Origin of the sequence: Asticcacaulis benevestitus DSM 16100 = ATCC BAA-896, from assembly GCF_000376105.1 — a bacterium.
GTDB lineage: Bacteria > Pseudomonadota > Alphaproteobacteria > Caulobacterales > Caulobacteraceae > Asticcacaulis > Asticcacaulis benevestitus.
In genome coordinates this window covers 1-57,671 of record NZ_AQWM01000009.1, presented here as the reverse complement: position 1 = coordinate 57,671, position 57,671 = coordinate 1, and the positions used below count along the sequence as shown (strand labels likewise).

At 61.4% G+C, this 57,671-nt stretch carries 43 protein-coding genes (1 of these 43 running past the window's edge); 32 read left to right on the top strand and 11 right to left on the bottom strand.

Going from position 1 to position 57,671, the window contains the following annotated elements; genetic code table 11:
• The 11 genes from ccmI to B060_RS0111535 all read left to right on the top strand — a co-directional run.
• Positions 1–802, top strand: the 3' portion of a protein-coding gene (gene ccmI / locus B060_RS0111590) for a c-type cytochrome biogenesis protein CcmI (RefSeq protein WP_018081954.1). 281 nt of this gene lie to the left of the window's left edge; only the last 802 of its 1,083 coding nucleotides appear in the window; its start codon lies beyond the left edge, outside the window; its stop codon occupies positions 800–802.
• Positions 802–1,299, top strand: coding sequence for a cytochrome c maturation protein CcmE (ccmE, locus tag B060_RS0111585; RefSeq protein WP_018081953.1), 498 nt, complete (start codon positions 802–804; stop codon positions 1,297–1,299). The genes ccmI and ccmE overlap by 1 nt, the downstream gene beginning before the upstream one ends.
• Before the next feature lie 190 nt (positions 1,300–1,489).
• Positions 1,490–3,496 (top strand): heme lyase CcmF/NrfE family subunit, encoded by a 2,007-nt coding sequence (locus B060_RS0111580; protein ID WP_018081952.1) that lies wholly within the window; start codon positions 1,490–1,492, stop codon positions 3,494–3,496.
• Positions 3,493–3,963, top strand: coding sequence for a cytochrome c-type biogenesis protein (locus tag B060_RS0111575; RefSeq protein WP_155847809.1), 471 nt, complete (start codon positions 3,493–3,495; stop codon positions 3,961–3,963). The genes B060_RS0111580 and B060_RS0111575 overlap by 4 nt, the downstream gene beginning before the upstream one ends.
• Positions 3,964–4,108: 145 nt before the next feature.
• Positions 4,109–5,662 carry a Do family serine endopeptidase gene (locus B060_RS0111570; protein ID WP_018081950.1) on the top strand — a complete coding sequence of 518 codons (1,554 nt, stop codon included), beginning with the start codon at positions 4,109–4,111 and terminating at the stop codon, positions 5,660–5,662.
• 90 nt (positions 5,663–5,752) lie between these two features.
• A complete protein-coding gene (locus tag B060_RS0111565) occupies positions 5,753–6,424 on the top strand; it encodes a response regulator transcription factor (RefSeq protein ID WP_018081949.1) in 672 nt (223 codons plus the stop codon).
• Positions 6,425–6,547: 123 nt separating this feature from the next.
• Positions 6,548–8,068: a sensor histidine kinase gene (locus tag B060_RS0111560; RefSeq protein WP_018081948.1), complete on the top strand. Its 1,521-nt coding sequence runs from the start codon at positions 6,548–6,550 to the stop codon at positions 8,066–8,068.
• Positions 8,069–8,515: 447 nt separating this feature from the next.
• The gene (locus B060_RS0111555; protein WP_018081947.1) at positions 8,516–11,458 is read left to right on the top strand and encodes a bifunctional [glutamine synthetase] adenylyltransferase/[glutamine synthetase]-adenylyl-L-tyrosine phosphorylase; all 2,943 of its coding nucleotides are present in this window, start codon (positions 8,516–8,518) and stop codon (positions 11,456–11,458) included.
• Positions 11,459–11,644: 186 nt separating this feature from the next.
• On the top strand, positions 11,645–12,355 hold the full coding sequence (locus B060_RS24330; RefSeq protein WP_018081945.1) for an RNA polymerase sigma factor: 711 nt from the start codon (positions 11,645–11,647) through the stop codon (positions 12,353–12,355).
• Complete coding sequence (locus B060_RS24325; RefSeq protein ID WP_018081944.1) at positions 12,352–12,801, top strand: hypothetical protein; 450 nt, start codon at positions 12,352–12,354, stop codon at positions 12,799–12,801. The genes B060_RS24330 and B060_RS24325 overlap by 4 nt, the downstream gene beginning before the upstream one ends.
• 2 nt (positions 12,802–12,803) lie before the next feature.
• Positions 12,804–13,337 (top strand): periplasmic heavy metal sensor, encoded by a 534-nt coding sequence (locus B060_RS0111535; RefSeq protein WP_018081943.1) that lies wholly within the window; start codon positions 12,804–12,806, stop codon positions 13,335–13,337.
• Here the strand turns inward: B060_RS0111535 and greA are convergent.
• The 5 genes from greA to B060_RS0111510 form a co-directional block, all read right to left on the bottom strand.
• Positions 13,321–13,800, bottom strand: a complete 480-nt coding sequence (gene greA / locus B060_RS0111530; protein WP_018081942.1) for a transcription elongation factor GreA — start codon at positions 13,798–13,800, stop codon at positions 13,321–13,323. The genes B060_RS0111535 and greA overlap by 17 nt on opposite strands.
• Before the next feature lie 219 nt (positions 13,801–14,019).
• A complete protein-coding gene (locus B060_RS0111525; RefSeq protein ID WP_018081941.1) occupies positions 14,020–16,623 on the bottom strand; it encodes a PAS domain-containing sensor histidine kinase in 2,604 nt (867 codons plus the stop codon).
• 262 nt (positions 16,624–16,885) lie between these two features.
• The gene (locus B060_RS0111520; RefSeq protein WP_018081940.1) at positions 16,886–17,461 is read right to left on the bottom strand and encodes a response regulator; all 576 of its coding nucleotides are present in this window, start codon (positions 17,459–17,461) and stop codon (positions 16,886–16,888) included.
• A 117-nt stretch (positions 17,462–17,578) separates the two neighbouring features.
• On the bottom strand, positions 17,579–20,209 hold the full coding sequence (pepN, locus tag B060_RS0111515) for an aminopeptidase N (RefSeq protein ID WP_018081939.1): 2,631 nt from the start codon (positions 20,207–20,209) through the stop codon (positions 17,579–17,581).
• Between the two features lie 249 nt (positions 20,210–20,458).
• Entirely contained in the window at positions 20,459–21,022 is a 564-nt protein-coding gene (locus tag B060_RS0111510) for a hypothetical protein (RefSeq protein WP_018081938.1), read from the bottom strand.
• Between the two features lie 488 nt (positions 21,023–21,510).
• On the opposite strand from B060_RS0111510, the gene ppc reads away from it, so the two are divergent.
• From ppc to B060_RS0111470, 7 genes are all read left to right on the top strand, one after another.
• On the top strand, positions 21,511–24,192 hold the full coding sequence (gene ppc, locus B060_RS0111500; RefSeq protein ID WP_018081936.1) for a phosphoenolpyruvate carboxylase: 2,682 nt from the start codon (positions 21,511–21,513) through the stop codon (positions 24,190–24,192).
• A gap of 557 nt (positions 24,193–24,749) precedes the next feature.
• The gene (zwf, locus tag B060_RS0111495) at positions 24,750–26,240 is read left to right on the top strand and encodes a glucose-6-phosphate dehydrogenase (RefSeq protein ID WP_018081935.1); all 1,491 of its coding nucleotides are present in this window, start codon (positions 24,750–24,752) and stop codon (positions 26,238–26,240) included.
• On the top strand, positions 26,233–27,018 hold the full coding sequence (pgl, locus tag B060_RS0111490; protein WP_018081934.1) for a 6-phosphogluconolactonase: 786 nt from the start codon (positions 26,233–26,235) through the stop codon (positions 27,016–27,018). Before zwf ends, pgl begins: the two co-directional genes overlap by 8 nt.
• Positions 27,019–27,028: 10 nt before the next feature.
• Complete coding sequence (gene edd / locus B060_RS0111485; protein WP_018081933.1) at positions 27,029–28,843, top strand: phosphogluconate dehydratase; 1,815 nt, start codon at positions 27,029–27,031, stop codon at positions 28,841–28,843.
• 4 nt (positions 28,844–28,847) lie between these two features.
• On the top strand, positions 28,848–29,864 hold the full coding sequence (locus tag B060_RS0111480; protein WP_018081932.1) for a glucokinase: 1,017 nt from the start codon (positions 28,848–28,850) through the stop codon (positions 29,862–29,864).
• A gap of 133 nt (positions 29,865–29,997) precedes the next feature.
• Positions 29,998–30,630, top strand: coding sequence for a bifunctional 4-hydroxy-2-oxoglutarate aldolase/2-dehydro-3-deoxy-phosphogluconate aldolase (gene eda, locus B060_RS0111475; RefSeq protein ID WP_018081931.1), 633 nt, complete (start codon positions 29,998–30,000; stop codon positions 30,628–30,630).
• A 180-nt stretch (positions 30,631–30,810) separates the two neighbouring features.
• Positions 30,811–31,890, top strand: coding sequence for a LacI family DNA-binding transcriptional regulator (locus B060_RS0111470; RefSeq protein WP_018081930.1), 1,080 nt, complete (start codon positions 30,811–30,813; stop codon positions 31,888–31,890).
• 78 nt (positions 31,891–31,968) lie between these two features.
• Here B060_RS0111470 and B060_RS0111465 read toward each other — a convergent pair whose 3' ends face one another.
• Both B060_RS0111465 and B060_RS24320 read right to left on the bottom strand, forming a co-directional pair.
• The gene (locus B060_RS0111465) at positions 31,969–32,532 is read right to left on the bottom strand and encodes an OmpA family protein (RefSeq protein WP_018081929.1); all 564 of its coding nucleotides are present in this window, start codon (positions 32,530–32,532) and stop codon (positions 31,969–31,971) included.
• 111 nt (positions 32,533–32,643) lie between these two features.
• Positions 32,644–34,167 (bottom strand): thioredoxin family protein, encoded by a 1,524-nt coding sequence (locus B060_RS24320; RefSeq protein ID WP_018081928.1) that lies wholly within the window; start codon positions 34,165–34,167, stop codon positions 32,644–32,646.
• 637 nt (positions 34,168–34,804) lie between these two features.
• Between B060_RS24320 and B060_RS0111455 the strand changes: the two genes are divergently transcribed.
• Together B060_RS0111455 and B060_RS0111450 are read left to right on the top strand one after the other, a co-directional pair.
• Complete coding sequence (locus tag B060_RS0111455) at positions 34,805–37,447, top strand: glycoside hydrolase family 3 protein (protein WP_018081927.1); 2,643 nt, start codon at positions 34,805–34,807, stop codon at positions 37,445–37,447.
• 163 nt (positions 37,448–37,610) lie between these two features.
• Positions 37,611–39,215, top strand: a complete 1,605-nt coding sequence (locus B060_RS0111450; RefSeq protein WP_018081926.1) for a sodium:solute symporter family transporter — start codon at positions 37,611–37,613, stop codon at positions 39,213–39,215.
• Positions 39,216–39,270: 55 nt separating this feature from the next.
• Here the strand turns inward: B060_RS0111450 and B060_RS0111445 are convergent, their stop codons facing one another.
• Both B060_RS0111445 and B060_RS0111440 read right to left on the bottom strand, forming a co-directional pair.
• A complete protein-coding gene (locus B060_RS0111445) occupies positions 39,271–39,648 on the bottom strand; it encodes a heme-copper oxidase family protein (RefSeq protein ID WP_018081925.1) in 378 nt (125 codons plus the stop codon).
• Positions 39,649–39,659: 11 nt separating this feature from the next.
• Positions 39,660–40,064, bottom strand: coding sequence for a nuclear transport factor 2 family protein (locus B060_RS0111440; RefSeq protein WP_018081924.1), 405 nt, complete (start codon positions 40,062–40,064; stop codon positions 39,660–39,662).
• A 94-nt stretch (positions 40,065–40,158) separates the two neighbouring features.
• Between B060_RS0111440 and B060_RS0111435 the strand changes: the two genes are divergently transcribed.
• The 7 genes from B060_RS0111435 to B060_RS0111405 all read left to right on the top strand — a co-directional run bounded on the left by B060_RS0111435 (position 40,159) and on the right by B060_RS0111405 (position 49,439).
• On the top strand, positions 40,159–40,605 hold the full coding sequence (locus B060_RS0111435) for a MarR family winged helix-turn-helix transcriptional regulator (protein ID WP_018081923.1): 447 nt from the start codon (positions 40,159–40,161) through the stop codon (positions 40,603–40,605).
• Between the two features lie 174 nt (positions 40,606–40,779).
• Entirely contained in the window at positions 40,780–43,056 is a 2,277-nt protein-coding gene (locus tag B060_RS0111430; protein WP_018081922.1) for an outer membrane beta-barrel family protein, read from the top strand.
• Between the two features lie 357 nt (positions 43,057–43,413).
• Positions 43,414–44,940, top strand: coding sequence for an MFS transporter (locus tag B060_RS0111425; protein WP_236621635.1), 1,527 nt, complete (start codon positions 43,414–43,416; stop codon positions 44,938–44,940).
• 31 nt (positions 44,941–44,971) lie between these two features.
• Positions 44,972–46,069 carry a Gfo/Idh/MocA family protein gene (locus tag B060_RS0111420; RefSeq protein ID WP_018081920.1) on the top strand — a complete coding sequence of 366 codons (1,098 nt, stop codon included), beginning with the start codon at positions 44,972–44,974 and terminating at the stop codon, positions 46,067–46,069.
• 20 nt (positions 46,070–46,089) lie between these two features.
• Positions 46,090–47,142, top strand: coding sequence for a sugar phosphate isomerase/epimerase family protein (locus tag B060_RS0111415; protein WP_018081919.1), 1,053 nt, complete (start codon positions 46,090–46,092; stop codon positions 47,140–47,142).
• A 116-nt stretch (positions 47,143–47,258) separates the two neighbouring features.
• A complete protein-coding gene (locus tag B060_RS0111410; protein ID WP_018081918.1) occupies positions 47,259–48,251 on the top strand; it encodes an alpha/beta hydrolase in 993 nt (330 codons plus the stop codon).
• A gap of 78 nt (positions 48,252–48,329) precedes the next feature.
• A complete protein-coding gene (locus B060_RS0111405) occupies positions 48,330–49,439 on the top strand; it encodes an ABC transporter ATP-binding protein (protein ID WP_018081917.1) in 1,110 nt (369 codons plus the stop codon).
• On the opposite strand, the gene B060_RS0111400 is transcribed toward B060_RS0111405, so the two are convergent.
• Positions 49,414–50,937, bottom strand: a complete 1,524-nt coding sequence (locus tag B060_RS0111400; RefSeq protein WP_018081916.1) for a tryptophan halogenase family protein — start codon at positions 50,935–50,937, stop codon at positions 49,414–49,416. The two genes, B060_RS0111405 and B060_RS0111400, sit on opposite strands and share 26 nt — an antisense overlap.
• 10 nt (positions 50,938–50,947) lie before the next feature.
• On the bottom strand, positions 50,948–52,300 hold the full coding sequence (locus B060_RS0111395) for a GH1 family beta-glucosidase (protein WP_018081915.1): 1,353 nt from the start codon (positions 52,298–52,300) through the stop codon (positions 50,948–50,950).
• 146 nt (positions 52,301–52,446) lie between these two features.
• Here B060_RS0111395 and B060_RS0111390 point away from each other — a divergent pair, with 146 nt between their 5' ends.
• From B060_RS0111390 to B060_RS0111370, 5 genes are read left to right on the top strand one after another with little or no spacing between them, the layout of a single operon-like run.
• Positions 52,447–53,961, top strand: coding sequence for a glucoamylase family protein (locus tag B060_RS0111390; RefSeq protein WP_018081914.1), 1,515 nt, complete (start codon positions 52,447–52,449; stop codon positions 53,959–53,961).
• Positions 53,961–55,238, top strand: coding sequence for a sugar ABC transporter substrate-binding protein (locus B060_RS0111385; protein ID WP_018081913.1), 1,278 nt, complete (start codon positions 53,961–53,963; stop codon positions 55,236–55,238). The genes B060_RS0111390 and B060_RS0111385 overlap by 1 nt, the downstream gene beginning before the upstream one ends.
• Complete coding sequence (locus B060_RS0111380; RefSeq protein ID WP_018081912.1) at positions 55,235–56,122, top strand: carbohydrate ABC transporter permease; 888 nt, start codon at positions 55,235–55,237, stop codon at positions 56,120–56,122. Before B060_RS0111385 ends, B060_RS0111380 begins: the two co-directional genes overlap by 4 nt.
• A gap of 8 nt (positions 56,123–56,130) precedes the next feature.
• Complete coding sequence (locus tag B060_RS0111375; RefSeq protein ID WP_018081911.1) at positions 56,131–56,940, top strand: carbohydrate ABC transporter permease; 810 nt, start codon at positions 56,131–56,133, stop codon at positions 56,938–56,940.
• On the top strand, positions 56,937–57,644 hold the full coding sequence (locus B060_RS0111370; protein ID WP_018081910.1) for a carboxylesterase family protein: 708 nt from the start codon (positions 56,937–56,939) through the stop codon (positions 57,642–57,644). The genes B060_RS0111375 and B060_RS0111370 overlap by 4 nt, the downstream gene beginning before the upstream one ends.
• The last annotated feature ends 27 nt before the right edge of the window (positions 57,645–57,671 follow it).

Here is a 57,671-nt window from a genome sequence, read left to right as displayed (position 1 = left end):
GCTCGTGGCGGTCTTGAGCGCCTGGCTCTATCTTTTTACCGGCCATCCCGATCTGGCCGATCAGCCCTACCGTCAACGCCTGCAGGCTTGGACGACGATCGCCAAGTCCGATCCGGACAGCCTGTCGCCGCAAAAGATGGCGGCGGTGCTGCGTCAGGGCCAGGTCGAGCACGCCCGGGAGGTCGATTACTGGCTGTTCCTCGGTCGCATCGACATGATGGCCGGCAACAATTACGATGGCGCGCAAGACTATCAAAAGGCGCGCGCCCTGTCGCCGGAGACCTTCACGGCGTGGTCGGAACTGGGCGAGGCCCTGACCTTTGTCGGTAACGGCACCAGCGGTCGGGAAGCGAGACAGGCGTTGCAAAACGCGCTGAAACTCAATCCGAACGATCCGCGCGCCCATTTTTATCTTGGTCAGCGGGCGCTTGAGGACGGCCAATACGAAGACGCGCGCGGTCATTTCAACGCAGCACTGAATGCCATGTCACCGGATGATGTCAGCCGCCCGCAGGTGGCGCAGGCCCTGGCGGCGGTGGCGCCGGCGGAAGCGGCGGCCAAGGCGATGAGCGAACGGATCTCCGGCATGGTGGCGTCGCTGGAGGCGCAACTGGCGGCCGATCCGGAGAATGCCGACGGCTGGGCGCGTTTGCTGCGTTCCTATGATGTGCTGGGTCATAAGCCCGCACGCGCCAAGGCGGAGACGGCCATGCGGGCGCACTATGCCCGCCGGCCTGAGATCATCGCCGATATCCTGACCAAGGCGCAGACCCGCGTCGGTTCGGAAGGGGAGGCGAAATAATGGGCTTCTGGCCTAAGTCTGTTAAGGCGCGTCGTCGTTTGACGATCTTTCTCATTGCCGCGCCGGTGTTTATCGCCGCCGTGGTCTTGAGCCTCTATGCGCTGAAAGGTACGGCGATCTATTTCTACACACCCGCGCAGTGGATCGAGGCGGAGGTGCCGGTTGGCAAGACGGTACGGCTTGGCGGATTGGTCAAGCCGGGCAGCGTGGTCAAAACGCCGGATGGTGCGACGCATTTCACCGTTCAGGACAAGCTGAAAGAGGTGACCGTGGTCTATCGGGGCGATCTGCCGGATCTGTTCCGTGAGGGGCAGGGGGTAGTCTGCGAGGGCGAGGTCACCGGCGTGACGGCCTTGAAAGCGACGCAGGTGCTGGCCAAGCACGACGAGAAATATATTCCGAAGAACGTCCAGAAAGAGCTGGAAAAGCAGGGTGAATGGCGGCCGGAGTCAGGCATGGACAAGCCGCCTGCGCCGGTGCAGAGGCCGTTCCAATGACAGCAAGATACCCCACCACCACATCTCACTCGCGTTGCTCGCTCATATGGTCCCCCTCCCCAACACGTTGGGGAGGTATAAGACGTTACATTTTTTCTTATACCTCCCCAGTTTTACTGGGGAGGGGGACCGCGCGCCGCCTTCAGGCGCGCGGTGGTGGGGTATCTTGCTTCCTGGAAAGCCGATACACATGACCCATTTCAATGAAATCGGCAGCTATTGTCTGGTGCTGGCCTTCAGCCTGTCGCTGGGTCAGGCCTTGGTCGTGGCGGCGGGACAGACCAAACCCTTACGCGGACTTGCGCGCTATGCCGAGGGGCTGTCGCTGGCGGCGGCGCTCGCCATCGTCATCAGCTTCGGCGTACTGATCTACGCCTTTATCCGCTCCGATTTCTCGGTGGTGAACGTCTTTGAACATTCGCATACCGATAAGCCCCTGCTGTACAAGATCTCTGGCGCCTGGGGGTCGCACGAGGGCTCGATGCTGTTGTGGTGCACCATTCTGCTCGTCTTCGGTGCCATGATCACCTTGAGAGGCGGCGGTTTGCCGGCCGGCCTCAAGCACAAGGCGCTGGGCGTACAAGGGCTTCTTGGCGCGGCCTTCGTCGGCTTCACCCTGTTCAGTTCCAATCCTTTGTGGCGGCTGGCCGATGCGCCGCTGCAAGGCCAATCGCTCAATCCGGCCCTGCAGGACCCGGCGCTCGCCTTCCATCCGCCGATGCTTTATCTCGGCTATGTCGGCCTGTCGGTCGTCTTCTCCTTCGCCGTTGCCGCCCTGATCGAGGGCCGGCTCGATCGTGCCTGGGCCCGCTGGATCAGGCCGTGGGTGCTGCTGGCCTGGAGCTTCCTGACCATCGGTATCACGCTGGGCGCCTTCTGGGCCTATTACGAACTCGGTTGGGGCGGCTGGTGGGCCTGGGACCCGGTAGAGAACGCCTCCTTCATGCCGTGGCTGGCCGCCACCGCCTTGCTGCACTCGGCCATCGTCATGGAAAAGCGCGACGCTCTCAAGGCGTGGACGGTATTTTTGGCCATCCTCGCCTTCACCTTCTCGATGATGGGGGCGTTTCTGGTGCGCTCCGGCCTGCTCACCTCAGTCCACGCCTTCGCGGTCGATCCGCAGCGCGGCATCCTTTTGGCCACCATCCTTCTGATGACGTCAGGGGCCGGTTTCACCCTGTTCGCGGTGCGCGCGCCGACGCTTTCGCCGGGCGGTCTGTTCGCTCCGGTCAGCCGCGAAGCGACCCTTGTGCTGAACAATCTGCTGCTGTCGGCGGCGCTGTGCTCGGTCTTCCTTGGCACGCTCTACCCGATCCTGATGCAGGCCCTGTTTAACAAGACCATGTCGGTGGGGGCGCCCTATTATCTGGCGGTCTTCGGGCCGATCATGATTGCGGCCCTGGCCATCGTGCCGATCTCCGGCCTGATGGCGTGGAAACGCGCCGACCTGAAAGGCGTGCTGCAAAGGCTGATGGCGTCGTTTGCCGTGGCGGCGCTGGCGGCGGCGATCGGCGCCATACTCTATCGCGGGCCTACCCTGTTATCTCAGGCGGAATATATGGTCGGCCTCCTGACCGGTTTCTGGCTGATCCTGGGGTCGCTGCGCACCCTGATGCAACATCTCGACTTCCGCCTGAACCGCGTGGGCAAGGCGCTGCGCCGGCTGCCGGCCGTGCCGCTCGCCACCTGGGGCATGCTGTTCGCCCATATCGGGCTGGGCGTTTTCGTGCTGGGGGCGGTGGTGGAAAGCCACCAGAAGCTCAGCGTCATGCAGAGCGTGGCCATCGGCGATACGCTGAAGCTTGGCCAGTATAACCTGACCTTCAAATCACTGTATAAACAGGCCGGTCCCAACTATGATGCGCAGGGCGGTGCGTTTGAAATCACCGACGCTAAAGGCAAGCTGGTGTGCGAACCGCGTCCGCAGCGCCGTTTCTATCCGGCTTCCAATCAGGTGCAGAGCAAGGTGGCGCTGTGTTTCACGCCGCTCGACGATCTCTATATCGTGATGGCCGAACCGCAGATGGCAGCGGATGGCCCAAATGCGGGCAAGGCCTCCTGGCAGGTTAGGTTCTTCTATAATCCGTGGGTGCGGCTGATCTTCTTGGGGCCGCTGCTGATGGCGCTGGGGGGTGTCTTTAGCCTGTGCGACCGGCGTTTGCGCCTGGGCATCGTGAAAAAGGCGGTGAAGGCATGAAGCGGGAACAAGCTCCGACCTTATACTCCTCCGCTTGCCGGGGAGTGTTATGGCTTCTTCTTTTGTTCATCCCCCTCCATGCCTTTGCGGCGACGGAAAAGGACGAAGCCCGTGCGCGGCTATTGTTCACCGAGGTGCGCTGCGTTCAGTGCCAGAGCGAGAGCATCGCCGACTCCGACGCCCAGATCGCCGGCGACATGCGCCGCGAGATTCGTGCCGATATCGCCGCCGGTCGCACAGACGCTGAAATCCGCAAGGAACTCTTTGATCACTACGGCGATTATGTTCTTTTTCGGCCGCGATTGACTCTAAGCAACCTCATTCTGTGGACCCTGCCGCTGCTGATCGTCGGGGTTGGTGGCGTTTTTATGTTCACCAGACGTAAAAATTTAGTTGAATCAACGCAATATGCCCTGAGCGACGACGAAGAAAATAAGCTTCGCATAATCATGAAGAAACGCGATTGATGTCACGATTTTGCCTTAGGGCTTTGATTAGCTAAGCGCTACAACAGGTATTGATGTGTCTTTAAGCCTTATTGGTTGTAATCGGACGTAAAAGCTCTGATATCAGGAGACACAAGGTTTATGCGGATGGATAAAAGGTAAGATTATGGGGAATTGGAATTTCAAGGTTCTGCTCAAGAACCGCTCGGCCGTGGCTGGTGCTGTCGCCGGTCTGGTGCTCGGCGCCGGCGTGGCCGGTGCGGCCATCACCGGCTTCGGCACGCATGGCGCCAGCTATGACGGAGCCTCGCTGATCAAGGCCGCCGACCTGACGCCGGTCAAGCCGCCCGCAGGCGCGCCGATGTCGTTTGCCGACCTGATCCAGCGCGTATCGCCGGCCGTCGTCTCGATCGAGACCAAGGGCAAGATGAAGATCGACACCGGTCTGCCGAACCTGCCCGGCTTCACCTTCCCCGGCCAGGATGGCACGGCGCCGAAGGAACAGGAGGTGCGCGGCGCGGGCTCCGGCTTCTTCATCACCGCCGATGGCTATGTCGTCACCAACAACCACGTCATCGACGGCGCTGACGAAATCATCGTCAAGCTGACCAATGACAAGGAACTGAAGGCCAAGGTCATCGGTCGCGATGTCGCCACCGATCTGGCGGTGCTTAAGGTAGAGGGCAACGATTTCCCCTTCGTGCGCTTCGAACTCGATCGCAAGCCGCGCGTGGGTGACTGGGTCATCGCGGTCGGCAATCCGTTCAACTTCTCCAATACCGCCACCGCCGGCATCGTTTCGGCCTATGGCCGTGACCTGAAGGAATCCGGCACCGATTACGTCGATTACCTCCAAATCGACGCCGCCATCAACAGAGGCAACTCCGGCGGCCCGACCTTCGATCTCTACGGTCGCGTTATCGGCGTCAACACCGCCATCGTCACGCCTTCGGGCGCCAATGCCGGCGTTGGTTTCGCCATCCCGGCCGATGTGGCTGACAAGATCACGACCCAGCTCATGAAGGGCGTTTCGATCTCGCGCGGCTATATCGGCGTGTCGATCCTGCCGGTGACCAAGGATACCGCTGAAGCGCTAGGCATCACCGACCTGACCGGCGCCTATATCGCCGAAACCACCCGTGGTGGTCCGGCCGATAAGGCTGGCGTCCAGCTTGGCGACATCGTGAAATCGGTCAACGGCGCTTTGGTCAAGAGCCCGACCGAACTGACCCGCCGCATCGCCGATATCAAGGCGGGCGAAAAGGTCACGCTCGGCGTGCTGCGCAATGGCAAGATCGTCAATGTGACGGTCACGGCGGCGCTGCGGCCTTCGGAAGACGACCTGGCCAAGGGCATCAACGGCGGCAGCACGACCGATGACGAGTCGTCGAGCGCAACGCCCGGTGCCGGTGCGCCGGTCATCGGCCTGTCGGTCAAGGCGATCACGCCGGACGTTCGCAAGGCCTTCGGTCTGGAAGACACGGTCAATGGTCTGGTGATCACCGACCTCGACACCAATTCCGATGGTGCGCAAAAGGGCCTCAAACCCGGTGACGTCATCATGCGCGCCGACAACCGTCCGGTTACCAGCCAGGCCGATTTCGCCGGCATCGTGGCGGAACTTAAGAAGGCCGGTCGTCCGAGCATCCTGCTTCTGGTCAGCCGTGACGGCCGCAATATTCCGCTGCCGCTGACGCTCAAGGACGAGGTCAAGAAGTAGGCGCTCGGTTTATTGCCAATATTTTAGAGGAAAAGGGTCGTAACGCATGTTATGACCCTTTTTCTTATTGGCCTTAAGCGAGAGTCGAGAATGAATGTCCTGATCGTCGAAGATGATGTGGAAGCCGCGCAAAACATGCAAAAAGGCCTGAAAGAGGCCGGTATCGAAGCGCGTCTGGCCGGTGACGGCGTACAGGGGCTGGCGGCGATCAAGGCGGAGGTGCCGGACGTTATCATCCTCGACCGCATGATGCCGGTGATGGATGGCGTTACCATGCTGCAAACCCTGCGTGCTGAGGGTGTCGATGTGCCCGTGCTGTTTCTCTCCGCGCTTGGCGAACTGGAGGACCGCGTGTCGGGCCTGCGTGCCGGCGCCGATGATTATCTCGTCAAGCCGTATGCCCTGACCGAACTGGTAGCGCGCGTCGAAGCGCTCAGCCGCCGCAAGGAAAAGGACCAGGTCGAGACCATCCTGCGCGTTGGCGATCTGGAAATGAATCTGATCTCGCGCGTGGTGAAGCGCCAGACCAAGGTGATCGATCTGCAGCCGCGCGAATTCCAGTTGCTGGAATTCCTGATGCGCCATGTCGGCCAGAGCGTCACCCGCACCATGTTGCTGGAGAAGGTCTGGGCCTATCATTTCGACCCGCAGACCAACGTCATCGACGTCCATATCTCACGCCTGCGCTCCAAGCTGGACAAGGATTTCGACCGTCCCATGCTGCATACCGTGCGCGGCGAGGGCTATCAGCTTAAGGCCTGAAGGCCTGAAGCTGCTTTTTGCTTGTGCGCTCAAGCGCCGCGCGGGCTTACCTCGCAACGGCTCGGTCGCGCGGTCGCGCTTGCCAAATTGCGGATGCAATTTGGAGATTAGTGGATTTTACTTATGCCGGACGCATCTTCCAATAACCGCAAGGACCTGATCGACGCCGTATGGCGGCGCGTCGATGCGCTCGCCATCCTGCGACCGAACTTCTTCCGGCAGACGCCTTTCCGCCTGACCATGGTCTTCCTGTGCGTCTATGTCTTCGTGGCGGCGCTGGTCTTTGGCTACATCTACCTCGCCACCTCGACGGAATCGCGTGCCTGGGGCAATGTCTCGGTCGACGCCCGCATCAAGAGCCTGCAGGATATCGACGCCCGCGAAGGCCACGCCGCGGTGGTGGCCAAGATCCTGGGCGATGACGCGGTGGAATGGGTGTTCGCCAAGGGCGCGTTCGACAATTCCGGTCAGGTGCTGGCGCAGAACGGCCGCGCCCGCATGGAAGGCCGCAACCTGCCCGACACGGTGATCCGTGAAGGGCTCAAGCAGGTCAGCGCCGACAATCCGATCGCCTCGATCAACTTCTTCTCGCTGTCGCCGAGCGATCCGAACTGCTGCCGTTTCCAGGGCCGGGTGGTCCGACTCGATGATAACTTCTATCTTTACGTCGCCATGGATATGTCATGGGCCGATCATGGTTTCCAGCAGGAGATCAAGGCCGTGGCGGGCGGCGGCCTGCTGGTGGTGATCCTGGGCCTCTTCGCCGGCACCCTGATCAATCAGGAGGTGACGCGTTCGGTGGCGCGGGTGACCTCGGTGCTGACCCAGGTGCAGGAGGGCGATCTCAAGGCGCGGATTTCGGTGCGCGATTCCGGCGATGAGTTCGACGCGCTGTCTCTACGCATCAACCAGACGCTCGACCGCATGGAAAAGACCATGGGTAATCTGAAATATGCCGGTGACGCCATCGCGCACGATCTCAGATCGCCGTTGTCGCGCCTGCGCACCAAGCTGGAGGTCAGCCTGTTCGAGGTCGAGAAGGACACCGCCGAGGCGCCGCAGGTGGCCCGCGATGCCCTGGCCAAGGCGCTGGAAGAGACCGATCAGCTCCTGCGCACCTTCCAGACGGTGTTCTCGATGTCGCGTCTGCAGGCGCAGGGGCAGGCGCCGGATCAGGTGCTGTTCTCCGCCACCGAACTGGCCGAGGACATGGCCGAACTGTTCGAGGCGGTAGCATCGGACAAGGGGCTGGAGTTCGAATCCGAAATCGAAAAGAACGTGCGCGCCATGGGCAACCGCGATTTCCTGGCGCAGGCTCTGGCCAACCTGCTCGATAACGCCATCAAATATACGCCGGTGCCGGGCGGCGTCACCTTGCGGATGCGCCATACCTCGCAACGGGAAATCGAGTTCTCCATCACCGACACCGGTCCGGGCGTGCCGGAAAAGGACCGCAAACGTATTTCCGAGCGGTTCGTGCGGCTGGAAAATTCGCGCACCCTGCCGGGGGTTGGTTTGGGGCTGTCGATGGTCGAGGCCGTGGCGGTGGCGCACAAGGGCCGTCTGACGGTGGCCGAAGGGCCGGGCGAATTCGACGGCCAGGGACCGGGTTTGAGGACAGCGCTGGTTCTGCCGCCGGTTTAGGCTGTGATAACAAATTTGACTTCTTATTTTTCAACCCAATCAGGTATCATTATCACGTCAACGTGATGGAAATGGGTAGACGTACTACAGCGATCCTGAGTTAAAATTCAGGTGCAGGTTCAATCCCCGCCGTAGACGGTTATCACTCCTAGTGAAGCCCGTGACGGAGGGGCCGACCCGAAGTAAGTCAAGAGGCCCCTTCCGTCAGCGGCACCAGCCATAAAGGGCTTCGCGCTGCCACCTCCCGGAGAAGAAATAAGCGCTTTGCGATGGGGGTCTCATCCGTGGCAAAGCCTTCCTTTGATAAAGTACGAACAGGTTGAAAACCGTCAAATCTGCCCCAGCGTAAGCTTCTAATCTCAAAAACATGTTGGAAAGCTTGGTATTGTCAGCGATTCAGGGTTAAACATGTAGGACAAAAGACGCAGGGACCTGTATCTCTACCTCATGGCTGACGTTTTATTCTCTTCTCTGGTGGACCGGCTGCACAGTTGCGGGCCGGTGCTGAACGCGGGCGCGGCGGATTACGTCTTCGAGACCCTGTACGAGGTCGCCACGGCCGAGGGCTGGCGCGACGTGCTTCAACAGGCCGAACCCGCCCTTCGCCCCGTGGTCTCTGCCTCGCCCTATCTGGCCGGCCTGATGCGGCGCGATCCGCAGCGCCTGCGCGAAACCCTGATCTCGGCGCCGGAAGCGCGCCTGAAAGCCATCCTTTTGGCCACCGAGGCGCTGGAAGCACAGGCCGCCACGGTCGAAACGCTTGATATCCCCGCCGCCAAGAAGATCCTGCGTCACCTCAAGGCCGATACGCACCTGCTGACCGCGCTTGCCGATCTCGGTGATGTCTGGAGCCTCGATCACGTCACCGCCGCCCTGACGCGCTTTGCCGATGCGGTGACCAGCGCGGCGTTGGCGCTGGTGGTGCGTGAGGAGCGCGACAAGGGACGTCTGTCCACCTATGAAAACGGCGAACGCGGCATCTTACCCGGCATGTTCGTGCTGGCCATGGGCAAGCATGGCGCCGGCGAACTGAACTATTCCTCCGATATCGACATTACCTTCTTCTGCGATCTCGATCGTCTGCCGGTCAATGAACAGGTCGATCCGCAGACCTTTGCTGACAGGGTGGCGCGCGGGGTTTCGACCCTCCTGTCCGAGCGCACCGGCGATGGCTATGTCTTCCGCGTCGATCTGCGTTTGCGCCCCGATCCGTCCTCGACGCCCACCGTGGTCAGCGTGCCGTTTGCGCTCCACTATTACGAATCGGTCGGGCAGAACTGGGAACGCGCCGCCTTTATCAAGGCGCGGGCCGTAGCGGGCGACAGGGTTGAGGCCAAGGCCTTCATGAACGATCTGTCGCCGTTCATCTGGCGGCGCAGCCTTGATTATCCCGCTATCGCCGACGTCCATTCGATCAAGCGACAGATCCACGTCTACAAGGTCGATGAACGGCTGGAAGCGGCGGGCGCCAATCTCAAACTGGGCGCCGGCGGCATCCGCGAGATCGAGTTTTTCGCTCAGACTCAACAGTTGATTCTTGGCGGGCGCGATCCCTCCCTCCGCTCGAAACGTACACTAGATGCCCTTGATGCCCTGCGCCGCGCCGGCCATCTGGCCCCCGCTGTCGCCAAGGAACTGAAGCAGGCTTATGTCCGCCTGCGCGACTGGGAACACCGCGTCCAGATGATCCAGGACGAGCAGACCCACGAACTGCCGGAAAATGACGACGAACGGATGCGCGTGGCGGTGCTGGCCGGCTTCTCCAATCTCAGCCGGTTCGATCTGGCCGTGTCGCGCACCCTGCGGCTGGTCAATGCCCACTATGGCGAGTTGTTCTCCGAGTCCGAGCCCCTGTCTTCGTCGTTCGGTTCGCTGGTCTTCACCGGCGTCGAGGATGATCCCGAAACGATCAAGACGCTGGCGCGCATGGGATTCGATCATCCGGAACAGGTGGCTTCGACCATCCGCGCCTGGCACCATGGCCGCATCCCGGCGACGCGCTCGGAGCGCGGGCGCGAACTGTTCACGAGATTAGTTCCACGCCTGTTAGAGGCGTTGAACGAAACTGGAACTCCGTCGATCGCTTTTACGCGCTTTTCGGTCTTCTTCTCGGCCCTGACCGCCGGTGTGCAGATCCAGTCGCTGTTCCTGGCCAATCCGAAACTGTTCCACACCATTGTCGAGATCATGGGCTTCTCGCCGCGTCTGGCCCAGATGCTGGCGCGTCACCCGACCTCGTTTGACGCCATGCTCGATGCCGGTTTCTTCGATCCTCTGGGCGAAGAACTCGATCATCTGGTCAGCCGCGAGGTCGAGCGCGTGCCGCCCGATCTGGAAGCGGTGATGAATGCGCTGCGCCGTATCGGCCGCGAGCAGCAGTTCCGTATCGGCATGCAAATCCTCTCCGGCCGCCTCAGCACCGAGGCGGCGGGCGCGGCCTATGCCCGTCTGGCCGATGCCTGCGTGCATCATCTGGCGCCGCTGGCGCTGGAAGATATTGTCCGTCAGGCCGGCCGGCTTGATGGTCAGGTGGCCATTCTGGCGCTCGGCAAGCTCGGTTCGCAGGAAATGACCGCGACCTCCGATCTCGATCTGATGGCGATCTATCTGCCCGATGATCCGAGCACCGGCTCATCGGTCAAGGGCTGGGCGGCGGAGACGTGGTTTGGCCGCTTTACCCAGCGGCTGATCTCGGCGCTTTCGGCCCCGACGCACGAAGGCCAGCTCTACGAAATCGACATGAAGCTGCGGCCGACCGGCGCCAAAGGGCCGGTGGCGGTATCGCTGGCGGCGTTCGAGAACTATTACACCAAGGACGCCGACACCTGGGAATTCCAGGCCCTGACGCGAGCGCGCATCGTCTGGTCGACCTCGGCCGATTTCGCCGATCTGGTGCGGCTGAAGGTCGAGACCATCCTGCGCCGTCAGCGTTCGCGCAGCCATACGGCGCTCGATGTGCTGGCCATGCGGGCGCTGATGGAAAAGGAACGCCCGGCCAAGGGCTTCTGGGATTTCAAGCTGTCGGTCGGCGGGCAGGTCGATGCCGAATTCGCCGCGCAGTATCTGCAACTGATCCATGCCGAGGCGGGCGGACCCTTGCGCGTCGGCACGCTGGCGGCGCTTTCGGCCATGCAGCGCGCCGGTCTGGCCCCGGCGGCGGAGATCGAGGCGCTCAGTACGGCGTGGAAGGTGCAGCAATCGCTGGCGCAGGTCATGCGGGTGTCGCTTACCGCGCAGGACGATCCGCACAATGAACCGGAGGCTTTTCAGCGCAAGCTGGCGCGCGCCGTCCATACCCGCCGGCTGGATACGCTGGAGAAGAAGCTGCGTGATATCCGCAAGAAGGCCCGCATTGCTTTCGAAAAAATCGTCCGCCCTGCCGATATATAGATTGGCGGGCGGACGGGGGGCGTTTGAAAAGATTGTGACGCCCAGCGACGGATATAGGCACATCAGGCGTGAAAGAGATGAAGATGAGCGGCGGGTCATCTATCCGTCGCTTCATCATCAAAGCTGCTCTGAGCTATGACAAAAACACAATTCAAGCCCGTTTGGCGTGCTAAAGGACACTAGCCCATGCCGCAGATGCTTGCTTTAAAAGTGGTTGATCTCGAAACCGAGCGGCGCAGGCGGGCGCAGTTGGCACTTGTGCTTTCTGGAAGCAATGTGGCGGGGAGCAGTGTGACGACGGACCCGGATGAGGTTTTGCTGGAGCGGATCGGACGCGGCGATATGGCGGCGGTGTCGGCGCTTGTTTCGCGCAAGCTGCCCCGGATTCTGTCGCTGGGGCGCCGTATGCTGAGCGATCCGGCCGAGGCCGAGGACGTGGCGCAGGAGACCATGTTGCGGACGTGGAAGCAGGCGGCGACCTGGGTGCCCGGCAAGGCGCGCATCGATACCTGGATGCATCGCGTGGCGCTCAATCTGTGCTATGATCGCCTGCGACGCCGCAAGGATACCGTCAACACGGATGATATCGAGATTATGGACGACGCGGCGGGGCCGTCAGCTCAGCTTGAGCAGGCCCAAGCCGCTCAGGCCTTGCAGAACGCCCTGGCGCAGTTGCCCGAGCGTCAGCGCACCGCCATCACCCTGAACTATTATCAGGAGATGTCGAACATCGAGGCGGCCGCTGTGATGGGGGTGAGCATCGAGGCAATGGAAAGCCTGCTGGCGCGGGCGCGGCGCACCTTGCGCAGCCTGATGCGTGATGACAAACAGGTATCTGGCGATACCAGAGTAAGACCCGCGGGCGTAAAGCCGTCGAAAGCGGGAGGTGAGATATGACACGTACAGTAGACAACAAGCGTTTCCAGACGATTATCGAGGCCTATGGCGCGACACCCGCGCGCTGGCCCGAAGACATACGCGCGGCCATGCACGCCTTTGTCGCCGCACATCCGACCGAAGCGCAGGGTGTGCTGGCCGAGGCGCGGGCGCTGGACGATATGATGGAGGCGGTGAGGGCTGCCGATCATCGCCATGCCGAGGCCGATCAGGCGCTGTTTGAGAGCGTGCTGGCGCAGTTTGTGCCGGTCGATACGGTGGTGACCCTGCGTCCGGCGCGCGCCGTGAGCGGCAGCCACCGGGCGCTTGTGTGGGGCATCGGTTTTGGCCTCGCCGCCTGTCTTGCCGGCGCGATTTTTGGTGTTAATCTCAGCCTGATGAGCCTGAGCGATCTGCGCGTGCAGACCGTGCTGGAACAGGTGGCCATGATTGATGGGGATCGCTGAGCATGACGGATCGTCGCCTGAAATGGGCTCTGGTGATTTCGCTGGTGCTGAACCTATTCCTGATCGCTGCCGGCATAGGCGCCGGCATCGTGTTCAAGCGCCATATGCGTGATGTCCAGCGCCCGATGGCGATGTCGAAGGCGTGGCATGAGGCCAGCAAGAACACCACGAAGGAAGAGCGCCATCACATCTATCTGCTGCTCAAGTCGGCGGCCCTGAGTGGCGAAGCTGACATGACCAAGGCGCGGTCCCTGCGCGCTCAGGTCAATGATCTGGCGGCGACAGATCCGTTTGATGCGGCGCAGGTCGCCATGCTGTCGGAGCAGGCCCGCAGCGCCGAGAACGATGCGCGCGGCAAGATCGAGAATACCCTGATCCTCAACATGAAGGAACTGCCGGCGCGCGAGCGTAGCTTTCTCAGCAAAACGCTGCTGCGGCCGAGCGGCCGCTTCGATCGTTTTATAGAAAAGGACGACAAACCGCCGGTACAGGTCGGCGGTGGTGATATGAGCGCTGCGGCTAGCGTATCGCGGTGATCTCGACGCCGGCACCAGCCACCTGAACCTCGTCGCCGATTTCCTTGCCGAGCAGTGCGCGCGCCATCGGCGACACGTAGGAAATGCTGCCCTTATTGGGATCGGCTTCGTCCTCGCCCACAATCCGGAAGGTCTGTTCGCGGCCGTCTTCCCGGGCGATGATGACCTCACAGCCGAACACCACCTTTTGCGGCGATGTTACCGGATCGATGCGCTGCGCTGAACCCAGGCGGGCGGTGTAATAGCGCAGGTCGCGGGTGGCGCGCGCCATGGCGGTGCGGTCTGCGTTGATCAGGCCTGAGGCCTGCGCGGCGCTATAGGCCGCCTTGGCCTCGGCGAAGGCGGTTTCGAGAAAGGCTAGGCCTTCAGGCGTCACGAGGTTGGGATGGGGCGAGATCGGGCGATCGGGCAGGTTGGCGGCCGCGGCTTCGTGATCTTCGTCTTTGGTAAAGGCTACACTCATGGGGGATTGTAGCATCGGGCATTGTAAAGAAGCAAGAAACCCCACCACCCCGCCTCAAGGGAGGGGAGGTACAAGAATAGATCAAGCTTCAAAATTCAATCATTGAATTTTGGCAAGGGCGCCCGCCCGCCGCGCATGCCATAGAAGCGTACTAACGCTTCGCTTCTTGAGCACAGTGCGCGTATCCTCTTACGAAAAAAGCTTAATCGCTAAAAGCTATTAAGCCGCTCTACCACTGCGGCGGTGATCATCACCTTCCGACGCGCCGGCGGCGGTCTGGCGGATCGGCAGGATGACCGTGGCGCGGGTGCCTTCGCCCAGCAGGCTGTCGACCTCGAAGCTGCCGTTGTGCATCTCGATCAGCGACTTGGTCAGGGCGAGGCCGAGGCCCGTGCCCTCCTTGGTCTTGGAGAACTGGTTCTCGATCTGCTCGAACGGCTTGGCGAGGCGCGCCATATCCTTGGCGGCGATGCCGATGCCGGTGTCGCTGACCGTGATGTGGACGTTGTCTTCCGTGGCGGCCGCGGTGATGGTGATGGTGCCGCCCTGCGGGGTGAACTTGACCGAATTGGTCAGGAGATTGAGCAGAACCTGCTTTAGCGCGCGGAAATCGGCCGAGATTTCCGGGAGTTGCGGCAGATGCACGCGGACTTTCAGGCCCGCTTTTTCCGCCTTTTGCCGCACCAGACGCAAGGTGTCCTCGACCATTTCGTCGATCGCCACCGGCTCGAAATGCAGGTTCAGCTTGCCGGCCTCGATCTTTGACATGTCGAGAATGTCGTTGATCAGCGACAGCAGATGCTGGCCGGAACTTAAGATATCGCCGGAATATTCCTTGTAACGCGGATGGCCGAGCGGGCCAAACATTTCCGACGCCATGATCTCGGAGAAACCGTTAATGGCGTTGAGTGGGGTGCGCAGCTCGTGCGACATGTTGGCGAGGAATTCCGACTTGGCGTGGTTGGCGGCTTCGGCGCGGATCTTGGCCATTTCGTATTTGCGCGCCAGGACCGTTTGCTGCTGGCGGCTGTGTTCGAGCTTTTCGACCAGGCCCTGAAGCTGTTCCTCGTTCTTGCGGCTCAGTTCTTCCTGCAGCTTCACCGCGGTGATGTCGGTGCCTGTCAGAACCCGGCCGCCTTCCAGCGTGCGGCTTTCCGATACCTGTATCCAGCGGCCATTGTTCATTTCGGCCTCGAAGACGCCCTCGCGTTCGTCCTGTGTCGGTTGCTGGCGGCGAATGGCGATCTGCATCACCTGATCGATCAGGTCGCGCGGTGTGCCGACGCGCAGGAAGCGCTCGTCGATATTGAAGGTGTCGCCGAAGGTGGCGTTCCACATCAGGAGCCGGTTGCGGCGATCCCACAGCACGAAGGCGTCCGACACCGAGTTGATGGCGTCACGCAGGCGCGCCTCGGCGCGCTGAGCGCGAAGCTGAGCGATGCGCTCATCGCTGACATCGAGCGCCACGCCGGACAGGCGGGTGAAGCCGGCAGAGGTGCGTTCGCCGACTGACTGGCCGCGCGCATCGACCCACAGGGCCTGACCATTGGGGCCGGGCACGCGGAACGAGACATCGAGCGCGCCAGTGGAGCGGGCGGTTTCCAGCGCCTTGACCACCTCGTCGCGCTGTTCGGTCGAGATCCGGTTCAGCACCTCCGTGGTCGAGGCCACGCCGCCGCCGCCCCAGCCGAGCATGACGCCGGTGACGTCGGACATGTAGATCAGGTCCTGGTCGAGATCCCAGTCAAAGATGCCGCACCGTGCCGATTCGACGGCGAGGCGGTAGCGCTGCTCATTGACCTGGAACTGCCGGGCGTCGTCGCGGTTCTTGCGCGCCTGGAAGAACAGCAGAAGGCCGAACAGCGCGCCGATCAAAAGCGGGCCACCTACGAAGACAATGGCCTTGATCAGGCTTTGTGACGCGAAGAAGAAGCGCTGGGTCGGCATGGCCTTGAGCAGGATCAGGCCGTTGCCGCGGCTGCCTACGGTCTGCGGCACTGAGGCGATCTTGACGAAGCCGCCTTCGGTCAGGGCGCCCTGGATCAGGTGGCCGGAATCGGCGCGATTGCGGAGTTGCGTGTACGAGATGGCCAGCGCGGTCTTCACGTCCTTGCCGATGAGGCGCTCATCAGAGGCCTGCACGATCACGCCGGCCTCATCGATCAGGGCACTGGTGGCGCCGGTGGCCGTATCGTCGCGGATCAGGCCGTTTTCGAGGCGGGCGACGAGATCGGGCCTACCATCGGCGCCCTTGAGGACGGCGTAGGGGCGCTCGCCCTGGCTGAGGCGCGAACCCATGGCTTGCAAGGTAAAGCCGCTGCGGGCTGGCGCGGCCCTGGCAACTTCGGCGACCAGTTCGGGATCATCCTTGCCGCTGATGGCGAGTACGGATGATCCTTTGACGACGGCGACGCTGACAAGACTGTCGCGCCCAAGCCTCAAACCTTGTTCGGCGGCGCTTAAGGGCTCGGTCTGACGAAAGCTCCACTGGCCCTGTGCCGCTTCGAGCGCCAGCCGGGCCGTGCTCAAGCGGGCGTCGAGCTGGGCGGCGCTCAGGCGCGTGGCGGCCAGCAGGTTCTGCCCTTCGGCGTCCTTGTCGGTGGAGAGGCTGTTGCCCAGTTGCAGGGTGGACAGGCCCATGAAGGTGACCAGGCCGAGGGTCAGACCAAGGGCGCCAACGCGAATCCATAGCGGCATGACCTGACCGACCGAGGTATGGACGGCGCGCGACAGAGCGGTTTTGCGCGATGTCTTCGAGGGTTTGTTTGAAGGTTTTGGGGCTGGCATCTTTGCGGTCGGCGTGGCCGCTCCATTGGACGACATCCCGACGCGGTTTCTCAAGGCAGCGGTGCCTGTTGGGGCCGGACGCGTTCCTGACAGGGCGCTTTGAGAGCGGGAAGGTTGACGCGGCTCCGTCACAAAAGGTCTCACCCGTGAATTAGACGAACAGATCAGCCAACGGGTTCGCTTGCCCCCTGATTCGGCATATTCTGTCAGGGTAAACGCGGCGTTAACCTGTTGTCGAGAGTCTTAAGACTTTATAAACTTAAATAACTGGCCTGTTGCAGCGCCACGCGCGTCAGCTTCAGGCGTGTTCATCCTCTTGATGGTGACCGCTACTGGCCTCGCCTGACTTTTTCGCGGTGGCCTGCGGCGGTTGATGGTCTTCGCTCCAGCCTTCACGGCGCTCAGGACCATGGTATTTGCTGTCCTGCTTGCGGCGGCGATCGGGGCCGAAATAGTTGCCGCTGCTGGTCTTGATAAACGGGCGCGGGAAATCGACGATGGCGACGATCTTGCGGCGCAGTTCGATAGCGGTGACCGGCTTGCAGCAAAATTCGTTGGCGCCGGCATCGCGCGCCGCCACCACTTTTGAGCGTTCCGAGTGCGCCGTCAGCATGATGATCGGCACGTAGCGGTTGGGGCTGTCCGATGAATTACGCACAAGCTGAACGAACTCGACGCCATCGAGCACCTCCATCTGGTAGTCGCTGATGCAGATATCGATCGCGTCGTGCTTGAGGCGATGGAAGGCTTCGGTGGCGTCACGCGCTTCAAAAATGTGCGTGGCGCCAAACCCGCGCAACAGAGTCTTGACGATGTTGATCATGTGGGCGTTGTCGTCCACCACCAGGAACCTGACCCGTTCGAGGCTTGCCAATACTGTCTCCCGGTATGCTGACGAAAAGGACTATGCGCGCCCGCGTTAAGCGCGTCATTCTAGTTAGCGAACCCTTAAGATAGATTAATGCGCATTCACGTTTGAAGTAAAAAGGCTCTAATCGGCGAGCGCTTTCGTCGCCAGTTCGAGCACATTCTTCGATAAATCGGGCGACAGGGTGATGGTCTGCAGCGCCTTTTTCATGTTGGTGCGATAGGGTTCGGCGTAGACGCGGTAGCGGCTTAAGGGTTCGACTAGGCGTGCGGCGGTCATGGGGTTGAAGGCGTCAACCTCCAGGACCTGATCAACCAGGAAGTCATAACCGCTGCCATCGGGGGCGTGGAAAGCGCTCTGGTTGTTGGCGAAGCTCTGGACGAGGGCGCGCCAGCGATTGGGCGTCTTGGCATCGAAATCGGGATGCTGGCTGAGCGTTCTGACGCGCGCCAGCGTATCGGGATGGGCGCAGCCGGCCTGCAGGGCGAACCATTTGTCGATCACCAGCGGTTCATGTTTGAAACGGGCATAGAAGATATCGAGCGCGTCCTTGTAGGGGCGATCCTGCACGTGCATCAGGGCCACTAGCCCGCCGACCATATCCGTCATGTTGCTGGCGGTCTCGAAATGGCGGAAGGCGAGATTGACCGAGGTGGCGTTTTCGGCGCCGCGGTTATGACCGGCCAGCATCAGGTCGAGCAGGGCGTTGCGCAGCGCGCGGGTGCCGGCGGCGTCCGCATCGGGCGAGAAGGTTTCGGCCGGGGTGAGGGACGTGTAGAGGCCGTGAACGGTCTCATAGAGGCGCAGGGAAAGCGCCGTCTTGAAAGCCTTGCGGTTACGGTGGATGAAGGCCGGATCGATAGGCGACAAGCTCTGCGCCAGGTCGGATTCGGTCGGCAGGCCCATGATTAGGGCCTTGAAGGCGTGATCAAGATCTTCATCGAGCAGGCTGGCCTCAAGCCCTTGCGCGAAGCCGTCGATCAGATCTTCGTCAGGGGTTTCGGACAGGATAATCGCCTTGGCCAGACCTTGCGCGGCCTCCCAGCGATTGAACGGATCGCTGTCGCCCTTGAAGCGGGCGAAGGCGTGGCTAGTCGGCTCTTCAACAGTGAGGACCACCGGCGCCGAGAAGTGGCGCAGGATTGACAGGACCGGCGCGTGCTTGACGTCGTTTAAGGTCAGTTCGGCACTGGCGTCACGCAAAATGAACAGGGATTCGGCCGCCAGTATGCCATCGCGCGTGAACATCTGCTTTTCGCCCTCGGCGGTCAGCAGGCCGAAGCGGATCGGGATGGGCAGGGCGGATTTTTCGGGCTGGCCGGGTGTCGGCGCGGTGGCCTGGGTGAACGACAGGGTAAGGGTTTTCGAGTTGGCGTCATAGGCGCTGGTGACGTGCAGGCGTGGCGTGCCGGCCTGGGTATACCATTGCAGCCAGGGCGAAAAGTCATCGCCGGTGACGGCCTCGAAGGCGGCGAGGAAATCTTCCAGCGTGGCGGCGGTGCCATCGTTGGTGGCGAAGTAGTGATCAAGCGCCTGACGATAGGTGGCCGGCCCCACGAACGTCTTCAGCATGCCGACGATCTCGGCACCTTTTTCATAGATGGTGGCGGTGTAGAAGTTGTCGATCTTGACGTAGGACGAGGGGCGCACCGGATGGGCCAGCGGGCCGGAATCTTCCGGAAACTGGCGGGCGCGCAGGGCCCGCACGTCCTTGATGCGCGCCACCGCATGGCCGCGCTGATCGGCCGAGAAGCCCTGATCGCGGAAGACGGTCAGGCCTTCTTTCAGGCAAAGCTGGAACCAGTCGCGGCAGGTGACGCGATTGCCTGACCAGTTGTGGAAGTATTCGTGGGCGATCACCGACTCAATGCGCTCATAGTCCATATCGGTAGCGGTGGTCGGATCGGCCAGCAGCAGCGAGGCGTTGAAGACGTTCAGGCCCTTGTTTTCCATGGCGCCGAAGTTGAAATCGCGCACGGCGACGATCATGAACAGGTCGAGATCGTATTCACGGCCATAGACCTGCTCATCCCACAGCATCGAGCGCTTGAGGGCGTCCATGGCGTAGAGGCTGCGGTCGCGCATGCCGGTATCGACATAGATTTTCAGCTCGACCTTGCGGCCCGACATCGTCGTCAGGCTGTCTTCGAGCACGTCGAGTTCGCCGGCTACGAGCGCGAAGAGATAGCACGGCTTGAAAAAGGGGTCTTCCCACAGGGCATAGTGCTTGCCGCCATCAAGATCGCCCGTCTCCAGCAGGTTGCCGTTGGACAGCAGGTGCGGGAAACCCGCTTTCGGCGCTTCGATTCGGACGCGGTACTTCGACAGGCCGTCGGGGCGGTCGAGATAATAGGTGATCTTGCGGAAGCCCTCGGCCTCGCACTGGGTGCAGTAGCGGCCGGACGACATGTAGAGCCCTTCCAGCGTCTTGTTGCCGAGCGGGTTGATCTCGACCTCGGTTTCCAGCGTGAAGCTGTCGGGTACGCTGGCGAGGGTCAGGGTTTCATCGGTCAGGGTGTAATCGGTCACCGGCTGGCCATCGAGCGTGACGCTGAGCAGTTTCAGGCGTTCACCCATCAGAACGAGCGGCGCATCATTCGCGCCCAAATAGGCGGCATTGCGCGTGATGGTCAGCCGCGCCGTGACCCGTGTCGTTTCCGGCGCCAGATCGAAATCAAGTTCCGTGGTGGCAATAAGAAAGTCAGGAGCCTTGTAATCGCTGAGCTGGATCGGCTGGGGCGTGGTGGTGAGCATGATAGTCTCGCTGAAACGTCGTACAGGAGTCGATGTAGGACTCTTTCGGCTAAACTCAAGCAAAACAATAGATATTGGATAAGGAAAGAGCTTAACACAGATAAGGCACGGATGCGCATCGCCTCAGCGATGCGGCACGGATGGACACGGATATCCGTGTTTGCGGCAAAGTTCGTGCCCGCAGGTCAAAGGCCTGCCGTGGTCGGGCGCCATGGTTTGGCGCCAAGCAAAGATATCCGTGTTAGACCCTTAACCCGGTTGACGGGCCTTGGGCGCTTCGACCTGCTCATCGGCCTCGATCTGCTTACGCAACTGGCCGGCGCGGCGCGCCAGGGCGATCAGGTCGTCGTCGAGCTCGCTGTTCTGGCTGGCATATTCGCGCAGATCCTTGGCCAGCTTGAGCAGGTGCGGGGCGTAGGCGATCAGGCGGGCCTGGATTTCGATCAGGGCCGGATCGCGTTCGTATTCGGCGCCGGGCACGCGCCAGCCGCCCCAGTCGTTCTCGTCGGTGACGACGATCGGATAGGTGCCGGGGAAGGGGTGGTTGCGGCTCTCGTCGGGGGTCTGCCACTTGTTGCGGGCGCGCATCAGGCGCCAGTGACTGAGGTGGCGTTCGTCGCTCTTTGCGTCACGAGTGTTTTCAGGGGTCAGTTCTTCGGCGGCGAAATCACGGCCAAGACCGCAGTCATAAGTGACGCGGACGGGCTCATCGAAGCCCTTGACCCAGACCGGATTGACCTTGTCGATCACCGCCCAGGTGCCGACGGGTTCGACATAGACTCTCTGATGGCGGTGGTAGGTCGCTTTTGCCATTGGACATGTTTCCGAGCTATTTGATCGGCTGTTATAGCGCAAGAGTCTTAACAACTGGCCAAACGGGTATCTTCGCCTTCCTTATCTGTGCTTATCTGGCTTATCTGTGGATTCCTTGAGTCTTACATATCGTTTGCAACGCGGGAAGATCGCACAAGGCGTTGTTTCTAATGAAACATTAGCCTGCAAAGCCGCATCCATAAAAATTATTAAATCAGACAATAACCGGCAAGTCTCTGGAATCCTTTATCATATGATTGGGGATAGTTTTGAGCATGAAATTGTCGTCTTGCAGCGCACAAAAATGACGCTAAAGTCTCTTTTGAGGCGCAATTTTATCCGAAAATCGGGTTGCGTTTCGGATAAATTACAAACCGGCTTGACCCTGAGCATAACGTCGTCGGACAAACTGATCTTTAAGTCTTTGTTTGTGTGACGAAAATGCCGGGTATGCGCCGATAAACGGGCACTCTGGAAGATCTGACATCATGACCGACACCGTCCTCAACCACGTCAAGCAACACACCGCCCTGCTCGATGGCTTCCTCAGTGAAGCCGTCCATGAATTCGGCAAGGCCGAGGTGATGGACAAGGTTGAGGCTCTGAAAGACAAGGCGTTCGATCTCGCCGGTTTGAGCGAATCCGAGGCCGCCCACGCCGCGCGCATCATGACCTGCATGTCGATGCTGTCGGTCATTTCGGAAGATGTCGGCCAGCTTGGTCAGATCGATACGTTTGAGAGCGCCGACGGCTCGATGCAGCCGATCAGCCTGGCCAATGCGGTGGAATCGGCGCGCAAGGAAGGGCTGGAACGCACAGAGATCGACACCATTCTGGGTGATATGCTGGCTTCCCCGGTCTTCACCGCCCACCCGACCGAGATGCGCCGTGCCTCGGTGGTGGAGCGCGAAACCGAGATCGCCAATCTGTTGCTGGCCTATGAGAAGGCCGCCAACCCCTCTGAAAAACGCCAGATCGAAGATGACCTCTATCGCGAAGTGGCGCTGTTGTGGAACACGCGCCTCAATCGCCCCGAACGCATCACCGTGCAGGACGAGATCAACAACCTGGTCAGCGCGGTCAAGCGTTCGGTCCTGCCGGCGCTGGTGACGCTCTACAGCGAATGGGGCCGCGATATTCCGCATGACGGTGCCTTGCCCAACGTGCTCAAGCTCGGCTCGTGGATCGGCGGCGACCGCGACGGTCACCCGCACGTCGATGAGATAACGCTGAACTATGCCTTCAAGGAACAGGCGCGCGTCGCCTTCGCCTTCTATGCCGGCCAGATGGATAAGCTCGATACCGAACTGACCGTATCGGACGAGGTGACACCGGTCAGCGATGCCCTGCAGGAACTGGCGCGCAAGTCGCTCAACACCGACATCCACCGCGTCGATGAGCCCTATCGCCGCACCATCGCCCACATCAAGCAGCGTCTGGCGCGCACGCGGGCGCAGATCCTTGGCGAAACGCAAAACAGCCGCGCCACCGATACCTCCGCACCGGCCTATGAGAGCAGCAAGGCCTTTGTGCGCGACCTGCGCGTGATCCGTGATTCCCTGGCGGCGCACGGCGGCCGTCGCCTGATCGGCACCACGCTCAAGACCCTGATGCGCATCGCGCGGTCGTGCGGTTTCCACTTGCTGGCGCTCGATCTGCGCCAGAATTCCGATGTTCATGAGCGCGTCATCGCCGAGCTTTTCACCCAGTCGTCGGAACTGGTCGATTATCTCGGCATGTCGGAAAGTGAGCGCTGTTCGCTGCTGTATGCCGAGCTGGCCAACGACCGAATTCTGCGCTGGGAATTCGGCAAGTATTCCGATGAAACGCGCCGCGAACTGCGTATCGTCGATGCGGCGGCCGAGATCGTGAAGATCTTCGGGCCGGAAGCTTTCGGCGCCTATGTCATCTCCAAGGCGGCGTCAGTGTCGGATATCCTGGAGCCGCTGGTGTTGCTGAAACAGGCCGGACTGGTGCGCGGCGGCCCGCAGCCGCACTGTATGCTGAAAATCTCGCCCCTGTTCGAGACCATCGGCGATCTGGAAGCGGCGCCCGAGATCATGAAGAAGTGGCTGGGCAATTTCGCCGTGCGCTCGCTGATGGGGCGGCCGGCCATCCAGGAAGTCATGCTCGGCTATTCCGACTCGAACAAGGACGGCGGCTATACCTCGTCGCGCTGGTCGCTGCACAAGGCGTCGAAAGCGGTGAAGGCGGTATGCGACAAGGCGGGGGTGAGCTTGCGCCTGTTTCACGGCCGCGGCGGTTCGGTCGGGCGCGGTGGTGGTCCGGCCTTCGCAGCGATCCTGGCCCAGCCAAAAGGCACGGTGGGCGGGCAGATCCGCGTCACCGAACAGGGTGAGATGATCGCGCGCAAATTCGGCAATATCGTCACGGCGCACAAGACGCTCGACAGCTTCGCGGCGGCGACCTTCCTGGCCACGGTGCCGAAATGCCGTGACCATGGGCCGTCGCATGACGCCAAGCTGGAAGAACAGTTCGCGCCGATCATGGACCAGATCAACACGGTCTCGTTCGAGGCCTATCGCGCGCTGGTCTATGACGATCCGCACTTCCTCGACTTCTTCCATACGGTGACGCCGGTCGATGAGGTCAGCCATCTGAAGATCGGTTCGCGGCCGGCTTCGCGCACGGCGTCGGGCAAGATCGAAGACCTGCGAGCCATTCCGTGGGTTTTCGCCTGGTCGCAGACGCGCTTCATGCTGCCCGGCTGGTATGGTTTCGCCGCGGCTGTGCGCGAACTGAAGATCGAGGACAGCGTGCTGCAGGCGATGATCCAATGGGATTTCTTTGAGGTGTTCATCGCCAATATGGAAATGGCGCTGGCCAAGGTGGATATGGAGATCGCGCGTCAATATTCCGATCTGGCCGGTGAGCCGGAAGAAGCCAACCGCATCTATGACAAGATCAAGTCGGAGTTCGACGACACGGTGGCGATGATCCTGCGCATCCGCAACGCGCCTTACCTGTTGTCGACGCACGAGCGTTTGCGCAACCAGATCGAACGCGCCAATCCGCTGCTCAACTCGCTCAACCGTTTGCAGGTTTATCTGCTCGGCATCCGCCGCCATGGCAATCGCCACAAGCTGGTGCAACTGGCGATGCAGCTTACCGTCAACGGCATTGCGAGCGCGCTGCGCAATACGGGCTAAGGTTTGACCGCAATCACGCATGCGGACACGCTCTGAGTTTCGATGGCGTATGCTGGCAGGGCGTGTCGCCTCAAAAATAGGATCACGGAAAGGCACTGAAATATCAGCGCCTGATCTTGTTTGTGACCCAAGGGCAACCAGCATTACTTTGCGAAAACGGGTAGGGCATGCTGGCGCTCCGCGCAGGTGCGTCGTCTTAGCCTTCCGTGTCTTCCGTCTTCATTCCGTGGCTTTCCGTGATCTTCTTACTCACAGACGGACAGATATCCCTGATCTTGCCAGTTGAAACTCAGAGTGCGTGTTCTTGCGTACGGTTCATGGCAAAGCGGAAAGGTCTGACAGTGAGCCTGACCAGGCGTTAAATCCCGTATCCGCCCTTGTTTTCACAAGGCCTTTCATCCTATATGGCCCGTGCGGGCGACAGCACTCTGCCGCCCATGGTCACGCGGTTTATTTTCACGATTGACCTGCCGGAAAACAGGGTCTATGACAACGCTGTCATAACTATAAGCCCTGTTTAAAGGGGCAGGTCGCAGGTTTCGGAACGAAAAGGTCTCATGTCGGCATCTTCTGCAAGTAATGGCGCACGCCAACCGGTTTTTGTTCTCGTCGGCGGCACGGGCGATCTCGCCATGCGCATGCTGTGGCCATCGCTGGCCATGCTCGATCAGGACGGTTTCCTCAGCTCCGATCTGCGCATCATTTCGGTGGCGCGCGAGGATTGCGGCACGGACGTCTGCGTCGACCGCATCGGTGAGGCCGTGCAAAAGCGCGTGGGTGAATCGCTTGAGGCGGAGACCCTGTCGCGCTTCCGCAAGCGCATTGTCCACCTCGCTCTCGATGCCGCGCACGATGACTGGGGCGACAAGCTGAAGGCCGAACTGGGCGATATCGACAAGCTCGACATCGTGTTCTTCCTGTCGGTGTCGCCGTCGCTGTTCAAGCCGATCTGCGAGCATATCGAGCGCGCCGGCCTGAGCAAGGCGCCGAACCGTGTCGTCATTGAAAAGCCGATCGGTCGCGACCTGGCCACCTCGAAGATCATCAACGATTCGGTGGCGCATGCGTTTGATGAATCGCGCACCTTCCGCATCGACCACTACCTCGGCAAGGAGACGGTGCAGAACCTGATCGCTCTGCGCTTTGGCAATATCGTGTTCGAGCCCTTGTGGAACGCGCAGTCGATCGACCACATCCAGATCACTATCGCCGAAACCGTCGGCGTCGGCGAGCGCCTCGGCTATTACGACGAATACGGCGCCATCCGCGACATGCTGCAAAACCACCTGCTGCAACTGCTCTGCCTGCTGGCCATGGAGCCGCCCTCGGCCATCACGTCGGACGCCCTGCGCGACGAAAAGGTCAAGGTGCTGCGTTCGCTAAAACCCATCACCGCCGAAAACGTCCAGACCTCGACCGCGCGCGGCCAGTATGGTCCGGGCTTCGCCGACGGGCATCCGATCGCAGGCTACGAAGCGGAAAAGGGTTCGCCCTCGAACACCGAAACCTTCGTGGCCATCAAGGCCGAGATCGCCAACTGGCGCTGGGCCGGCACGCCGATCTATATGCGCACGGGCAAGTGCCTGCCGTCGCGTTCGACCGAGATCGTGATCCAGTTCAAGCCGCTGCCGCACTCGATCTTCGGCGCCGAGGCTCACGCCAACCGCCTGCTGATCCGTTTGCAGCCCGATGAAGATATCTCGCTGACCCTGATGAACAAGGCGCCCGGCCTGACCTCGGAAGGCATGCACCTGCAGGCGCTGGATCTCAGCCTGTCCCTGATCAAGGCCTTCGATGGCAATGGTGACGGCAAGCCGCCGCGCCGCCGCATCGCCTATGAGCGCCTGATCCTTGATGCGCTCAATGGCAACAACGCCCAGTTCGTGCGCCGCGATGAGGTTGAGGCCGCGTGGACCTGGGTCGACGGTATCGTGCAGGCCTGGACCGACACCCACATGAAGCCGCAAATGTATCCCGCCGGCACGTTCGGCCCGGTCAGTGCTTTCCGCCTGATCGAGCGCGAGGGAGGCCGTACCTGGAATGATTAATACTGCTCAAAGCGTCGTCGATAACGTTCTGACCTGGGATGCCCACGGCAAGACCGTGACCGTCCATGCCTTCGATACGACCGGCGAGGCGGGCGTCTACATTTCCGGTCTGATTTCGGGCGCGCTGAAACAGGCGATTGATGCGCACGGCAAGGCGCAATGGATCGGCTGCGGCGGCACCACGCCCAAGCCGATCTACCAGAACCTGATCCATGCCGAACTCGACTGGACCAAAATCACCCTGGCCCAGGTCGATGAGCGTTTTGTGCCGGTCGATTACGCTGCTTCGAACACGCGCATGATGCGCGAGGCTCTGGCGCCGGTGCTGGCCGATGCCGACCATACAGGCATGACCTTCCTGACGCTCATTCAGGACATCACCGATCAGGACGCCTGCGCGCTAAAGGCCGAGCAAACCCTGCTCGACCTCAATGATGGTCAGGCCCCGCTCTTCGATTTCGCCCTGATGGGCATGGGGCCGGATTCACACTATGCGTCGATCTTCCCCAACAATCCGGTCAATGCCGAGGTCTACACAACGGATCGCCTCGTGCTGCCGGTCAGGCCGCACAGCGATGGTTCCGAGCCGGCCCTGCCGCGCATCACTCTGTCGGTGCCTGCCATCAACCGTTCGCGCCGTATCGTCTTCTACATCACCGGCCAGACCAAGCTGGATGCGCTGAAGGGGGCCTCGCAAAACACAGATCCTTACACGTCGCCGATCGGCGCGTTTCTCGCCCAGTGTCCTGTTCCCGTCGAGTTTGTCTGGGCGGCTTAAGGTATAGATTATGACTCAACTGCATCCCGTCATCGCCGAAGTCACCGCCCGCATCATCGAGCGCTCAAAAGATCTGCGCGCGCAGTTCATGGAACGCGCCGACCGTTACAAGGCCGATGAGCCGCGTCGCAAGAAGCTATCCTGCGCCAACTATGCGCACGTCGTGGCGGCTTCGAGCCCGGATGAGAAGCTGCAGCAGGCGCTCGACGCCGTGCCCAATATCGGCATCGTCACCTCCTATAACGACATGCTGTCGGCGCACCAGCCGTACCATGATTATCCCGAAAAGCTGCGCGTCATGGCGCGTGGTTACGGCGCCACCACCCAGGTCGCCGGCGGCGTGCCCGCCATGTGTGACGGCGTGACGCAAGGCCGTCCGGGTATGGAGCTGAGCCTATTTTCGCGTGATGTCATCGCCATGAGCACCGCCGTGTCGCTCAGCCATGACGCTTTCGATGCCGCCCTGATGCTCGGCATCTGCGATAAGATCGTGCCCGGCCTTGTCATGGGCGCTCTTTCATTCGCGCACCTGCCGGTCATCTTCGTGCCGTCCGGCCCGATGGGCTCCGGCCTGCCGAACCCTGAAAAAGCCAAGGTCCGCACCCAGTACGCTCTAGGGCAGGTGGGGCGCGATGCGCTTCTGGCCGCTGAAATGGCCTCCTATCATTCCGCCGGCACCTGCACCTTTTACGGCACCGCCAATTCCAATCAGATGTTGATGGAAATGATGGGCCTGCACGTGCCGGGCGCCGCCTTCGTGCATCCGGGCACGCCGCTGCGCGAAGCCCTGACGCAGGCCGCTGTGATGCGCGCTGCCCGTTCGGCCGAAAATTCCACGACTCCGTCGCGCATGGCCGACGTCATTGACGCCCGCGCCATCGTCAACGGCGTGATCGGCCTGATGGCCACCGGCGGCTCGACCAACCACGCCCTGCACCTTCCGGCCATGGCCCGCGCCGCCGGCGTGATCCTGACCTGGGAAGACATGGACAAGATCTCGTCCGTGGTGCCGCTCTTGGCGCGCGTCTATCCTAACGGTTCGGCCGATGTGAACCACTTCCATGCCGCTGGCGGCATGGGCTTCGTGATCAAGGAACTGTTGGGCGCTGGCCTAATGCATGCCGATGTCCAGACCATCTGGGGGCAGGGCATGGCCGATTACGCCAAGGAGCCGATCTTTCAGGATGGCCAACTGGTGTGGCGCGATGCGCCCGAGACCAGCCTTGACGAGAACATCCTGCGTCCGGTCTCCAATCCCTTCTCGCCCGAGGGCGGCTTGCGCGAAATCAAGGGCAACCTTGGCAAGTCCGTCGCCAAGGTCTCGGCCGTCAAGCTGGAGCACCAGATCGTTGAGGCGCCCTGCGTGGTGTTCGATGATCAGGACGATTTCCTGGCGGCCTTCAAGGCGAAACAACTGCCGGAAGGCGATTTCATTTGCGTCGTCCGCTTCCAGGGGCCAAAAGCCAACGGAATGCCGGAGCTGCACAGCCTGACTCCGTCTTTGTCGTCCATTCTCGATGCCGGCCGCAAGGTCGCGCTCGTGTCGGACGGCCGCATGTCGGGGGCGTCGGGAAAGGTGCCCGCCGTCATCCACCTGACACCGGAAGCGGTGGACGGCGGACCGATTGCTAAACTGCGAAATGGCGACGTGCTGCGCGTGGATTGCGTGGCCGGCACCATAGACTTCCTCGGAGATGCCGCCGAGTTTTCACAAAGAACAAATGCCGATCGGCCCAAAGAGGCGGACGGCATGGGACGGGAACTTTTTGCGCACATGCGTCGAGCGGTAGGACCCGCCGATGAAGGTGGCGCAGTTTTTTGGTAGATATATGACAGCGCATTTCGAGACCAGTTCGGTCACCACATCGCATAACCGGCCCCTGCGCGGACTGGTGGGCGATATCGGCGGCACCAATGCCCGCTTCGCCATTGCCGAACGCATTGACGGCAAGACAACGCTTGCAGACTTCAAGTCGCTGGAAACAGCCGACCACAAGGATTGCTACGCGGCTCTGGCGGCCTATTTCACCTTGATCGGCGGCAGGCCCGATCTGGATTATGCCGTGGTGGCTGTGGCCGGTCCGGTCAAGGACGGCCGGATCAAGTTCACCAACCTTGACTGGGAAGTGCGCGAAGACCTGCTGGCGCGAGCCGTGGGGGTGCGCAAGGCGCGCCTGATCAACGATTATGCCGGCCTGGCCTTCGCCTTGCCGCACCTGGCCGACAGCGACACCAAGACGATCGGTCCGGTCAGCAAGGGCTTTGGCAATGTCCATGCCGTCATGGGCGCCGGCACCGGTTTTGGCGCCTCGGTGCTGGTGGGGGGCGAGTTCGGACCGTACTGCCTGTCGACCGAAAGCGGCCATATCTCGTTTGCGCCGGTCAATGACTACGAGTCGGAAATCCTGCGTTTCCTGCGCAAGAAGCATGGTCGCGTAACGGTCGAAATGCTGCTGTCGGGCCCGGGTCTGGTCAATCTTTATCAGGCGATCTCCTCGATTCGCGGTGAGTTCGCCGAGAATCTGACGCCGGCGCAGATTACCCATCTCGAAGGCGAAGACGCCACGGGATCGCGCTACACGGTCGAGGCCTTCCTCGATATCATGGCCTCTGTGTGCGGTGATCTGGCGCTGGCGCATGGCGCCACGGCGGGCATGTTCATCGCCGGCGGCGTGGCGCCGCGTCTGATCAAGCATATCGACGAACTGCGTTTCCGTGCCCGAATGGAGGCCAAGGCGCCTTTGTCGGCCATGGTGGCAGCCATCCCGTCGAGCATTATTATCCATCCGTATGCGGCGCTGCTCGGTTCGGCGAACGCACTGACGGACATACAAATCACCGCTTAGGCGGCGATTTGATTTTCTTGTGCGCTCAAGCCGCGCGGGCTTACCTCGCAACGGCTCGGGCGGGCAGTCGCCCTTGACAAATCTCACGAAGAGATTTGGAGACCGGTGAGCTTTAATAAGATAGGAAACACCCATGTCCACGCATCCCGATATCCCCAAGTTCATGACCATGGGCCCCGTCCTGCCGGTGATGGTCATTCCGTCGCTCGATCAGGCGCTGCCTCTCGCCGACGCCCTGCTGGCCGGCGGCATCAAGGTGCTCGAAATCACCCTGCGCACCGATTGCGCGCTCGACGCCATCAAACTGATCGCCAAGGAACGCCCGGAAGCGATCGTCGGCGCCGGCACGGTGCTGACGCCCAAGGATGCCGAAAAGGCCGCCAAGGCCGGCGCCAAGTTCCTCGTCTCGCCCGGCCTGACCAAGACCCTGGCGCACCAGGATGCGCTGCCGCTGTTGCCGGGCGTCGCCACCTCATCGGAAGTGATGAAGGCGCTGGAGTGGGGCTTCACCCATCTGAAATTCTTCCCGGCCGTGCCCGCCGGCGGCGTGCCCTACCTCAAGGGGATCGGTGGTCCGCTGCCGCAGGCCAGGTTCTGCCCGACCGGCGGTATCGACGCCAAGAACGCCGCGCAATTCCTCGCGCTCGATAACGTTCTGTGCGTCGGCGGTTCGTGGGTCGCGCCGTCCAAGGCGATGGACGAAGGCAACTGGGCGGAAATCACCCGCTTGGCCGCCGAAGCCGTGGCGACCTTCGGCAAGAAATAGATACTATGACGGCATGCCCTAGCGGCATGAGCGCAAACAATGCCCTAAAGAAACAAGCATTTGAAAACGCTGTTTCTTTAGGATTGACAAAGCTGCTATTGGGGCAGAAAGCTGGATACACCCATTTCCAGCTTTCTGGTTCTATCCGTTGACCCCATTCCCCCGCACAGGACTGTCCGCGTGACGCAAAGCAAGACGACGGCCGAGCGCGTCAAAGAGCCGATCCCTGCCGCGCCTGCGGTTTCCACCATTAACGACGTGGCGCGCCTCGCCGGGGTGTCGATCAAGACCGTGTCGCGCGTCATGAACAATGAGCCGAACGTGCGCGAGGAAACCCGCACCAAGGTCAAGGACGCCGCCAACCTGCTGAAATACCGGCCGAACCTGCTGGCGCGATCACTGGCGGGCGCGCGCAGTTTCCTTGTCGGCCTCCTCTACGATAATCCGTCTTCCAGCTATGTCATCGATATGCAGGCCGGCGTCATCGCGCGCTGCCGCGAGAGCGGTTACCATGTCCTCAGCGAGCCGCAGGACAGCCTGGCACCGGATATCGGCCGCGCCATCGCCAGCCTGCTGGCCACCATCCGCCTTGATGGCGTGATCCTGACGCCGCCGCTGTGCGATATGGCGGTGGTGCTCGATGCGGTCGAGGCCGCGGGCGTGCCCTATGTGCGCGTATCGCCGTCGCTTTTCCCCGGCCGTTCGGCGCTGGTGGAGATGGATGATACCTTGGCCGCCTATGAGATGACGAAGCACCTGCTTGGTTTGGGCCACAAGGACATCGGCTTCCTGCGCGGCCATCCCGAACACGGCTCCTCGCATCGTCGCTATGACGGTTTCCTCAAGGCGATGCGCGAAGGCGGGCTGGAACCGCGACCGGCGTGGATCAAGCAGGGGCAGAACAGCTTTGCCTCCGGGCTTGAGGCCGGCAAGGCGTTGTTTGGTCGGGGCGGCGATCTGCCCTCGGCAATTTTCGCTTCCAACGACGAAATGGCCTTTGGCGTTATGGCCTATGCGCAGCAGGCGGGGGTGCGGATTCCCGATGAGGTGTCGGTGGTCGGCTTCGACGATACGCCGGGTTCGATGGTTATCTGGCCGCACCTGACCACCATCCGCCAGCCGGTCACCGACTTGGCCTATGCGGCGGCGGACATGCTGCTGTCACGCGCCCATGTCGATGACGATGCACCGAGCTTCACCGATGCCCGCCGTGAACTGCCGTTCGAACTGGTAGCGCGCGATTCGGTCAGGGCTGTTTGACCGCGCCTGGTCCGAAGACCAAGGCGCGGCGCTTTAATTTTTATTTTTGCGCGCTTTTTGCGCCGGAAATGCGCTCGTTTATGACAACACGACGATGACGACGCGGCGATTGGCCGAGCGGCCTGCGGCGTTGTCATTCGAGGCGATGGGTTGTTCCGAACCGTAGGAGATCGACGCCATGCGGTTCAGTGCCACGCCTTGCGTGTTCAGGAAGCGGCGGACGCTGTCGGCGCGATCGGCGCCGAGGCTGTAATTGATGGCGTCCGTGCCCGTGGCATCGGTATAGCCCTGAATTTCCAGATAGACGTTCTTGTTGTCACTCTTCAGCCGGTCGGCGAGTTGCGCCAGACTGGCCTTGGCACCATCGGAAAGCACCGCCTTGCCGGTATCGAATTTCACCGAATCGTCGGTCAGCACGATCGAATAGACGAACTTGCCTTCGGCCAGCTTGCCGGCGGCGGTGGCGCGATTGAGCGCGTCCTGTGTAGTCCGGTCGAGCTGACCCAGGTGCGCGTCCTGCTGGTCCATGCGGCCATTGGCGGTGGCGATCTTGTCATCGACATATTTGTGGCTGGCGCAGGCCGAGACCGACAGCATAAGGGGGAGCGCAAGAATCAAGGCGCCAGATTTGACATAGTTCATCGAAAAACCTCTCTGTTTTCGAATTCGCCCTTCACCCAGCCCTGCTACTAAAGCGACAAATAGGGACCGAAAAAAGGCGCTTCCGTCTGCAGAGTGATCTATGCCCCGATATTACGCCGCCTTGCCCCAAGTCCGGCAGGTCGCCGCCGCTTCGCCCTGTTTGGCGCAAACCTCGATCATTCTGGCATCAAGGCGCTTGAGAATGGCGCTGCCGTCATGCCCATCGCTCCAGGTGCGCAGGAGCTTGCCCCAGGCATCGACCTTGACGCGCGTGCGCTGATAATAGTCGCCGGAATTCTTGCCGAGTTCGTCGATCACCGCCTGGGCGCTGGCCTCCACCGCCGCCTTGTCGCTGGGCGCCTGACGCAAAACGGTCTTGGAATAGGCGATGGCCCACTGGACGCGCGTCGCGTCGCCTTCCGCCGTTTCATAGGCCTTGCGCGCCCACGCGATCGCCGCCGGACCGTCCTTGCTATCCTCGGCGAGGCTTGCCAGATCGAGCATGTAATAATAGGGCGAGGCTGAGCGTTTCAGCTCGGCTTCCAGCAGATTTTTTGCCCCGGCGTCATCGCCCGCTTCGTGGAGCAGGCCGGCCGCGTTCGAGATAACCGACTGGCGCACCATGGCGTCCTTGGCGGTCTTGTCGGCCCACGCGGCGCGCTCACGCACCTTGGTCAGCACGGTCTTTGAGACGTGTTCGCCCGTCCTGCCGAGTTCGATATCGGCATTGACCGTGGCCAGACGGTCGGGCAGGGGCAGGCTGTCATCGCGGTAGACACGATCAAGCCCCTTGATCAGCGAGGCGCCAAGCGTCGCGCGCCGGGCTGCATCCGGCAAGGCCGCCACAAGCGACGGAATCGCATAGCTAAGCTCCTGTCGATTGACAATGACCTCATCGCTGTTGGCGAGGATGGCTGGCACGAGCTGCTCGACCTGCGCCTGTTGCGCCGGGCTCAGCGCGTACTTGCCATCCGCGCCCGGTTCGGCCCGTACGGTCAGGGCAAGCAGGGAAAAGCGGCGCTTGACCGCGCCTTCGGGGGCGGCGCCGGCGAGTTTTTCCAGCAATGCCGCTGTACGGGCATGATCGCGCTTGGGGTCGTTCTGCCAGTCAAACGCTCCGAGGATCTGCCATTCATCCGGGGAGAGGGCGGTCGGGCTTTTCTCGGCCTTGTCAAACAAAGCGTCGATCGGCGTGGTGCGGGCGGCGGCGACGCGCAAAACTTCCGGCAGGCGCGCGGCGGTCGACAGGCGGGTGATCTCGGCCCCTTCGGCGTTCAGCACGATGACGGTCGGGTAGCCGCTGATGCCGAAGCGCTCGCCCCACTTCTGCGCGCCGGTCGTGTCGCCATCGAGATGGACGGGGATGAAGTTGCGCGTCTGGGCGACAAAGGCCGGGTCCTTGAACAGGGTGGACTTGAGCTGGTTGCACGGCGGGCACCACGTGGCGCCCCAATAGAGCAGCACCGGCTTGCCGCTCTCTTTGGCCTCGGCAAGCGCGTCATCGACATCGCCTTCGCGCCAGGCGATTTGCTGTGTCTGTGCGCTTTCTGTCTGCGCCTTGTCGGAGGGATGGCGCTGGCAAGCCGCGAGATTTACCGCCATCAGCCCAGCCAGTATAATCGAGGTCCAACGCATGCAACACTTCCTTTTTGCCAGATTGTGCGGGGACTATGGCAAGATCGCTGGCTATTGTCTACTAAATCGCTTGGGTATGTGGTCCGGCATATTCACCCGGCGTCCGGCTTGTCCGGAGACAAAAAAGCGCAAAAAAAACCCGATGAACCAAAAAGGTTCATCGGGATATAAGGCCAGTGTCTTCCAAACAATGCCACATTTAAGAAGACGCTTTAAAACCACGGACGTGAAACGGCTATGAAAAAGGGAAAGAAGCCATAACGCGCAATGGTTTTAAACACAGAACCCGAACCGCCAAAATCATAGAATTCGTCAGGCCGGATGAATAAGACGCTTCCTTCATATCAAATCTGACAACGCTGTCAAATAGATTATGAAAACAAATATATTTTTGACGCTCCGGCTTGCGCTCCATGTAAACGTATACGGCGGCCGTTCGTTTCCCTGACGAAGTTATCCACACTTGACGCTGGCTGATAGCGCTGTCATTAAACTGGCTTCCAACCCTTGTTACAAAGAAGTTGCCCGGATAAGGGAGACGTGCCGCATAAGGTTTTTGACGCGACTGTTTATCGCGTCAGGGTCGTGTTACAGGTCAAAGAAAAAAAACGCTGTGGAAGAACGCTAAAGGAGCACTATGCCTGATCAAACATACAAATCCGCCCACAAATCTGTCCTGATGCTGGGCGCGGCGCTCGGTGTGTTGTGCGCCTTGAGCTTCGGCATCCCCGACGTGGCGGAAGCCAAGGCGAAAGCCGCCGCCCACAAGACGGTGAAAAAGAAAAAGGCCGTTGCGAAGAAGGCCGTTGCCAAAAAGCCCGCGGTGGTCAGGGAAGCTCTGATCGCGGTCGATCCAGCATGGCCCAAGCTCGGCGATGCCGGTCTGATCGATGCCGCCACCGAGGCGCAGATCACAGACCTGATGAGCCGCATGACCCTGGAAGAAAAGGTCGGCCAGACTATCCAGGCGGATATCAACTTCATCACCCCCGAAGAGCTGAAAACCTATCCGCTCGGCTCGATCCTGGCCGGTGGCAATTCCTCGCCCGGCCAGAACGAACGCGCCACGCCCGACCAATGGCTGAAACTGGCCGATGACTACTGGCGCGCCGCGCTGAAGCGCCCGAGCAAGGCGCCGATCCCGCTTCTGTTCGGCATAGATGCCGTACACGGCCACTCGAACCTCGTCGGCGCCACCATCTTCCCGCACAATGTCGGGCTGGGCGCTGCGCATAATCCCGAGCTGATCCGCAAGATCGGCGCGGCGACCGCGGCGGAAATGGCCGCCGCCGGCGTTGACTGGACCTTTGCGCCCACCGTGGCCGTGGCGCGCGACAAGCGCTGGGGCCGTGCCTATGAGAGCTATTCGGAAAACCCCGCCGATGTCGCCGCCTATGCCGGCAAGATGGTCGAGGGCCTGCAGGGCGTAGATGGCGGCCGTAATGGCGTCAAGCCGGGCCACATCATGTCGACCGCCAAGCACTTCCTTGGCGATGGCGGCACAAAGGATGGCAAGGATCAGGGCGATGCCGAGATGAACGAGGCCGATCTGGCCCGCATCCATGGCGCCGGTTATCCGCCGGCTATCGAGGCCGGCACCCTGTCGGTGATGATCTCGTTCTCGTCGTGGAACGGCATCAAGATGGCCGCCAACAAGCGCCTGATCACCGGTGCGCTCAAGCAGCGCATGCACTTCGACGGCTTCACCATCACCGACTGGAACGCCCAAGGCCAGGTGCCGGGCTGCGCCAATGACGATTGTCCCGAAGCGATGAACGCCGGCGTCGATATGTTCATGGCGCCCGATAGCTGGAAGGGCATGTACACCAACACCCTCGCCGAAGTGAAATCCGGCAAGATCCCGATGTCGCGCCTCGATGATGCGGTGCGCCGCATCCTGCGCGCCAAGATCAAGGGCGGCCTGTTCACCTTAGGCGCGCCGCTCGATCGTCCGCTGTCGGGCCATTGGGACACACTCGGCTCGCCGGAACACCGCGCCATCGCGCGTCAGGCCGTGCGGGAATCGCTGGTCCTGATCAAGAACGAGAACCATGTCCTGCCGATCGATCCCGGTGCGCGTATACTCGTAACGGGCTCCGGCGCCAACGATATTGGCAAGCAGGCCGGCGGCTGGACGATCACCTGGCAGGGCACCGGTAACACGCGCGCCGACTTCCCCAATGGCGAATCCATCTATGAAGGCATCTCGAAAGCCGCCGAAAAAGCCGGTGGCACGGTGTCGCTCAGCGACAACGGTTTCTACAAGGAAAAGCCGGATGTGGCCGTCGTCGTCATCGGCGAAGACCCCTATGCCGAGTTCCAGGGCGACCGCCCGAACCTCGATTATCAGACTGGCGACCGCACCGATCTGGAGCTGATCCACAAGCTGAAATCGCAGGGCGTGAAGGTGGTCACCATCTTCCTGTCGGGCCGTCCGCTGTGGACCAATCCGGAAATCAACGCCTCGGACGCCTTTGTGGCGGCGTGGCTGCCCGGCACCGAAGGCGGCGGCATCGCCGATGTCATCGTCGGCGATCTCAACCGCCAGCCGCGCTATGATTTCAAGGGCAAGCTGACCTTCTCGTGGCCGAAAACCGCCAACCAGGGTCCGCTCAATGTTGGCACCATGGGCTATGATCCTCTGTTCGCCTATGGCTATGGCCTGACCTATGCCGATATCGGCGATGTGCCGCAGTTGTCGGAAGAGTCCGGCCTGCACGATGTCGCCGTGGTCAATGTCGATACCTACTTCGCCGCCGGTCGTATCAAGGCGCCGTGGAAGCTCAGCCTGATCGAAGCCTCCGGCAGCCATCAGGGCGACCTGACCAGCTTCGGCAGCCCCAATGGCGTGGTGACACAATCGACGATCGACGCCGACAACAAGCAGGAAGGCGGCCGCGCGCTTGTCTTCAGCGGTGAAGCGCCGGGCGAGGCGGCGATCACGACGGCCGCGCCGGTCGATCTCAGCCGCCAGACCACGGGCAAGATGACGCTGGGCATCACCTATCGTCTTGATGCAGCCGTAACCGGTCCGGTCCTGCTCGGCATGGGCGCCGATCTGGCTTCGGAAAAGAAGATCGACATCGCCTCGGCCCTGACCGCGCCGGTAGGCCAATGGAAGACGCTGAAGATCACGCTCGACTGCTTCGTGGCGGCCGGTCTCGATCCGAAGACGGTCGGCGTGCCGTTTTCCCTAAGCTCATCGCAGCCGCTAAAGCTCAGCTATTCGAGCATCAAACTGGCGTCCGATGAGGGTGATGCTACCTGTCCTGCGAAGTAAAACAGAAAAGCCTCCCCTTAAATGCGGGGAGGCTTTTTTCATAGAGCGGGGAAAAAATCGCCGCCTTTGGCGTGTTGGGATTGGTGATTGCTTCAGCCGTGAAGCTGTGTCAATTGTATGATAATATTATCTAAGGCTCTTTAAACGGGTCAAGAGGGGAAACATGCCTGATTTAGCTCAATACCTGCCGTCGGCGAATTTTTTGAAAAGTCTCGATATCTGGATCGTCCTTTTCTACGCCGTCTCCATCTTCGTCCTGGCTCAGGTCGTCTCGCGCCGTAAGGCGGGGGAAGAAGCCTCGTCCAAGGGCTACTTTCTGGCTGGCAACACCCTGCCGTGGTGGGCCATCGGCGCCTCGCTGATCGCCGCCAATATCTCCGCCGAACAGATCATTGGCATGTCGGGCTCTGGTTATCGCATCGGTCTTGCCATCGCCTCCTATGAATGGATGGCGGCCATCACCCTTATCATCGTCGGCAAGTACTTCCTGCCGGTCTTCCTGAAGAACGGCGTCATGACGATGCCGGGATTCCTGCAACAGCGCTTCGGCCCGTCGGTGAAGTACCTGATGGCCATTTTCTGGCTGATCCTCTACGTCTTCGTCAACCTGACCTCTATCCTGTGGCTCGGCGGCACGGCGGTGACGACGGTGACCGGGATTGATCCGGTACCTGTGCTGATCGCGCTGGGTGTTTTCGCGCTGCTTTATCAGATTTCCGGCGGCCTGAAGGCCGTGGCCATGACCGATATCGTGCAGGTGACCCTGCTGGTGATGGGCGGTCTGATCATCGCAGGCATCACCCTGACCCAGATCGGTGGCCAGGCCAACATCACCGGTTTCGCCGATGGCTTCAACAAGCTGCGCGCCAACTTCCCCGAACACTTCCACATGATACTCGACAAGTCGTCGCCCTTCTACAAGGACCTGCCGGGTATCGCCGTGCTCGTCGGCGGCATGTGGATCATGAACATCTCCTACTGGGGCTTCAACCAGTACATCATCCAGCGGGCGCTGGCCGCCAAGTCGCTGCAGGAAGCACAAAAGGGCATCGCCTTTGCCGCCTATCTCAAGCTGCTGATGCCGTTGATCGTTGTCGTTCCCGGTATGGCCGCCCTGCTTCTGGCACCCAATCTGGAAGTGGCCGATCATGCCTATCCGGAAATGATGAAGCTGCTGCCGTCCGGTCTTCTCGGCCTCGTCTTCGTAGCCCTAACCTTTGCCGTCATTTCCTCGACCGCCTCCAAGATCAACTCTATCGCCACCATCTTCACCATCGATATCATTCAGCCGCTCAAGCCGGAACTGACCGAAAAATCGCTGGTGACGGTCGGTCGTATCGTGTCGGTCATCGCGGTCGCCATCGCCATCGCCGTGGCGCAACCGCTGCTCGGTAAGACCGATCAGGCCTTCCAGTTCATCCAGAACTTCACCGGCTACTTTACGCCGGGCATCGTGGTCATCTTCGCGCTCGGCATGTTCTGGAAGCGGTGTTCGACCGCGGGCGCCTTCGCGGCCATTCTTGGCGGCGTGCTGATCTCAGCTATCTGGTCCTATCTCCAGCCTGACTATCCGTTCATGAATCGTGTCGGCTGGGTCTTCGTCGCCACCACCCTGCTGTGCGTGCTGGTGTCGCTGGTCGTGCCGAACAAGAAGCCGGTCTCGACCCTGTCGCTGGAAGGAGTCAGCTTCAAGACGACGACCAGCTTCAATGTGCTGGCTGTGGGCGTTATCGTTATCCTGATAGCGCTCTACACGCTGTTCTGGTGACGCAGCGCTTCGCCTATCCTTATTGAACGCGGCAGGGGACACTCTGCCGCGTTTTTTATGCCTGACGCGGACCCTCGGCATGGCGGAAGACATTGATAGTGAACAGAAGAAAGCCCGCCAGCACCAGAAAGGCGCCGAGAATGGCTACCGGCGGTCCCCAGGGCTGACCTGTCACCGATCCGAAGATGCCGGTGGTGAGCGAGATCATGCCCGGCAGGGCAGCGGCGATATGGGCCACTGCCAGTCTGTTGTCGGCGGCGGGTCTGACCGCATAGAACAGGCCGGCTAGAAAGAACGATACCCAGCCGACGAGATTGATGTGGGCGTGGACCGTCATGAGGGTGAAGTCATGCGCCTTGCCCATATAGATGCCAAGCGCAAGGCCGATGAGGGCGAAGATGACGCCGAAACGCAGAAACCATGCGGAGGTCATGGATCGGGCTCCTATTGAATGGGCTTCCAGGCTTCAAAAACGTTTTCGCGGGCGATCTTGCCGTCCCTCATGTGGAAAACGTGCAGCAGGCGCAGCTCGATGATGGCGCCCACCGGATAGGGCAGCTTGGCGTAGCCCTTGCCGGTGACGGTGAACTGCACAATGCAGTCATCGACCACGCGGTCATGGGTGGCGAAGCGATCGAGCGGCTGCATCGACAGAATTTTAATGGCGCCGAAGAGGGCGCGGTAATTGTTTTCAATGTCTTTCAGATCGGTCAGGCGCATGTCGCGGCAGGGCATCTCGAGCACGATACCGTCGGCATACAGGTTCATGATCGAAGCCGGATCGCTCGCTTCGCCCTGCATATGGGCGTTGACGACGGCCAGGTTGATTTCGGCGGGTGTCAGGGTCATCACGTTTAAGTCTCCTCAGATATACGAATATAGACAGAACGACTGTCCAAATACATATAGACAGATAGACTGTCAACATGGCATAAGCAGAAAAATGAACAATACCACCATTTCCGAAGCCCGCGTTACCCTGGGTGCCCTGTTGCGTAAGCCCTACGAAGCCTTGCAGACGAAGGTCTATGCAGCCCTTGCCGAACGCGGGTTCAGCGATGTCCGCCCGGCCCATTCCAGCGTTTTCCGCTATATCAAACCTGAGGGGTCGCGCGTTTCCGACCTGGCCGAACGGGCCGACATGACCAAGCAGAGCATGGCCTATCTCACCGCCAACCTGACGGATCTGGGCTATGTCACCATAGCGCCCGATCCGAGCGACGCCCGCGCCAAGCTAGTGGTTCTGACGGATCGCGGCCGCGCGGTCTGGGAAGCCCTGGTCGACCTGAGTCTTGATGCCGAGGCACACTCTAGCGCCAGGATCGGGGCAGAGCGCATGACGCAGCTACGTGCCATTCTCAGCGATCTGGCCAAGGCCATGTCCGACTGACCTGCCGGGGCACGTGTGTCCTGAAAGTCACGCCCTCACTTTATAACGGCGTTGTATAAAAACGACGACGGAATTGTCTGACAAGGTCGTTAGAAGGACACCTAGCGGTCATACAAAAGGCCGACAATGCCTGTATGCACCGGATTTCCTGCGATTATTTTGGGGCTGAGCGCCATGCGTAAGACGTTTTTCACAACCACCGGCCTGGGTGTCCTTATCCTCGGCGGATATGTGTCCGGCGTGACACAATCGCAGGCGCAGGAAGCGCCGCCCGCCGCGCCGGCGGCACCCGCTCAGGCCGCGGAGCCGTCCGCCGATCCGACCACGACGGTGACCGTGACGGGCAAGAAGCCACAGAACAAGATCGACCGTCAGGTCTATGACAACACCAAGGATATCGACAGCGCCACCGGCACGGCATCGGATGCGCTCAACAAGGTGCCGTCGGTCAATGTTGATCCGACGGGCAATATCACCCTGCGCGGCAATTCCAATGTTCAGGTCTATATCGACGGCAAGCCGTCGGTGATGATGCAGGGCGATAACCGCGCCGGCGCTTTGCAATCCATGTCGTCGGGCGATATCGACTCGGTCGAGGTGATGACCAATCCCGGCGCGCAGTTTTCCTCGGAAGGCTCCGGCGGCATCATCAATCTGGTGATGCGCAAGAACCGCAAACCCGGCAACACCGGCGCCGTCAACGCCAATGTCGGTGACGGGCGCTACAACGCCTCGATCAACGGCGCGCGCAACAGCGGCAAATACACCCTCAGCGGCGGTCTGAACATCCGCCACGATGTGCGCCCCAGCCGTTCGGGCTCGGTCCAGTCACGTCTCGACGCCAATGGCGATCCCATATCGACGACGGAGCAAGTCGGCGCTTCGGAAGGCAAGAACGACAATATTTCGGCCAATGCCGGGATCGACTATAACCTGTCCGACAAGGATCAGATCGGGGCGCAGACCAGCTATTCGCGCCGGGAGATGGACAATACCAGCGACGACACCTACGCGCTTTATAATGCGGATGGCGACTTCACCAGTGGCTACACCCGTCATTCGGCGGTGACCGGCCCGCGCGATGACTTCAGCTTTGGCGTGCGCTGGGATCACACCGGTGCGCTGACCGGCGAGACGCTGAAAACGGATCTGCGCCTTGGCCGTTCGACCGGCAATACGGCAACCGATGCCTTGAACTATCCGACCGATGGTTCGGACACAACACGCGAAACCCGCAAGGTACAGAGTGATTTCCACAATGCCGTTCTGACGGTCGATTATGTGCGGCCATTCGGTGACGCGCAAATGACCACCGGTTTCCAGATCACCCAGGATGACAACAGCTTTAATAATACGGCGACGGGGCCTGATGTATTGGGCGTGCCTGCCACAGACAACGACCGATTGACCAACAGCTTCGCCTATAAACAAACGGTCAGCGCCGCCTATATGACCTGGCAGACGCCGATCGGTGAAAAGTGGATCGTCATGGGCGGTTTGCGCGCCGAGGCGCTTGATCTCGACACGGAGAATTTCGGCGTTCCCGGTACGGCCGATGATACCACCAGCCATATCAGCTACACCAAGTTCAATCCGAGCGCCTTCGCCACCTATACGCTGAACGATACGACCAAGCTGCGCTTCTCCTATTCGCACCGTCTGCAGCGTCCAAGTCCGCAGGACTTGAATCCGTTCCAGACCTATCAAGATCCGCAGAACGTTTCGGCCGGTAACGCCGACCTGAAGCCGGCGGAAACGGATTCGTTCGAGGCGGGCTATGAAAAGAGCGGCAAGGTCAATTATCAGATCCGCGCCTATTACCGCAAAACCGAAGATAGCATCACCAGCTACAGCTACTTCCTGCCGGTGGCCAATCCGAGCGATACGCCGGTATTGCTGACTACCAAGCGCAATCTCGGTTCGGGTGAAGCCGGCGGCCTCGAAGGCAATTTCGACGGCAAGCTGTCCGCCAAGATCAGTGTGCGCGTCAACGGCAACCTGGCCTGGAACAAGCTGACCACGCCGACCACCGGTGAGCAGGAAGCCACCACCTTGAGCGGCCGTATCAGCATGGACTATAACGCCACGACCAAGGATCGCTTCCAGATCAGCTATTTCGGTCGCGGCAAGCAACTGACCGGTCAGGGCTATACCGGCCCGTTCGGCATGGGCAATATGTCCTATCGTCATCAGTATACGCCCAAGGCGGCGCTGGTCGTGACCCTGCAGGACCCGTTCCGCACGGCCAAGTTCCGCACCGTGGTGGATACCGACAGCATCCACAGCGAATCCTATCGCAGCCTGCAAGGTCAGGTGTTTATGGTGGGCCTCAGCTATACGCTGGGCGGCCCGAGCACCCAGAAGGACGGCGATCAGCCGCGCTGGAACGGGCCACGCGGCCCGGGCGGGGGTGGTGGCAACTGGGGCGGCCATGGCGGCGGCCCTATGTAAGACGGAAGAGGCGGGGCTTATGGTCCCGCCTTTTTTTGTTCACGAACATCATTTCAGACGTTTTTACCCTTCATCCTCCCTTGCGAAGCGGGGGAGGTGTCACGGCGAAGTCCGTGACGGAGGGGGCGATCCCCGTATCAAAAAAGAAGCCCCTTCCGTCAGCGACACCAGCCCTGCGGGCTTCGCGCTGACACGGCACGGCCCGCCTGCCCCGCTTCCCCGTAAACGGGGCAGGCGGGAGTTAAACTAGCCTCTTCCCAAGTCGATTGTAATCGATTACCAATAGTCTCACGACAAACATTAAAAAGGCCGGGGCGAGGATGACTCTCCGCGATCGGCCAAAGACAGGGGTATTTCATGGACACGTCTACAGGCATGGCGCGGCAAACAGGCAACGGTTGGCTGTTCGCCACCTCGTTCGCCGCCATCACCGCCACCTCCTTCTGTTTCATCCTGCGCGCGCTGGTTATCGATAACTGGGGTGTTGATTTCGCCCTGTCGGAAACCCAGAAGGGCGAATTGCTCGGTGTCGGCCTGTGGCCGTTCTCCATCACCATCGTGCTCTTGTCGCTGTTCATCGACAAGATCGGCTTCCGCCTGACCCTGTGGTTCGCCGCCATCTGTCATATCGTCGGCCTAGGACTTCTGTTTACCGCCACCGGCTACTGGTCGCTCTACGCCGGCACCTTCATCATGGCACTGGGCAATGGCGCGGTCGAAGCCGCCGCCAATCCTTTGATAGCCACGCTGTTCAGCCACGACAAGTCGAAATGGCTGAACCGCCTGCACGCGGCCTGGCCGGGCGGCATGATCCTCGGTGGCCTGCTGGCCATGGGACTGGATAATATCGGCGGTTTCGACTGGCGCGTGAAGGTCGGCCTGATGATTATTCCTGTCCTGGTCTATACGGTGCTGCTGATCGGCCGCAAATTCCCGGTGTCGGAGCGCGTCGCGTCCGGTGTCGATTATCGCACCATGCTGGGCGAGGCCGGTTTTATCTCAGCCTTTATCCTGGCTGCCCTGATCATGCTCGAAGTCGGGCGCGTCTTTGGCCTCAGTACGCTCATATCCATGGGCGGCGCGGTGGTGCTGGCGCTGATCTATGCCTTCTTCTCACGCGCACCGGGCCGGCCGCTCTATATCCTGCTGGTGCTGCTGATGATGCCGCTGGCGGTCACCGAACTGTCGACCGATAGCTGGATTTCCTCGCTGATGGCGCCGGAAATGGCCAAGCTCGGCCTGCAGGCCGGCTGGGTGCTGATCTATACCTCGGCGCTCGTCTTTGTGATCCGCATCTTCGCCGGCCCGCTGATCAAGTGGCTTAATCCGCTCGGTGTCCTGGCCATGGCCTCGGCTCTGGCGGCCGCCGGCCTCTTCCTGATGGCGGGCGCGACCGGCGGCATGATCCTGGCGGCGGCCACCTTCTACGGCATCGGCAAGAGCTTCTTCTGGGGCACCTCGCTCGGCGTCGCTTCGGAGCAGTTCCCCAAGGGCGGCGCCGTGGCGATCAACATGCTGGCCGGCGGCGGTATGCTGGCGGCGGGTATTGTCGGTTCGGTGTTGCTGGGGGCTGCGCAGGACAATTCGACCCGCGAAGGTCTGAAGCGTCACGATGCCCAGCACCAGAGCGCCCTGACCGAGACCTATCTGACGCAGGAAAAGGTCAGCGTCTTTGGCAAGTACAAGGCGCTCGACGAGGTCAAGGTGGCGGCCGCCCCCGAAGCCGACAAGGCGGTGCTCGATGGCCTGTCAACCGGCGCCAAGAAAGACGCTTTGAAAGAGGTGGCCCTGCTGCCGGTCCTGACCTTCGTCATCTTCCTTGGCATGGTGCTGTGGTTCCGGCGCCGTGGCGGCTACAAACCGGTCGTCATCGGCGATCACTAAAATCATAACAAGAAAAGTTGAGACGATACCTGTGACCAAACTCAAACTCGGCATGATCGGCGGCGGGCCCGGCGCGTTTATTGGGCCGGTACACCTGATGGCGGCACGGCTCGATGACCGGCTGGCCCTGACCGCCGGCGCCTTTAGTCGCGACGCGGGTAAAAACCGGCAGGCGGGCGAGGGCTACGGCCTTGCGCCCGATCGCGTCTATCCGTCGTGGCAGGCCCTGCTCAGCGAAGAGGCGCGCCGCCCGGACCGCATCGACGTCCTGTCGATCGTCACGCCCAACGACACCCACTTCCCGATCGCCAAAGCGGCGCTGGAGGCGGGTTTTCATGTGCTGTGCGACAAGCCGGCGACGCTCAATCTCGAAGAAGCCCTGCGCCTGCGCGATGTGGTGCGGGCCACCGGCAAGCACTATGCCCTAACCTACACTTACAGCGGTTATCCGCTGGTGCGCGAGGCCAGAAAACTGATCGCCGAAGGCCGGCTCGGCCAGATCCGCAAGATCGTGGTCGAGTATAGCCAGGGCTGGCTGTCGCAGGACGTGCATTCAAAACAGGCGGACTGGCGGGCCGATCCGCGCCAGTCGGGCCTTGGCGGCTGCATCGCCGATATCGGCGTCCATGCCTTTCACCTGAGCGAATTCGTCAGTGGTGCGCAGGTGGAAAGTTTGAGCGCCGATCTCGGTATTGTGGTGTCGGGACGCACGCTCGATGACGACTGCAACGTGTTGCTGCGCTACAATAATGGCACCCGCGGCGTGCTGGTGGCGTCGCAGATCGCCGCCGGGGATCGCAACGGCCTGCGCCTGCGTGTCTATGGCGAGAAGGGCGGGCTCGACTGGTCGCAGGAAACGCCCAACACCCTGACGCTCAACTGGCATGATGCCCCGACGCAAATCCTGCACGCCGGCACGCCCTATGTGTCTTACGGCGCGCGCGTGCCGGCCGGCCATCCGGAGGGCTATCTCGAAGCCTTTGCCACGCTCTACAGCGATTTCGCTCATCAGGTCATGACGGGGGAGGCCTCGCTCGTACCCGGCATCGAAGACGGCGTGCGCGGCATGGCCTTTATCGAGACCGCCATCACCTCAAGCCGCAACAAAAGCTGGGAGACCCTGCTGTGAAAACCCCCAAAGAACGTAAAATGCAAGGCCCGGGTATTTTCCTGGCGCAATTCCTCGGCGACATCGCCCCCTTCAACAAGCTGGAAAGCATGGCGCAGTGGGCGTCGGGCCTCGGCTACAAGGGCCTGCAGATCCCGACGTCTTCGCCCGCGATTTTCGATCTGGAAAAGTGTGCGCAAAGCCAGGCCTATGCCGATGAGATCACCGGTATGTTGGGCAAGTACGGCCTGTCGGTGACCGAGCTCTCGACCCACCTGCAAGGCCAGTTGGTCGCCGTCCATCCGGCCTATGACAGCCTGTTCGATGGTTTCGCGCCCTTAGCCCTGCATGGCAAACCGAAGGAGCGTCAGGCCTGGGCGGTCGAGCAGGTCAAGCTCGCGGCGAAAGCCTCGCAGCGTCTCGGCCTCAAGGCGCACGCCACCTTTTCCGGCGCGCTGGCCTGGCCCTATCTCTATCCGTGGCCGCAGCGCCCCGCCGGTCTGGTGGAGGAAGCCTTTGCCGAACTTGGTCGGCGCTGGAAGCCGATCCTCAATGCCTTCGAGGACGCCGGCGTCGATTGCTGCTATGAAATCCACCCCGGCGAGGATCTGCACGATGGCGCCACCTTCGAGCGCTTTCTCGACGAGGTTGGCGGCCACGCGCGCGCCAACATCCTGTTCGATCCCAGCCATTTCGTTCTGCAACAGCTTGATTATCTGAGCTATATCGACATCTACCACGAACGCATCAAGATGTTTCACGTCAAGGATGCCGAGTTCAATCCCAATGGCCGCTCGGGTGTCTATGGCGGCTATCAGAGTTGGGTGGATCGCCCCGGCCGCTTCCGCTCGCTCGGTGACGGCCAGGTCGATTTCAAGGGCATTTTCTCCAAGCTGGCGCAGTATGATTACGATGGCTGGGCCGTGCTGGAATGGGAGTGCTGCCTGAAGCATCCAGAGGATGGCGCCCGCGAAGGCGCGCCCTTTATCCGCGATCATATCATCCGCGTCACCGAAAAAGCCTTTGACGATTTCGCCGGTTCGGGGGCATCGAAAGAGTCACTTCGTAACCTGATGGGAATAACGCCCCACTGATGGTCTGCAAATGGACACTTTTCTGCGCTTCGCTGCTCACGTACTTAAGTACGCTCCGCGGCGATGCTCAAAAACCATCCATTTTCGCCACGTCATTGAGGTTATTGAGAGATCATATGGATAAGTTTCGCCGTTCGCTCTTGCTTGCTCCCCTGGCGCTGACCGCTACGGCCGCCGCCGCTCAGACCGCAGCACCCGATACGGCCAAGGTGGTGCCCGGCTGGCCCGCGCCCACCGCCACCATCGACCTGTGGCCGAAGGGCGTCGCTGGCCAGGTGCATCCCGATATGAAGGAAGTGGTTGAGGAAACCTCGACTGATCCGGCGATCAAGTTCCGCCGCGTGCAGGGCATATCAAAGCCGCGCATGGCGGTTTTTCCGGCTGCCAATCCCACGGGCGGCGCCATGCTGATCATCCCCGGCGGCGGCTTCTGGTGGAACTATTTCGATCATGAAGGCTATGCGCTTGCCGACTATCTCAACCAGCATGGCATCACCTGTTTCGTGCTGTTTTACCGGCTGGCCAATGACGGCTGGGACAACAAGGCCGATGTCGCCACGATCGATGCCCAGCGCGCCATGCGTCTGATACGCAAACATGCTGCGCAGTATAAACTCGATCCCAAGCGCGTCGGCGTGATCGGCTTCAGTGCCGGCGGCTTCATCACTGCCTCGCTGGCGACGCGCCACGCGCAAGCGCTTTATACGCCCGTTGATGACGCCGATGCGCTCGACGCTCGCCCGTCTCTGGCCGCACCAATCTATCCGGTGCAGTCGCTGGACCCGGCCATTGCCTATGACGGCACCGCGCCTTCGCTTTTTGGCGGCCCGGCCACGGCTGAACAGATCGCCCGTTATGCGCCGGATCACAATATTGACGCCCGGACCCCGCCGGTTTTCCTGACCCATGCCGAAGACGACACGACCGTGCCGGTGGCCAATACGACGGTCTTCCGCGATGCGCTGAAAGCTAAGGGGATTACGGTCGAAACCCACCTGTTCGCGCGGGGCGGTCATGGCTTTGGCATGAAGCACGATCTCGACCAGCCCTACCATATCTGGCCGCAGCTTTTCGTTAATTTCGCCCGCAGCCAGGGCCTGATGGGCTGAAGGTTCGACCGCTACACTCTGGCTGCGCTTGTGGTCCTGCGCGTTCGTGAGTAGTCTCCCCCAAAAGGGAAGCGTAACGTGGCCGATGTCGAGCTTGTGGGGGTGGGGAAGGTGTTCGGTGCGCAGGCCGTGCTGCACGCCATCGATCTGGCCATCTCGGACGGCGAATTCATCGTCATTGTCGGCCCGTCCGGCTGCGGCAAGTCGACCCTGCTGCGTCTCATCGCTGGTCTCGATCAGCCAAGCGCCGGCGATATCCGGATCGAGGGCCGTAGCGCGCTCGACGCCACGCCGGCCGAGCGCGGCGTCGCCATGGTGTTCCAGTCCTACGCCCTCTATCCCCACCTCAATGTCCGCGACAACATGGCGTTCGGCCTGCGCATGGCCAAAACACCGGAGGTCGAGGTCAGGGCAGCGGTCGAGGCGGCGGCGCGCCTGCTTGGGATAGAGTCCCTGCTCGATCACCGGCCGCGCGCCCTGTCCGGTGGTCAGCGCCAGCGCGTGGCGATCGGCCGCGCCATCGTGCGCAAGCCGCGCCTGTTCCTGCTCGATGAGCCCCTGTCCAATCTCGATGCCGGTCTGCGCGTCCATATGCGTCATGAGTTCTCGCGCCTGCACCGCGAACTGGCCACCACCCTGATCTATGTCACCCACGATCAGATCGAGGCCATGACCCTGGCCTCCCGCATCGTGGTGCTCAATGCCGGGAGGGTCGAGCAGATCGGTACGCCGATGGAGATATACGAGGCGCCGCGCAATCTGTTCGTGGCGTCCTTCATGGGCTCGCCGCGCATGAACCTGATCGCGGGCGAGATCGTCTCGGTCGGCAAGACGGGCGTCAAGGTTGGGCTGGTGTCGGGCGATGTGGTCAGCGCCGCCGTAGCAGCGGGTGAGGCGCGTGCCGGCCAGGCGGTGACGCTGGGCGTACGGCCCGAGGCGCTCGGCACGGCCAGAGCCGCCAATACGCTTTCCATGACGGTCGATGTGGTCGAGCGGCTGGGCAGCGCCCATTCGGTTTATGGTGCGATCAAGGGCGTTGATCAGCCGGTATGCGCCCTGCTGCCCGGTGATCGTCCTGCGCAGCACGGCGATATCATCGCCCTGCATTTTTCGCCGGCCAGCGCCTATCTTTTCGACAGCGAGGGACGGGCGTTGGCGCGTCTTAAACCGGTGACAAAGGCCGCCTGAGCAAGGCGGCGAGGCTGGCCTCGTGGGGCGGTGCGGCCAGGGCGGCCTGACGGATGCCTTGCGTGACATTTTGCAGCACACGGCGCGAAAAATCACCCGGCACAAGATCGGCCAGCGGATCGGGCGCTTTAGGTGTGAAGCCCATGCCGTCGTAGATGGCCATCCAGCTTGCCGGCTTGAACAGGTCGTAATAGTCGGCTAGAATTTTGCCCTGCGTGCGGAAGGCCTCCAGTTTGGCGCCGAGCGAATCCGGAATGTCCATGGCGGTGACATAACGCCAGAAGGGCGTATCGCGCCGCGCTGACGCCCAGTAATGCAGGATGAGAAAATCGCGGATTTCCTCGATCTCGCGCACCGACCGGTCATTATAGGTCTGGCGCAGCACGGCTGAATCGATGTCGCGCGGGAAGTGATCGAAGAAACGGAACAGGTTGGCGAAGATCAGATGGATGCTGGTCGATTCGAGCGGTTCCAGAAAGCCCGAAGCCAGACCGAGCGACAGGCAGTTCTTGACCCATGCTTCCCTGCGGCGGCCAGGCGTGAAGTGGATTTGACGTGGCTCTGCCAGAGGCTGACTTTCCAGTGCGCCCCGCAAGGTCTGCTCAGCCTGTGCCGCGTCGCAAAAGCGGCTGGCATAGACATAACCGTTGCCGATGCGCGATTGCAGTGGGATGCGCCATGTCCAGCCGGCGTCGCGCGCCGTGACTTGCGTATAGGGCTGGAGCGGGGCGATGGACTGCGAGGGCAGGGCCACGGCGCGATCACAAGGCAGCCAGTGCGACCAGTCCTCGAAAGGCGAGCCCAGCGCTTTCTCGATGATCAGGCCCTTGAAGCCGGAGCAGTCGATAAAAAAGTCGCCGGTGATGTCTCGGCCATCTGTCAGGCGCAAGCTATTGACCGAACCGTCGACAGCAAGCGCCACTTCGGCCACGTGGCCTTCGATACGCTTAACGCCCTTGGCCTCGGCATAGTCGCGCAAATAGGTCGCCACCTTGGCGGCGTCGAAATGGTAGGCGTAACCGGCCATGAAAAGCGGCGAATTGCCATCTTGCTTGGGCTTGGCGAAGCGGTTGTTGAGCGCCAGTTGCGCCGACATGCTTAAGGCTTCCAGCGGCGGCACTGGCCGACCGGCGATCTTTTCGCTCAGCCAGTGCTGGAATAGCGGCAGATTTTCGATGGTCGGGCCCAGTTCGCCGAAGCCATGGAAAAAATCGGACCCGGCGACGCGCCAGTCACGAAAACGGATGCCGAGCTTGTAGGTGGCGTCGGTGGCGCTGACGAAATCGGCCTCATCGATATTGAGGTAGCGCAGCATGTCCTGGATCGACGGAATGGTGGCCTCGCCGACGCCGATGGGGGCGATCTCGGCCGATTCCACCAGCGTGACGCGCTTTGGGCTGCCGGGCACGCGGAACAGAAGGCGGCTGAGGCAGGCGGCCGCCATCCAGCCGGCGGTGCCGCCGCCCAGTATGACAAAATGATCGGCGCTGCGTGTCATTTAGGCCCCCTCAAAGTGGCTCGGCGAGGATCGCGCCGTGGCGGGCGATCGCTTGTGCATAGTAACGGGCGCTGTCTTTCGGCGTGCGTTCAAGCGTCTCGAAATTGACGTGGACGATGCCGAAGCGCTTGCTGTAGCCTTGCGACCATTCGAGATTGTCCAGCAATGACCACACCATGTAGCCGCGGATATCGACTCCTTGGGTGATAGCCGCGTGCACCGCCAGCAGATGTTTTTGCAGGTAATCGGTGCGTAAGGGATCGCGGATACGGCCGCCTTCGGCTTTTGGCGGATCGAAAAAAGCGGCGCCGTTTTCGGTGATGTAGAGCGGGATATCGCCATAGCGTTCGCGCACCCATTCAAGCGTGTCGGTCAGCCCTTGCGCGAAGACCTCCCAATGGGTTTCGCTGTAGGTGGCCTGCGTCTGCCGCACCACGCCGGCCTGAAGCAGCCAGTCATGGTCGTCACGGCGCGTCACGGCGCGGGTGTAGTAGTTGACGCCGATGAAATCGAGCGGCTGGCGGATCAGATCGAAATCGGCCGGATCATGCTCTGGCCAGGCCTCGCCGAAGATCTCGCGCAGTTCCGGCGGATAATGACCGAGCAGGGCTGCATCGAGATATTGCGCGTTCATATAGGCTGAGGCGCGGTGGGCGGCAGCGGCATCTGCCTCGGAAGGCGTGGCCGGATACTTCGGCTCGATATTGACCACCAGCCCGATCGCGTGATGGCCGACCTCACGATAGGCTTGCACCGCCGCGCCATGCGCCCGCATCAGATTGTGCGAGACGAGAGGCACTTCAAACAGATTGCGATGGCCGGGCGCCAGCGTGCCGCGCAGGTAGCCTTCGTGGCTGATCACCCAGGGCTCGTTGATCGTCGCCCAGGTTTTGACGCGGCCATCGAAGGCCTCGAAAACGATGCGGGCATAGTCGGCGAACCACTGGCTTGACGCGCGGTTGAGCCATCCGCCTTGATCCTCCAGCACCGCCGGTAGATCCCAGTGGTAAAGGGTGATGATGGGCTCGATGCCGTGGGCAAGCAGTTCATCGATCAGGTCGGAATAGAAGGCCAGACCGCCCGGGTTCACGCGACCGGCGCCTTCTGGCAGGATGCGTGACCACGACAGGCTGAAGCGATAGGCCTGCATCCCCAGTTGCTTCATGAGGGCGACGTCTTCGCGGAAACGATGGTAATGATCGCAGGCGACATCGCCGGTGGCGCCGTCCTGCATCAGGCCCGGCGTATGAACGAAGCGATCCCAGATAGAAGGTCCCTTGCCATCGGCTTCCGGCGCCCCTTCGATCTGGTAGGCGGCCGTGGCGCACCCCCATAAAAAGCCGTCCGGAAAACGTAGCGCCATATCCCCTTGTCCTTCTTTTTATCTTGGCTTTTTATCTTGGCTTTTCAGCAGGTGTATCCGCTTATATCGGCGTTGACAACAAATTTGTAAGCGTTTACATCCGAGCGTGGAAGGCCGGAAAATCGGTGACTTTGCAGGGAAAAGTGATGGTTTCGCGGTTCGGCTTTGAGCGACGATCTCTTTTGCTGGGCGCAGGCGCGGCCGGCCTGCTGGCGGCATCTGGCGGGGGCGCTGCCACCCGAAAAAGATCCAAAACATCAAGGGTGGCGAAGCCTGTGGTGCTCGATACGGTGTTGGCCGATATTCACCGTCGCACCTTCAACTATTTCTGGGAAAGCGCCAATCCGGTCAACGGGTTGTCCGCAGACAACTGGCCAAACCCCAACTTCTGTTCCATCGCCGCCACCGGCTTTGCCCTGACCGCCTATTGCATCGGTGACGACAGCGGCTACGTCACGCGCGAGGAGGCGACGGGGCGGGTGGTGACAAGCTTGCGCACCTTATGGAACGCGCCGCAGGGGCCGGAAGAGGCGGGCATGGCCGGTCAAAAGGGCTTCTTCTACCACTTCCTCGATATGGACAGCGGCGCGCGCTTCAGGAATGTCGAGCTGTCGAGCGTCGATACCGCCCTGTTCCTGTGCGGGGCGCTGACGGCGGCGGCCTATTTCGACGGTGACAGCGCGATCGAGGCCGAGATCCGCGACCTGGCGATGAAGATCTATGACCGCGTCGACTGGACCTTCATGATGCGCGACAATGGCCTGGTCAGTATGGGCTGGCACCCGGAAAAAGGGCTGAACGGCCATGACGAACGCGGCCTGATCGATCGCAACTGGAGCCGGTATAACGAGGGGATGTTGGTCTATCTGCTGGGTGTGGGGGCGCGCACCCATCCGCTGCCGGCCAAGGCCTGGCAAAGCTGGATGGCGACGCTGGAGGGCAACTGGGGCACGCATGGCGGTGAACCGCACCTCGGTTTTTCGCCCATGTTCGGTCATCAGTACAGCCACGTCTGGTATGATTTCCGCGGCATCGCCGACGCCTATATGCGCGGCAAGGGCATCGACTATTTCATCAATTCGCAGCGCGCCACGGTGGCGCAGCGCAACTACGCCATCAAAAATCCCGCTGGCTACCGCGACTATGGGCCGGATATCTGGGGGCTGACGGCCTCGCGCGGGCCCGGCAATATCAAGGCCATGGCGGATGGCCGCATGGTCGAATTTCACGAATACGGCGCGCGTGGTCCGCAGACCGGCGACCGTGAGTCGTTCGATGACGGCACCATCGCGCCAACTGCGGCGCTGGGCTCCATCCCCTTCGCGCCGGAGATCTGCCGCCAAGCCGCGCACGCCATGGTCAGGCGCTACGGCGATGATCTCTATGGCTGGCTCGGCTTCTACGATGCCTTCAACCCGACCTACGGCGCCACCGGGCGAACGTCCACGACCGGAAGAGTGCATGCACGCGCCGGCTGGGTGGCGCGTGAATATCTCGGCATCGATCAGGGGCCGATCCTGGCCATGCTGGAAAACTATCGCTCCGGCCTGGTTTGGGATAGGTTCAACCGCAGTCCGCTCACCCGCCCTCTGGTGAAGCGGGCGTTTCTCGCGGCGGGCTTCAAACCCGTGGCCCCCACAGGTGCGTGGCTTTTGACCTGATGATCACCGACCGGCGCAGGTTTGGACTGGCTTTGGCGAGCTTTTCAGCGCTCGGCACAGCCGCGTGCGCCAGGACTGACCGTCCCTTGCGCATCTGGGCCATGGGGGTGGAGGGCGAGGCGCTCGATGCTTTCGGCGTCCGCTTCGAGGCCCAGAATCCCGATGTGCCGGTGCGCGTGCAGGCCCTGCCATGGGGCGCGGCGCATGAAAAACTGCTGACGGCCTTCGCCGCCGACAATCTTCCCGATGTCATCGCGCTTGGCAACACCTGGGTGGCCGAGTTCGCAGCGCTGAACGCGCTGGAACCGCTCAACGACAGGCTTGCCAAAAGCACGATCCGGCTTGATCAGTTCTTCGAAGGCGCCCGGCGTTCAGTCACGATACCGAGCTTTTCCGGCGAGTCGGCTATCTTGGGTGTGCCGTGGTATGTTGATACGCGCCTGCTGTTCTATAACCGCCGACTGATTCAAAGGGCCGGTTTCGAGACCGCCGCCAGCACCTGGGCCGACTGGGATAAACAACTGGCCGCCCTGTCGCGCAACGGTCGCCACGCGCTGCTGCTGCCGTTTGCCGAGTATGAACCTCTCGTCGCCTTCTGCTTGCAGGCGGATGAACCGATCCTGATCGATTCCGATACGCGCGGCGGTTTCCGGCAAAAAAGCATCGCTGCCGCCTTCGTCTACGCCGCCTCTCTGTACGACCGCGGCTTTGCTGACCGCATTACCCATTCCGAGGTCACCGACGTCTATTCGGCCTTCGCACGCGAAGAGTTTGGCTTCCTCATCACCGGGCCGTGGAACCTGGCCGAATTCGCTCGCCGGCTGCCCAGGGCGATGCAAAACGATTGGGCCACCGCGCCGATGCCGGGGCCCAAGGGGCCGGGCCTGTCCTCGGCCGGCGGTGTGTCGATGTGCATCCCGCGCGCCTCGAAAAAGAAGGATCTGGCCTTCCGCTTCATCCAGTATATGTGTGCCGCCCGCCAGCAGGCTGATTTCTACACCGCCACCAGCGACCTGCCGGCGGATCAGGCCGCCTGGCCCCTGACCGGCCTGATGCAGGACAGCCGGTCGCGCACCTTTTTCGACCAGCTCAACCGCACGCGCCCGCCGCCGCAGGTGCCGGAATGGGAGCGCATCGCCAACGAGATGGTGGCGGCGCTTGAGCGCGTGGTGCGTGGTATCACCACCCTGGACGCGGCGCTCAAAGGGCTGGACGAATTCGCCTGGACCACGCTAGCCAAGCGCCGCGCCATGCTGGAACAAAGGGGGGTGGCATGACCCGCGCCCTGCTTCGGGAGTTGTCCCCCGGTCATGTCTTTATCTCGCCGGCCATGCTGGTGCTGGCGGTCTTCTTCCTGGCGCCGGTGCTGGGCGCGCTGATCATGAGCTTCACCGATTTCGATATCTACACCCTGGCCGATCTGCATAATCTGCGCTTTATCGGCCTTGGCAACTATGTGAGCCTGTTGCAGACACCGCTGTTTTGGAAGGCGTTCGGCAACACCTGCTATTTCGCGCTGGTTGGCGCCCCTCTGTCGATTATGGTGTCTCTGGCCATGGCGATGGCGCTTAATGTGCCGGGCATCGGCCTGAAAGCGCTCTATCGCACGGCCCTGTTCGCGCCCTATGTCGCCACCCTGGTGGCCGCCGCCGTCATCTGGCGTTACATGTTAGATGCGCAATATGGCTGGCTGAACCAGTTCCTGATGGTGATCGGCCTCAGGCCGGTCGACTGGCTCGGCAATCCGCACCTGTCCATGCCCGCCATTATCCTGTTCTCGGTGTGGAAGAATTTCGGCTACAACATGCTTATCCTGCTGGCGGCCTTGCAGCGTATCCCCGATGATCTTTATGAGGCGGCCCGCGTCGATGGCGCGGAGCCATGGCAGCGCTTCGTCCACGTCACCCTGCCGGGCATAGCGCCGAGCTTATGGATGGTGGCGCTGCTGACCGTGGCTGGCTATTTCCAGCTTTTCGCTGAACCCTATGTCATGACGCAGGGCGGGCCGGCGCAATCGACCGTGTCGCTGCTCTATTTCATGTATGAGGACGGCTTCAAGTGGTGGAATCTGGGCCATGCCTCGGCCACGGCCTTTATCCTCTTCGCCGTGCTGATGACCTTAAGCTTCCTGCGCCCGAAATCGGACGAGGTGTTCGCATGAGGGGGGGCTTGCAAAAAATCTGGGTCACCGGCCTGCTGATCGCGGCGTCCCTCGTCGCCATCTTTCCGCTTTTGTGGATGGTGTCGATGTCCTTCATGCCGGAGGCCGAGGCCGACGCCTTTCCGGCGCGGCTTTTTCCGCAGCACCCGACCCTGGCCAACTATGCCGACCTGTTTGCCCATCAGCGCATGGGGCGTTTTCTGGTCAACAGCCTGCTGGTCGCGTCACTGGCCACGGTCCTGTCGCTGGCCTTCAATGTCGCGGCCGGTTACGCTTTCGCCAAACTGCACTTCCGCGGGCGTGAAAAGCTGTTCCAGTTCCTGCTGGCCCTGGTCGTTATTCCGGCGCAATTGACCATGCTCCCGTTGTTTTTTCAGCTTAAGATGCTGGGCCTGCTCAATTCCTATGCGGGTGTCGTGGTGCCTTTCATGGCGTCTTTGTTCGGGATTTTTCTGGTGCGGCAATATGCGCTTGGCCTGCCCGACGAGATGCTGCAGGCGGCCCGCGTCGACGGCGCGTCGGAATGGATGATCTTCCGGCGCATTGTTTTGCCCAATTTGTCGCCCATCATCGTCACGCTCGGCGTCTTCACCTTCCTTGCGGCATGGAACGATTTCCTGTGGCCGCTGATCGTGTTGTCGGACGATCACACCTACACCCTGCCACTGGCCATCGCCGCCCTGTCGCAGGAGCACATTCAGGATTCCGGCATGGTGATGGCCTGCGCCACGGTCACCATCGCGCCGGTCATTTTGTTGTTTCTAGCCTTACAAAGGCATTATGTGAGAGGGCTGCTTGCGGGCAGTGTAAAGGGATGAGATTTTTTCTGCTGGCCTTGGCCGCTCTCGCGCTCACAGGCTGCGCCACCACTTCAGACGATATGCTGAAGAGTGGAGCTACGCCCCAAGTGGTCAGGCTGCGCGACGGTTCCACCGTGCAATACATGGAATATATCCCGGCCAGCTATCACGGCGGCAAGGCGCCCGTGATTATCTTCCTGCATGGCTCCGGCGAAGCGGGCAGCGATGTCACGCGCGTCATGGGACCGGGGCCATGGGCTTATGCAAAGGCGCATCCGGACTTTCCGTTCATCATCCTGGCACCACAGCAACCGCGTGACGAAGAATGGGAGCCGAAGCGCCTGAAAGAGTGGCTGGATATCGCCGAGGCGCGCATTCCGGCGGATAAACACCGCATCTACCTGACCGGCCTGTCGCTCGGCGGCGGTGGCGCGTGGGCCTGGGGCATTCACCAGCCGAGGCGCTTCGCCGCCATCGCGCCGGTCTCTGGCTATTCCAACGCGAAAACGCCCTGCGCCCTCAAGAACAATCACATCTGGGCCTTCCACGGCGAAACGGACGATGTGGTGCCGATCACCGATGAGCGACCGCTCGTCGATGCCGCCAAGGTCTGCGGCGCCGATATCACCTACACCGTCTATCCCGATGGCAACCACAATGCCTGGGATGCCACCTATGCGAATCCGGCGCTTTACGCCTGGTTCCTCGACCATAAGAATTAAACAGGAGTTACGCCCATGACCGCTTTT

Bases quoted from the DNA above. Each gene is read 5' to 3' on its own strand.
- B060_RS0111450 (WP_018081926.1), top strand. From the start codon at position 37,611: ATGCCTGATTTAGCTCAATACCTGCCGTCGGCGAATTTTTTGAAAAGT.
- B060_RS0111390 (WP_018081914.1), top strand. From the start codon at position 52,447: ATGGTTTCGCGGTTCGGCTTTGAGCGACGATCTCTTTTGCTGGGCGCA.
- B060_RS0111480 (WP_018081932.1), top strand. From the start codon at position 28,848: ATGACAGCGCATTTCGAGACCAGTTCGGTCACCACATCGCATAACCGG.
- eda (WP_018081931.1), top strand. From the start codon at position 29,998: ATGTCCACGCATCCCGATATCCCCAAGTTCATGACCATGGGCCCCGTC.
- B060_RS0111455 (WP_018081927.1), top strand. From the start codon at position 34,805: ATGCCTGATCAAACATACAAATCCGCCCACAAATCTGTCCTGATGCTG.
- B060_RS0111410 (WP_018081918.1), top strand. From the start codon at position 47,259: ATGGATAAGTTTCGCCGTTCGCTCTTGCTTGCTCCCCTGGCGCTGACC.
- pgl (WP_018081934.1), top strand. From the start codon at position 26,233: ATGATTAATACTGCTCAAAGCGTCGTCGATAACGTTCTGACCTGGGAT.
- B060_RS0111565 (WP_018081949.1), top strand. From the start codon at position 5,753: ATGAATGTCCTGATCGTCGAAGATGATGTGGAAGCCGCGCAAAACATG.
- B060_RS24330 (WP_018081945.1), top strand. From the start codon at position 11,645: ATGCCGCAGATGCTTGCTTTAAAAGTGGTTGATCTCGAAACCGAGCGG.
- B060_RS0111370 (WP_018081910.1), top strand. From the start codon at position 56,937: ATGAGATTTTTTCTGCTGGCCTTGGCCGCTCTCGCGCTCACAGGCTGC.
- B060_RS0111430 (WP_018081922.1), top strand. From the start codon at position 40,780: ATGCGTAAGACGTTTTTCACAACCACCGGCCTGGGTGTCCTTATCCTC.
- ccmE (WP_018081953.1), top strand. From the start codon at position 802: ATGGGCTTCTGGCCTAAGTCTGTTAAGGCGCGTCGTCGTTTGACGATC.
- B060_RS0111400 (WP_018081916.1), bottom strand. From the start codon at position 50,937: ATGACACGCAGCGCCGATCATTTTGTCATACTGGGCGGCGGCACCGCC.
- B060_RS0111385 (WP_018081913.1), top strand. From the start codon at position 53,961: ATGATCACCGACCGGCGCAGGTTTGGACTGGCTTTGGCGAGCTTTTCA.
- B060_RS0111525 (WP_018081941.1), bottom strand. From the start codon at position 16,623: ATGTCGTCCAATGGAGCGGCCACGCCGACCGCAAAGATGCCAGCCCCA.
- zwf (WP_018081935.1), top strand. From the start codon at position 24,750: ATGTCGGCATCTTCTGCAAGTAATGGCGCACGCCAACCGGTTTTTGTT.
- edd (WP_018081933.1), top strand. From the start codon at position 27,029: ATGACTCAACTGCATCCCGTCATCGCCGAAGTCACCGCCCGCATCATC.
- B060_RS0111535 (WP_018081943.1), top strand. From the start codon at position 12,804: ATGACGGATCGTCGCCTGAAATGGGCTCTGGTGATTTCGCTGGTGCTG.
- greA (WP_018081942.1), bottom strand. From the start codon at position 13,800: ATGAGTGTAGCCTTTACCAAAGACGAAGATCACGAAGCCGCGGCCGCC.
- B060_RS0111445 (WP_018081925.1), bottom strand. From the start codon at position 39,648: ATGACCTCCGCATGGTTTCTGCGTTTCGGCGTCATCTTCGCCCTCATC.
- B060_RS24320 (WP_018081928.1), bottom strand. From the start codon at position 34,167: ATGCGTTGGACCTCGATTATACTGGCTGGGCTGATGGCGGTAAATCTC.
- B060_RS0111580 (WP_018081952.1), top strand. From the start codon at position 1,490: ATGACCCATTTCAATGAAATCGGCAGCTATTGTCTGGTGCTGGCCTTC.
- B060_RS0111560 (WP_018081948.1), top strand. From the start codon at position 6,548: ATGCCGGACGCATCTTCCAATAACCGCAAGGACCTGATCGACGCCGTA.
- B060_RS0111395 (WP_018081915.1), bottom strand. From the start codon at position 52,300: ATGGCGCTACGTTTTCCGGACGGCTTTTTATGGGGGTGCGCCACGGCC.
- B060_RS0111570 (WP_018081950.1), top strand. From the start codon at position 4,109: ATGGGGAATTGGAATTTCAAGGTTCTGCTCAAGAACCGCTCGGCCGTG.
- B060_RS0111575 (WP_155847809.1), top strand. From the start codon at position 3,493: ATGAAGCGGGAACAAGCTCCGACCTTATACTCCTCCGCTTGCCGGGGA.
- pepN (WP_018081939.1), bottom strand. From the start codon at position 20,209: ATGCTCACCACCACGCCCCAGCCGATCCAGCTCAGCGATTACAAGGCT.
- B060_RS0111440 (WP_018081924.1), bottom strand. From the start codon at position 40,064: ATGACCCTGACACCCGCCGAAATCAACCTGGCCGTCGTCAACGCCCAT.
- B060_RS0111465 (WP_018081929.1), bottom strand. From the start codon at position 32,532: ATGAACTATGTCAAATCTGGCGCCTTGATTCTTGCGCTCCCCCTTATG.
- B060_RS0111555 (WP_018081947.1), top strand. From the start codon at position 8,516: ATGGCTGACGTTTTATTCTCTTCTCTGGTGGACCGGCTGCACAGTTGC.
- B060_RS0111435 (WP_018081923.1), top strand. From the start codon at position 40,159: ATGAACAATACCACCATTTCCGAAGCCCGCGTTACCCTGGGTGCCCTG.
- B060_RS0111415 (WP_018081919.1), top strand. From the start codon at position 46,090: ATGCAAGGCCCGGGTATTTTCCTGGCGCAATTCCTCGGCGACATCGCC.
- B060_RS0111425 (WP_236621635.1), top strand. From the start codon at position 43,414: ATGGACACGTCTACAGGCATGGCGCGGCAAACAGGCAACGGTTGGCTG.
- B060_RS0111510 (WP_018081938.1), bottom strand. From the start codon at position 21,022: ATGGCAAAAGCGACCTACCACCGCCATCAGAGAGTCTATGTCGAACCC.
- B060_RS24325 (WP_018081944.1), top strand. From the start codon at position 12,352: ATGACACGTACAGTAGACAACAAGCGTTTCCAGACGATTATCGAGGCC.
- ppc (WP_018081936.1), top strand. From the start codon at position 21,511: ATGACCGACACCGTCCTCAACCACGTCAAGCAACACACCGCCCTGCTC.
- B060_RS0111380 (WP_018081912.1), top strand. From the start codon at position 55,235: ATGACCCGCGCCCTGCTTCGGGAGTTGTCCCCCGGTCATGTCTTTATC.